The following is a 56,064-nucleotide window of genomic DNA, read 5'->3' as shown; positions in this document are numbered from 1 at the left end:
CGGCCGCCGAAACCCAGGATGGTCCGAAGCACGCCGCTCCGGCCGAAGACACCGTCGAACCGGAGCCCGCGGCACACGCGGGCCCCGGCCTCGGGGAGTCCATTGTGGACGACTCCGTGTCGGTGGCCACCGGTCTGGAGAAGGAGCTGGCGGAACGCACCGCCGACCTCCAGCGCCTCCAGGCGGAGTACGCCAACTACCGCAAGCGCGTGGACCGCGACCGCGAGCAGGTCGTCGTCGGCGCGAAGGCGTCGGTCGTCGGCGACCTGCTTCCGCTGCTCGACGACCTCGAGCGCGCGGAGCAGCACGGCGATCTGACCGGTGCCTTCAAGGCGGTCGGCGAGAAGCTGGTCGGGAGCCTGCAGCGGTCGGGCCTCGAAGCGTTCGGCGCCGAGGGCGAGCCCTTCGACCCGAGCGTGCACGAGGCGGTGCAGCACAGCACGTCTCCGGACGTCACCGGGCCGACGGTCACCATGGTCATGCGCCGCGGTTACCGCTTCGGCGAGCGCGTGCTGCGTCCGGCGATGGTCGGGGTCACCGACCACGAGCCGGGTGGCGCCCCGGTGGACCCGCCGGTGGGCGGCGAACTGCCGCTCGAGGGCGAACTTTTCGATGAGAACAACCGCTGATCGGCGATACGGCGTGAAAGGAGGAGACGTTCGGTGAGTGCACGGGAATGGATCGGTAAGGACTTCTACCGTGAACTGGGCGTCTCCTCCGACGCCACCGCGGACGAGATCAAGAAGGCCTACCGCAAGCTGGCCAAGGAGAACCACCCCGACGCCAACGCGGGCAACGCGGAGGCCGAGAAGAAGTTCAAGGCGGTCTCCGAGGCGTACGGCGTGCTGTCCGACACGTCCAAGCGCAAGGAGTACGACGAGGCTCGCCGCCTCTTCGGCTCCGGCGGTCCCGGTGGCTTCGGCTTCCCGGGCGGGGGTGCCGGCGGCGGGTTCGACGTCGGCGACATCTTCGGCCAGGCGGGTCAGCAGCAGGGCGGCTTCGGCGGTCTCGGCGACATCCTCGGCGGCCTCTTCGGCCGCCGCGGCGCCGCGGCCGGTGCCACGGCGAACCGGCCGCAACGCGGTGCCGACGTGGAGACCGACGTCCGGATCGACTTCGCCGAGGCGGTCAAGGGCGCGACCCTGCCGCTGCGGCTGTCGAGCCCGGCGACCTGTTCCACCTGCGGTGGCAACGGCGCGAAGCCGGGAACCTCTCCGAGGACGTGTGCGACCTGCCAGGGCAGCGGGCTGGTCAGCCGCAGCCAGGGCGCGTTCGCGTTCTCCGAGCCGTGCCGCGACTGCCGCGGCCGCGGCAAGATCATCGACGACCCGTGCCCGGAATGCGCGGGCGAGGGCATCAGCACCCGCACCCGCACCCTGACCGTGCGGATCCCGCCGGGCGTCGCCGACGACCAGCGGATCCGGCTGGCGGGCCAGGGCGAACCGGGCCGTGGCGGCGCGCAGCCGGGCGATCTGTACGTCCGGGTGCACGTCGCTCCGCACGCGTTGTTCGGGCGCAAGGACCTCGACCTGACGATCACCGTGCCGGTGTCCTTCGCGGAACTGGCCCTCGGCGGCACGATCACCGTGCCGACGCTCGAGGGCAAGGTCTCGCTGAAGGTGCCGCAGGGTACGGCGAGCGGTCGCGTACTTCGTGTGCGCGGCAAGGGAATCGCGAAACGTGACGGCTCGCAGGGCGATCTGCTGGTCACCCTGCAGGCGGCCATCCCGGCCAAATTGGACGACAAGGCCCGTGAGGCGCTGGAGGCTTACGCGGAGGCCATGGCCGACCACGATCCGCGACCGGAGATCACCGAACTTCTCGAAGGCAGGTGAGCACGATGTTCGGCGGGCTGCCGCACGGTGCGGACGAGGACACCCCGGTGTTCGTCATTTCGGTGGCGGCGCAGCTTTCCGGCCTGCACGCGCAGACCCTGCGGTCCTACGACCGGCAGGGTCTCGTGTCGCCGGGCCGGACCTCCGGCGGTGGACGCCGTTACTCGATGCGGGACATCGCGTTGCTGCGCGAAGTGCAGCGACTGTCCCAAGAGGACGGTGTCAACCTCGCGGGCATCAAGCGGATCATCGAGCTGGAGAACCAGGTCGACGCGCTCCGCTCGCGTATCGCCGAACTGACCGAGGAGCTCACCGCGGCGTACCTCTCCGCCGAGCAGACGGCCGCGGCCGTGCACGCCTCGTACCGCAAGGATCTCGTTCCCCTGCGGCAGCAGACGGCACTCGTGGTCTGGAAGCCCAAAAAACGCACTTAGTCCTCTAAATGCTCCGGGCGTCAGCCCGGCATTTAGAGGACTAAATGCGTCACTGGCCGGGCACCACGGACCGGATCTGCTGGACCTCGCCGGTGCGCGAGTCCTGGATCCGCTGGGCCAGCGCCTTCGCTTCGGGGTTCTTCCCGTCCTTCAGCTCGGTCCTCGCCAGCGCCACTCCGTTGTGCTGGTGCGCCACGAAGATGTCCGCGAAGTCGAGGCTGAACTCCGAACCATCCTTTTTGGACAGTGCTTCGAGAAGTCCCTTGTCGGTGAGCCCGTCGCCACCGTGGTGGTGATGCGCGTGCGGATCCGCCGAGCCCGTCTCGGGTTTGCCCCAGGCCTTCAGCCAATTCCGCATGTCCGTGGTCTCGGTCTGCTGCGTCGCCTCGATGGCGGCGGCGAGATTCGTCAGCTCCTGCTTCTGCCCCTGCTTGGCCTTGACCAGCTTGACGATCTCCACGCCCTGGTTGTTGTGGGCGATCATCATCTGCAGGAACATCACGTCGGCGTCGTTGTACTCCGCGGACGCCCCGGCCGACTGGGGGACGGGGGAGATCGGGGCACCGGCGTTGGTGGGTGAGCCGTCGCCGGCCCCGCAGCCCGCGAGGGCCACGAGACCGGCGACGAGAACGAGGGCCAGCTTCACTGCCGCGTCCAAAGGGCGGGCGTGTTCGGCGGTTCCCAGCCCTGGATCGCGGTATGCGCCATCTGGCACCGGTAGGTCGCGCCGCCGTAGGTCACCGTGCTGCCGACCGCGTAGGACGTTCCGGCCGCCCAGGTGCCGCCGGTGGGCGGGTTGCTGGTGCTGGTCGGCGGGTTCGACGTCGTGGGCGGGTTGCTCGTGGTCGGCGGATTGCTGGTCGTGGGCGGGTTGCCGCCGCCGATCTGCAGGTCGATGCAGCTGTAGAAGGCCATCGGCGTGTCCGCGATGTTCCAGATGGCGAGCACCTTCTGGCGGCCGCTGAAGCCGTTCAGGCTCACCGTGTGCGACGTCGGGTCCTTCGGCGCGGAGTTGTTCCCGCTGATGTCGGCGATCTTGGTGCCGCCGATGTAGTACTCGTAGTTCGTGGTCCGGTGGTAGGCGGTGAACTTCCAGTTGAAGGTCACGCTGTTGCCGACCGACGCGGCGGGCCACGGCTTCGACTCGTCGTTGAGCTCGGCGAATCCGGGAAGGCCGCCGTTGCAGCTGCGGAGCCCCTTGGGGCCTTCGACGCTCTGCGGTTCGTAGACGATGGCACCGCAGCCGGAAACCTTGCCTTGGGCGCAGTTCGCCTGGCGGCTGGGCGGGGACAGCACATAGCCGTGGGCGCTGGCCACTTGCGGGATGGCGACGATGGCGATCGGGGCGAGGATCGCACCGGCGGCGGCTGCCACGAGCTTGCGTTTGACGGTCATGCCGGCTCCTGGGGATGGAACGACGGTGTTCCCGCGACGGGGAGCAATGTGGTCTAGACCATAAATCCGCCGGTGACCGTGGTCAATGATTCACTGACCTACTGCTGCGTCGAGCCCAGGTGGAACAGCCGATCGGCCTAATACGAACGAAGCATCGGCTCAGTCCAGGGTGAAGGGGTCGTACTTGATCCGCCCCAGGTCCGTGCCCGCGGCGAGCAGTTTCGCGATGGTCGCGCGGATCATCGACGGCGACCCGGCGACGTACACGTCGCGTTCCTTCCAGGCGCCGCGCTGGGTGACCGCCGTGGCCAGCGTGCCGCGGTCGCCGCCGGGGATGGCGCCTTCCTCGGTCACCGGTGTCACCGTCAGCCAAGGGGAGGTGACGGCGAGCCCGCGGAGCTGGTCGAGGGCGTAGAGGTCTTCCGGACGGCGGCCGCCGAAGAACAGGTGCACCGGCGGGTTGTTCTTCCAGCGCGACATGTCGTCGAGCAGGGCGAGCAGCGGCGCGACGCCGGTGCCGCCGCCGATCATCAGCAGTGGACGGCTTTCCGTGTGATTCACCGAAAGCGCGCCGAGCGACGGGCCGAGGCGCCAGACGTCGCCGAAACGGGTGTGGTGGACGATCGCGCGCGAGACCCAGCCGCCGCGCACGGCGTGCACGTGGAACTCCATCGTCCCGTCGTCGTGCGGAGCGGTGGCGGGCGAGAAGTACCGCCACATCCGCGGCCGCTGCGGTACCTCGACGCTGACGTAGCCGCCGGCCCGGTACGGGAGCGGCTGATCGGTGCGCACCTTGACGATGGCGACGTCGGGGGACACGACGCGGTGTTCGATGACGGTCGCCTTCCACCACGCCGGCCCGACCTCCTTGCCCGCCGCCTCGCGCATGCTCTTCGAAATGACGCCGTACGCGGTGACCCAGGCGTCCTCCACCTCGGGAGTCCAGTCGTCCTTCAAGAATCTCTTCAACGCGGCGATCAGCGCGACGCCGACGGCGTCGTAATGGCGGCCGAGGACGTCGAACTTCCGGTGGTCCCGGCCGAGCTGGCCGAGGAACGTGGCCAGTTCGTCGGGCCGGTCCACCATCTGCACGACGTAGACGAGGGCGCGCAGCAAACGATTTCGCTGCGTGGCCATGTTGATCGGGAACAGCGCCCTGGCGTCGGGCGAAACGGCGAAGAGCGCCCCGTAGAAGTATTGGGACAACTCCTCGGACTTCGTTTCGACGGCGGCGAAACTCGTCCTGATGAGCTTGGCCAGCTGCACGGACTTGTCCGCCGTCGGCGTCTCGATCAAAGGCGGGACGGCGATCGGTGAAGATCTGGACGAACCGGGTGGATGCTCGTATTTCACTGTTTCGGCAGTCATGGGTGAACGATTTTCTCCAGTTGGATCGGGCATATTCTCCAGACCCGATGTCATCGTGCTCGTGTTCCCCCGAGGGTTCCCGACTGTATGCCCGAAAGTCGCGAAAGGACCCGATAATGTTTGTTTCCCGCTCGATCGGAGCAAACGATATACGCGCCGTCAACCTCATCTGGCGCTCAGTGAAGGTGATCAAGCATGGGCTGTTTTCCCTTGCTTACCAGTGGTTTTCGCCACGCCGGCGGGAAAGCGTGATCCGCCGATCGGGTGGGTTTTTCTGCGTGATTACCGGGTCACGTAACGGTATGCGCTCCGCGACTGATCACCATTGTGGAATCGAATTCGCTAGTCGATGGTGAAGGGGTCGTACGCGATCTGGTCGAGCGCGCTGCCCGCGACCAGCATCCGGGACACCGTCGCCCGGATCATCGCGGGCGAACCGGCGACGAGGATCCGGTGCCCCGGCCAGGATCCTTGCTGCGTAACGGCTTCCGCGAGCGTGCCCTGGACGCATCCGGGGGCTTCTTCACCGCGCTCGACCACCGGGGTCACGGTGAGCCACGGGTTCGTGGCCGCGAGGGCACGCAACTCGTCGAGGTCGTAAAGGTCCTCACGCGACGGTCCGCCGTAGAACAACTGGACCTTGGGGTTCTCGCCCCACTGCGCGAGGTCGTCCAGAATGGCGCGCAGCGGCGCGATACCGGTGCCGCCCGCGATCATCAGGACACCGCGGCCGTCGGTGCGGTCGACCGAAAGCCTGCCGAGCGGCGGCCCGAGCCGCCAGACGTCGCCGGGCTGCGTGTGGCTCACGATGGCGCGCGACACCCAGCCGCCGTCGACCGCGCGCACGTGGAACTCGATGCCGCCGTCCTCGCGCGGCGCGTTCGCCGGCGAAAGGTAGCGCCAGAGCCTCGGCCGCTGCGGTACTTCGACGCTCATGTACTGACCGGGCTGGTACGGCACCGGGAATTCGGGCTGGACGCGGACCAGGGCGAGATCCCAGGTGAGCCGCCGGTGTTCGAGGACGGTCGCCGACCACGACGCCGGGTTGACGTCGGCCGCGGCGGCCTCCTGCATCGCGCGGGCGACGATGGTGAAGGCCTCCGCCCAGGCCCGTTCGACCTCGGGTGTCCAGTCCGGACCCAGGTGGTTCTTGAGCGAGGCGAGCAGCGCGGTGCCGACGGCCTCGTAGTGCCGCGGGATGACGCCGAACTTGCGGTGGTCGCGGCCGAGCTGGGTCAGGAACGGGACGAGGTCGTCCGGCCGGTCGACCATCTGCACGATGTGGACCAGCGCGCGGACCAGCCTGCCGCGCTGGACCTCCATGTTGATCGGGAAGAAGTCGCGGGTGGCGGGCGCGAGGGTGAACAGCATCCCGTAGAAGAACTGGGAGATCTCCGGGATGAAGGGTTCCGACTTCGCCCAGGTGTCCCGGATGAGCCGCACCATCGCGGTGACCGCGGGCGGGGCTTCACGCGGCGCCGAAGACCGCGGGACCGGGCTGACCGCGTCGGCCGTCACGGGCTGGGAGTCGCTGATCGGGAAGCGCATACCGGAAGACAGTTCCCCAGGTTCACGAACGAGGGTCCACTGGAGAAGAATTCACGGATCATTCACCTCTCCGGTCAGTGGCTGTCGGGCCGGTCGGCTGAATTCCGGCTCGTTCGCGAGACTAGCCGCCGAGAGACCTTTTGCCCGCATCGTTGCTCCGGACGGGTGTACTCGAAACCGGTCGGCAGTGGGCGATCTCACGAGGTAAATAGTTGTCTTACGCAAGTGTCGCCGAATAAAGTTGTACTGTACAAGTAGCCAGGAGGGACCGATGAGCTCCGCGGACGACGCCAGGGTCGAGCTGATGCGTGAGCTGAAGGCCGCCTCCCAGTTGCAGCACGCCTGGATAATGCAGGCGTGGCAGGACGACCCCGGGCTGCATCCGGCGGCCGCGATGCTGCTGTCGGATCTGGCGAAGCACGGTGAGGCGCGACCGTCCGAATTGGCCAAACGACGCTTTGTGGACCTTTCGGTCGTAAGTCGTCAAATCTCCCAGCTGTCCGCGGCGGGCATGGTCGACCGCCGTCCCGCCCCCGAAGACGGCCGCGCGTCGATCATCAGCATCTCCGAACGCGGGCGCGCGGAGCTGGGCCGTCGGCGGGCCGGCTATCTGGAGTTCATGGAGCGCGCGCTCGGTGACTGGGACGACGAAAAGGTGCTCGAACTGACCACGCGCCTGGCGGAGATGAACGCCGATGTCCGCGCCGCCCTGTCCGTGCGGACCTGCGACGTCTGACCGGGGCCGTTGCTACCCGCCGGTCTTGACTGAACGGACCTTTCGTAGCGCCGTGACGCCGGTAGCGTCGTATCAGTGCGTAACCGGGTCGCATTGCTGGTCGCCTTGGGAATCGACAACTTCGGCTCGGGCCTTTTCCTCCCGCTCGGGCTGGTCTTCGTCATCCGTGTGGTGGGTCTTCCCCTCGCTCAGGCGGGGAGCGCGGTCACTCTCGGTGCACTGGCGGGCCTGCTCGTCCCGGCGTTCGCCGGACGGCTCGTCGACCTGATCGGCCCGAGGACGGTGATGATCTGTTCCCACGTCCTGCAGGCCGCCGGCGTGAGCGCTTTCCTGCTGGCCGAAGGATTCGCCGGGGTCGTCGGGGCGTCCGTCATGCTCGCGGCCGGGCAGCAGCTGTTCTACAGCTCGCAGTTCTCGCTCATCGCCGACGTCGCCGGAGAAGGACCGAAGGACCGGCCGTTCGCCGAAGCCGCGATGGTCCGCTCCGCGGGCTTCGGGCTGGGCGGGCTCGCGGCGGCGGGGCTGCTCGTGTGGGTCGGGCGCGAAGGCCTCTACGTCGTCGTGATGCTGGACGTCGCGACCTTCGTCATCGCCGCGGCCATCCTCTCGACGCTCGTCACGCCGGTCCCGCGGCACCTGCCGCGGTGCTCGGCGTCCGCGCGGGTCTGGCGGAACCGCCCGTACCTGGCGCTCATCGTGTTCAGCGGCCTCTTCGCGCTCACGATGGACTTCTTTCTCATCGGGATGCCGGTGTACATCTTCAACGCGTTGCAGGGGCCTCGATGGCTTCCCGGTGCGATCATTGCGCTGCTCACCGTCGTCACCAGTCTGGGTGGAGTCGTCGGGCTGCGGCTGACCAGGAAGCTGACCCGGATCGCCGCGATGCGCGTGGGTTCGGCGTTGTTCGCGGTGTGGTGCCTGGCTTGCCTGATGGTGGTGTTCGTGCCGAAGGTGTTCCAGCCGGTTTACCTGCTCGGCGCGACCCTCGTGCTGGCCGCGGGCGATCTCGCTTTCGGTCCGCGCTCCGGTGCGCTCGCCGAAGCGGCGGCGCCACCGGAGGCTCGGGGCCGGTATCTGGCGGCCTTCCAATACGCGTTCACACTCGCCGCGGTGATCGCTCCGGCCGTCGTCGCGCTGTTCTCCGTGGCAGTCTGGATCCCGTGGGTGCTCGTGGCCGCGTGCGCCTGCACGGCCGTCGTCGGCCTCGGCCGGGTGGGTCCGCGCCTGCCCGCGGAGGCCGTCTCGCCGACCGGGCGCTGAACTTTCTCAAGTTGAGCGGAACAGACTCAACTTTTCTGACGTTGTACCTGTCGACAGTATTTAGCAGGACCTAGTACGAGGTGAGGGATGGACGCTTTCAACCCGACCACGAAGACCCAGCAGGCGATCTCGTCGGCGGCGCAGGCGGCCACGATGGCGGGGAACCCGCACGTGGCGGCCGCGCACCTGCTCGGCGCCCTGCTGGCGCAGGGTGAGGGGCTCACCGCACCGCTGCTGACCGCGGTCGGGGCCGATCCGGCGCAGGTGCACAAGGAGCTGGAGCCGCTGATCGCGGCGTTGCCGTCGGCGACCGGCGCCACCGTGTCGAGCCCGCAGTTCGACACGAACGCCGTCAAGGCGCTGACGCACGCGCAGAAGCTCGCGACCGAGCTCGGCGACGAGTACGTCTCGACGGAGCACCTCCTCGTCGGCCTCGCCACCGAAGGCGGGCCGGTGGCCGAGCTGCTCAAGCGGCACGGCGCCACCCCGGACGCGCTGCGCGACGCGTTCGCCAAGGTGCGCGGCTCCGCGCGGATCACCAGCGCGGATCCCGAAAGCACGTTCAAAGCGCTGGAGAAGTACGGCGTCGACCTGACCGAGCGCGCCCGCGCCGGCGAGCTGGACCCGGTGATCGGCCGCGACACCGAGATCCGCCGCGTGGTGCAGGTGCTCTCGCGCCGCACCAAGAACAACCCGGTGCTGATCGGCGAGCCGGGCGTCGGCAAGACGGCCATCGTCGAAGGGCTCGCCCAGCGCATCGTCGCCGGTGACGTGCCGGAGTCGCTGCGCGGCAAGCGCGTGGTGGCGCTGGACCTCGGCTCGATGGTCGCGGGCGCCAAGTTCCGCGGCGAGTTCGAAGAGCGGCTGAAGGCCGTGCTCAAGGAGATCACCGACTCCGCGGGCGAGGTCGTCACCTTCATCGACGAGCTGCACACCATCGTCGGCGCCGGCGCGACCGGTGAGGGCGCGATGGACGCGGGCAACATGATCAAGCCGATGCTCGCCCGCGGCGAGCTGCGGATGGTCGGCGCGACCACGCTCGACGAGTACCGCGAGCACATCGAGAAGGACGCCGCGCTGGAGCGGCGCTTCCAGCAGGTGCTGGTCGGCGAACCGTCCCCCGAGGACACCATCGCCATCCTGCGCGGGCTCAAGGAACGGTACGAGGTGCACCACGGTGTGCGCATCACCGACGCCGCGCTGGTCGCCGCCGCGACGCTGTCCGACCGCTACATCACCGCCCGGTTCCTGCCGGACAAGGCGATCGACCTGGTCGACGAGGCCGCCTCGAAGCTCCGCATGGAGATCGACTCGCGGCCCGTCGAGATCGACGAGGTCGAGCGCGCCGTGCGGCGGATGGAGATCGAAGAGATGGCATTGTCCAAAGAGGACGATGCCGCGTCCAAGGAGCGCCTCGCCGCGCTGCGCTCGGAACTGGCCGAAAAGCGGGAAACGCTGACGGCGCTGACCGCGCGCTGGCAGAACGAGAAGGGCTCGATCGAGCGCGTCCGCGAACTCAAGGAGCAGCTGGAGCAGCTGCGCGGCGAGTCCGAACGCGCCGAACGCGACGGCGACCTCGGCAAGGCCGCCGAACTCCGCTACGGCCGGATTCCCGCGCTGGAGAAGGAGTTCCAGGCCGCGACCGAGGCGAACGAGGTCAGCCAGCAGAACGTCATGCTCAAGGAGGAGGTCAGCGCGGACGACGTCGCCGACGTGGTCAGCGCGTGGACCGGTATCCCGGCCGGGCGGCTGCTGGAAGGTGAGACGGGCAAGCTGCTCCGGATGGAGGAGGAGCTCGGCAAGCGGGTCGTCGGGCAGAAGGAGGCCGTGCAGGTCGTCTCGGACGCGGTGCGCCGCACCCGGGCGGGCGTCGCCGACCCCGACCGGCCGACCGGTTCGTTCCTGTTCCTCGGCCCGACCGGTGTCGGCAAGACCGAGCTGGCGAAGGCGCTGGCCGAGTTCCTGTTCGACGACGAGCGCGCGATGCTGCGGATCGACATGAGCGAGTACGCCGAGAAGCACTCGGTGGCGCGCCTGGTCGGGGCGCCTCCGGGCTACGTCGGCTACGACCAGGGCGGGCAGCTGACCGAGTCGGTGCGCAGGCGGCCGTATTCGGTGGTGCTGCTCGACGAGGTCGAGAAGGCGCACCCGGACGTGTTCGACGTGCTTCTCCAGGTGCTCGACGACGGACGGCTCACCGACGGCCAGGGCCGCACGGTCGACTTCCGCAACACGATCCTGGTGCTGACGTCGAACCTCGGCTCGCAGGCCATCGCCGACCCGGCGCTCGACGAGCGTCAGCGCAACGACGCGGTGATGTCGGTGGTGCAGCGGCAGTTCAAACCGGAGTTCCTGAACCGGTTGGACGACATCGTGGTCTTCCACGCGCTGGGCACCGACGAGCTGACGTCCATTGTGGACATCCAGATCGAGCGGCTCGCCACGCGGCTTTCGCGGCGCCGCCTGACGCTGGAGGTCACCGACGGGGCACGCGAGTGGCTCGCGCTGAACGGCTTCGACCCGATCTACGGCGCGCGGCCGCTGCGGCGGCTCGTGCAGTCGGCGATCGGCGACAAGCTGGCGAAGCAGCTGCTGGCCGGTGAGATCCGGGACGGCGACACGGTCCGGGTGGACATCCCGGCCCAGGAGGCGTCGGAAGCCCTGACGGTCACGCGGGTGGACTGAGGCCTCGTGAGTGGCGAGGACGGTTAGAGCCGTCCTCGCCACTCACGCGTGTCGTCCGTTGGATCACGCGAGTCGTCCATCCAGTCACGCGGAACCGCCATGAAAGGTCCTTTCCTTGCAAATTTCGCAAGGAAAGGACCTTTCATGGCATTGGCGACACAGCGATTTGTCGACCTTTCCCGGCGTCTTTCGTGGTCTTTCCCGGGCCCAGCACCGAAAGGTGTGCGCGACACGGCGCCCGGCGATCACATCCGGTGAGGGCAGGGGGATACCCTGACCGTCGTGGGTATTCCGGCGTGGATCTGGTTCGTCATCGCCGCCGTCGCCTTGGTGGCGGGGCTGGCGCTGCTCGCGGCCGACCGGGCGAAGGAGGGCTCGCGCAATCGCGAGCGCATGCGCTGGGCCGAGCTGCGCGGCTGGCAGTTCGTCGAAGAGGACGAGCGGTTGCCGCGGCAGTGGTCCAACGGCGCGATCGGCTACTTCGGCGCGCAGCTGGCGGTCAACGTCGTGGCCGGGTCCACCTTCACCTCCGACGGGCGGCGCCCCGTCTTCATCTTCGACATCGAGACCGAGGGCCAGATCCCGGCGGTCGTGGTCGCCGTGCGCTGCAACCGCGTGCACGAGACGCCGCTGGAGATGTGGCTGTCCAGCGTGCCGTTCCAGCGCCAGGACATGCCCGAGATGCTCGGCCCCATCGGTCAGCGCTACGCCTTCGCGGACGACTCCGAGGGTGCCCGCAAGGTGATCACGCAGGAACTCGTCGACGCGGCGGACTCGCTCGGCGGCGACGTCGGCGTGGCGTGGCTGGAGAACGAGTGGGTGCTCGCGAGCGTCGCCCCGAACGCCGGGCCGTCGCGGCTCGAGCGGCTGCTGCGCGACCTCGGCGAGATCGCCGACATCGTGGACCCGTTCGACGAGGAGTACGACAACGCGTCGACCCCGGGCCGCCACTGGCAGGCCGAGGCCCCGGACGACATCGAGCCCCAGGCTTAGGACTGTCAGGCGCGGCTTGACCGTCGAGGGTGGCGTTCGCGTGCGGTGCCGGTGGTGGGCTGAAGGCTCCCTTCACCGCGTCTGATGCGACGAAAGGAGCCTTCGGCAACTCTGGAAGTCGGGAAAGTAGCCGTTGCCCACCCCTCAACAGCGACGGTGCGCGTCTGCCCGGGCTTAGGACTGCTTGAGCTCCAGCGGGAGCGCCCCGGCGGTGTAGCCGGTGTGCGCCGGCTGACCGAGCAGGGTCAGGTCGAGTGTCCCGGACTGCGTCACCTGCCCCGCCTGCGCCGGATCGGTGCTGGGCAGGACCCCGCGCACGGATGACGTCGTGGCGCCGCGCACGGACGCGACCTCGCCGATGCCGAGGTCGCCGCTGATCGTGTGCGAACCGGAGCCCGCGAGCCCGCCGCGGTGCTGCGCCAGATCCACGCCCTGTCCGGTGGTCACCAGTCCGGTCCCCGGACCGATGTTGCCACCGAGGGCGTGCTCTTGGCCGAAGGCGGTGCCCGAGCCGACGTCCAGCGGAAGAACGCCCTTGAACCGGCCGTTGCCGTGCTGCGCCGACGTCGTCCCGACGGCCGCGAGGTCGCCGACGTCGACCGCGTGCCCGGACGACCGCCCGGCCTCCAGCACGCCACCGAGGTCGCCGGAGAACCCGCCGTCGAGCCGGACGGCGCGATCGAGGGTGCCGCCTGCTCGCTGGTCCGTCTCGTTGATCACGCCGACCCCGGGAAGCGGGCGGACGGCGTGGTAGGTCCCCTCGGCCGCGCGGACACCGCGACCGTCCTGGGAGACGAAGGTGGGGACGCCGGTATGCGGGTCGAGCGAGACCTCGGTCAGCCGGGAGCCGGTCCGCTCGAGTTCGGTCTCGTTCCCGGCGACGACACTGCCGTAGCGGTCGACCTTCACGGCTTCGCGCTGGCCTTGTTTGAGGGTCTCGGTGGTTTTCGCCGCACCGAGCGCGCCGACCTTGTCCGGGCGGGCGGTGACACTCTCGCGGGTCTCGACGGTCTCGCTCACCGAGCGGCGAACGTCCGCGACGACCTTCGCGTCGCCGAGGTCCTTGCCGAAGACGTTCCGTTCGGTGTTGGTCAAGAAGCCGCGAAAGACGGACGTGTCGCCTTCGGTGGTGAAGCCGGCTCCGCGGTCGAGGCTGCCTTCGCGCTGGTGGTCGAGGGGCAGCGGGATCGACGGGTCGGTCTGGGTGGCGATCGCGGTGGCCGGGCCGGCGAGGAACAACGCCAGCGGCGCCGCGCCGACCGCGACTTTGGGCAGGTAGCTCGGCTTTCGCCTGCTGTGCTTCCCCATGGGGCCGGACGATACTTCCCGACCAGCGCGGTTGCACGTCAAATCCCCACGGTGGGTGACCCCCACACCCGGCTCAGCCGAGCGTCTTCCCGGAATCCGACCGAGGAGTAGGTTCGGCGGCATGACACAGACCGCCCTGATCACCGGTGCCACCGCCGGCATCGGCGCGCAGTTCGCGCGCCGGCTCGCCGCCGAGGGATACGACCTCGTGCTCGTCGCCCGCGACGTCGACCGGCTGGAGGGTTTCGCGGCGGAACTGGTCGAGGCACACGGCGTCGACGTGGTCGTCCTGCCCGCCGATCTGTCCGAAGTGGACGGACGGGCACTGGTCGAGGCCCGGCTGGAAGCCGAGCCGGTCGACCTGCTGGTGAACAACGCGGGCTTCGGCCTCAACGGCGATTTCTGGACCATCCCGCCGGACGCGCTGCAACGTCAGCTCGACGTCAACGTCACGGCCGTCCTGCGCCTGACCCGCGCCGCGCTGCCGGGCATGATCGAGCGCGGCGAGGGCGCGATCATCAACGTCAGCTCGGTCGCCGGCTTCTTCAGCGGCCGCGGCTCGACGTACACCGCCAGCAAGAACTGGGTCACCTCGTTCACCGAGGGCATCGCCGCCTCGCTGCCGAAGAACATCCGCATGATGGCGTTGTGCCCCGGGTTCACCACCACGGAGTTCCACGAACGGGCGGGGCTGGAGAAGCCCGGGCCGAAGGCGTTCTGGCTCGGCGTCGACCAGGTCGTGGACGAGGCGCTCGCGGATCTGCGCCGCGGCAAGGTGATCTCGGTGCCGAGCCTGCAGTACAAGGCACTCGTCGCGGTCGGCGGATTGTTGCCGAGGGCGGTGCTGCGCAAACTCGGCGGCGGCTTCGGCGGCAAAGGCCGAACCTAGTCGTCGTCGGCGGTTTCGATGGACCGCACGCCTTCGGTCGCGGCGAGCACGGTCGGCGCGGCGGCGTGATCGGGGCCGGTGAGGTCGAGTGAGACCGTCACTTCGCCGTCGCGGTCGTCGGTGATCCGCAAGGACGTGATCGACCATCGATGGCTCGTGCAGAGCGCCAGCAGATCGCGCAGGACACCCTTCCCGTCCGCGTAGCTCACGCGCAGCCTGGTCGTGCCCGTGCCGCCCGGTAGATGCTTGGTCAGCCACGTGAAACCGAGTACCACCACGAAATGCATGGCCGTCACGACGACCGCCAGCAGCAGCAACCCGGCACCCGCCGCCATGCCGATGGCCGCGGTCTCCCAGACCGCGGCGGCCGTGGTGAGTCCCCGGATCGCGCCCTGCCTGGTGATGATCAGCCCGGCGCCGAGGAATCCGACACCGGAGACGATCTGCGCCGCGATTCGCGAGGGGTCGAGGACGACCTGCCCGGTCGCGAGAATGTCGCCGAAACCGTACTTACTGACCAAAAGGATCAGCGCGGACGCCGTGCCCACGATGGTCTGGGTCCGCAGCCCGGCGCTCTTGCCCCTGATCTGCCGCTCCAGCCCGATCGCCGCCGAAAGCGCGAATGCCGTCGTCAGCTCGCCGATCTGGAGCCAGCCCTGTCCGTTCGAGACCATCACCCCACAGTGCCATCGGCCCGGTGAGGGTTCGAGCTCGCGCCGGGCGGGTACGCGTGGATCATGAAGTCATCACTTCTCGTCATCGCGGCCGCGCTGACGCTGGCCGCCTGCTCCACCGAGCCACCGCCGGGGCCCGCGGCTCCGGGGCCGGAAGCGCAGCCGGTGAAAGCGATCCAGGCCGCGGCGGCCGCCGTGCCCGGCGGGCGGGTGTTCGACGTGGAGCCCGCGAACGACGGCTGGGAGATCAAGGTCGCTTCCGCCGGGCAGGAACACAAGATCCGCGTGAGCCGTGACGGCGGTCAGGTTCTCGGCGACCAGCAGACCGCGAAGCCGAGCGACGACCTGGCGAAGATCGCGCAGGCGGACGTCGACGCGGTGAAGGCGTTGCAGACCGCGCAGCAACGGCAGCCGGGTGAGCTCGACGAGATGGAGATCGACCGCGCCACCGACGGAGCCCTCGTCTGGCAGGTCGGGTTGCGCGACGGCAAGGGGACTCAGCACGACCTCGACGTGGACGCCAAGACCGGCGCGGTCAGGTAGGGCCCGCCCTACCAAGGAGACGCACGCTCGCCCCAGGGTGCTTCCGACCTGGGATTCCTAGGGTTTTCACCATGAACCCTGGGTGGAACGGAGACGCGGTCCGGCTCGACGGCGTCCGCAAGGAATACGGCAAGGGCGTCGTCGCGCTGGACGGGGTGACGCTCGCGTTCCCGCGCGGCGGCTTCACCGCCGTGATGGGCCCTTCGGGCTCGGGCAAGAGCACCTTCCTGCACTGCGCGGCCGGGCTGGACCGGCCGACGTCGGGATCCGTCGTACTCGACGGGCAGGAGCTGGCCGGGATGAGCGAGACGAAGCTGACGAAGCTGCGCCGCGACCGGGTGGGCTTCATCTTCCAGGCCTTCAACCTGCTTCCGGCGCTGACCGTCGAGCAGAACGTCACGCTCCCGCAGCAACTCGCCGGTGCCAGGCCGGATCGTCGCGTCGTCGAGGAGATGCTGGCCCGCGTCGGGCTTTCCGGCCGCCGCAAGCATCTTCCCGGTGAACTGTCCGGCGGGCAGGCCCAGCGCGTGGCGATCGCGCGGGCGCTGGTCACCCGGCCCGCGGTGGTCTTCGCCGACGAGCCGACCGGCGCGCTCGACACCCGCACCGCGGCCGAGGTCCTCGACCTGCTGCGCGCCTCGGTCCGCACGACCGGCCAGACGGTGATCATGGTGACCCACGACCCGATGGCCGCCTCCTACGCGGACCGTGTCATCTTCCTCGCCGACGGCCGGATCGCGGACGAACTGCACGCGCCGACCGCGGACGTCGTCGCCGAACGCATGACCCACCTGGGTGCCTGGGGCAGCCCGGCCAGGGCGGGTGCGTGATGCTGCGACTCGCCTTCCGGACCTTGCGCCTGCGCAAGGGCGGTTTCATCGGCACCTTCATCGCCGTCTTCTTCGGCGCGCTGATCGTCGCCTCCTGCGGTGGCCTGATGGAGACGGGGATCCGCAGCAACGCGGAACCGCAGCGGCTCGCGGCCGCCCCGATCCTCGTCACCGGCGGCCAGACCTTCGACCTGCCCAAGAAAGATCCGGAAACCCTGGAGCCGGACGACAAGCGCAAGTTCGAGGACGCGCGGCTTCCCGAGCGTGTCCGGCTCGACAGCGGACTGGTGTCCCGGCTGCGGTCCGTCCCCGGCGTCTCGGACGTCGTCGGCGAAGTGAGCTTCCCGCTCGCGGCGGGCGGGAAGCCCGCGCTCGGGCACGCTTGGGACTCCGCCGTCCTGACCCCGTACGCGCTGGTCGCGGGTGCCGCGCCGGTCGCGGGCGAGGTCGTCGTCGAGTCCTCATCGGGTGCGAAGCCCGGTGACATCGTGCAGGTCGCCGCGCGCGGCAAGACCGAATCGTTCCGCGTGGCCGGAGTGGCCGGTGCGCCGCGTTCGATCACGCAGGCCGCCGTGTTCTTCTCCGCCGCTGACGCCGCCCGGCTCTCCGGGCACCCCGGCAAGGCCGACGTCATCGGTGTCTTCACCGATCCCGGCGCCGACATCGACGCGGTGCAGGCGAAGGTCGCCGAGGCCGCGACCGGGGCGAACGTGCTGACCGGTATCGACCGTGGTGTCGCGGAGTTCCCCGAGGCCGATACGAGCGGGACCAACCTGATCGTCATCGCAGCGGTGTCCGGTGGGCTTTCGGTGATGGTCGCGATGTTCGTCGTCGCCGGCACGCTGAGCCTGTCCACCCAGCAGCGTTCGCGTGAACTCGCGCTGATGCGGGCGATCGGCACGACCCCGCGTCAGCTGCGGCGCATGGTGCTCGGCGAAGCGCTGGCCGTCGGCCTGCTCGCCACCGCGCTCGCCGCGGTTCTGGGACCGATCCTCGGTGAATGGCTGTTCGGGCAGCTGGTCGAGAACGGTGTGGTGCCCTCGGTGCTGCGGTTCTACCAGGGCTGGCTGCCCGCCGTCGTCGGCGCGGGGGCCGCGATGCTCGCGGTGTTCATCGCCGCCTTCGTCGCGGGCCGCCGCGCCGGGAAGATCCGGCCGACCGAGGCGCTCGCCGAAGCCGCGGTCACCCGCCGCTGGCTGACCCCGACGCGTTTCATCGTCGCCGCACTCTCCTTCGGTGGCGGCACCGCGCTGGCCATCGTGACCGTCGCGGTGATGACCGGACCGATCGCGGCCAGCACCGCCGGCCCCGCGGTGATCCTGTGGGCGATCGGCGTCGCGATGATCACGCCCGGCGTCGCCAAGGTGATGACGGCGATCCTGCAGTGGCCGATGCGGCTGCTCGGCGGCATCGACGCCCGGCTCGCCGTGCTCAACACCCGCGCCGGGATCGTCCGGGCGGCGGGCGCGGTCACCCCGATCATGCTCGCCGTCGGCATCGCGACCGCGAACATCTACCTGCAGACCACCCAGCAGGAGCTGGCGAACCAGGCCTTCACCGAAGACGTCCGGGCGGACGCCGTGATCGGCTCCGCTGCGGGCGGGCTCTCGCCGGACCTCGTCCAGCGCATCCAGGGCGTGCCCGGCGTCGCCGGTGCGTCCGAGTACGTCACCAGCAGCGTGTTCCTCGAGAAGCCGTACGACTCTTCCGACGAGGGGCGCCCGGCGATCGGCCTCACCGCTTCCGGCGCGGCCGCCACCACCGACACCAAGGTGACCCAGGGCGACCTGACGGCCCTGACCGGCCGGACCGTCGCGCTCCCCGAGGTCTTCGCGAAGGACTTCGGCCGCGGCATCGGCGACACGCTCAGCCTGCGGCTCGGCGACGGCGCCCCCGTCGACGTCAAGGTCGTCGCGGTGACCGGCCAGCGCCCCGGCTTCGAAAGCCTGCTGCTCCCGGCCGACCTCCTGGCCCCGCACACCACCGCGGGACTCGCCCCGCAGCTGCTGGTCCGCGCCGCCCCGGACGTCGATCCGGCGGTGCTCACCGAGCGGCTCCGCGAGGCGACGGCCGGGCTTCCGGTGACCGTCGGCGACCGGGCGGCGCTCGTCGCGGCGCACGACAAGGATCAGGCCGTCGGCGCGTGGGTGAACTACCTGCTGGTCGGGATGATCATCGCCTACACGGTGATTTCGGTCGCCAACACGCTCGTGATGGCGACCGTGCGGCGGCGCCGCGAGTTCGGCCTCCAGCGGCTCACCGGCTCGACGAGGGCACAGGTGCTGCGGATGGCCGGCTTCGAAGGCGGGCTCGTCGCGCTGGTCGGGATCGTGCTCGGCACCGTCGTGTCGGCGGGCGCGATCGTCCCGTTCTGCCTGGTGGCGGCCGATTCGCTGCTGCCGATGGGCTCGCCGCTGATCTACCTGACCATCATCGGGCTCGCCGCGGCGCTCGCGCTGGCGGCGACCCTGGTCCCGGCCTGGGCGGCGACTCGCGGCCAGGCGGTCGACGCGGCGACGTCCGGCAATGACTAGAGCTACCGTCGAAGGCCCCGGCGGGCCGTGTGTAAGACTCTCGGCCGTGGCGTACCCCGGTGTTGATCAAGCGGCGAAACTCGAACTGGCGAGACTGGTCGGCGAACTCGCCGTCGTACACGGCAAGGTGACCTTGTCCTCCGGCAAGGAAGCCGACTACTACATCGACCTCCGGCGGGCGACGCTGCATCACGCGGCCGCGCCGCTCATCGGGAAGCTGCTTCGGCAGCTCACGCACGACTGGGACTACGTCGCCGCCGGCGGCCTGACCCTCGGCGCGGACCCGGTGGCGCTGGCGATGCTGCACTCCGCGGCGACCGACGGTGTCGTGCTCGACGCGTTCGTCGTCCGCAAGGCCGTCAAGGAACACGGCATGCAGCGCCGGATCGAAGGCGTCGAGGTGCTGGGGCAGCGGGTGCTGGCCGTCGAGGACACTTCGACCACCGGCGGCAGCGTCCTCACCGCCGTCGAGGCGCTGCGCGAGGCCGGAGCGAACGTCGTCGGCGTCGCGACGGTCGTCGACCGGGACACCGGAGCGCGCGAGGCCATCGAGAAGGAAGGCCTCGAATACCGTTACATTCTGAACAAGGACGATCTCGGTCTGTCCTGATTACCTGGTGGTGAACCCGCGTCCGCGATCGACGTCGGCAGGGCGCTGTCCGGTCTTTCACCTCGACGGCGGGGCGGGCGCCCTGCCACCGCGATAGCGGGGCCTTCGGCCGGGCGGGTTCACGTGTTCGGTCGCTTTTCGGGCACGTCTTTCAGCTCCGCCCACTGTCGTGAGTAAAGCCTCCCGAACGGGGCATCCTCTGTGCGAACGGAGGATGCCCCGTTTTTCGTGAGCGTTTCTCAATACGAGAGGGGTAACGTCGCTGGTAGGGGTGTGAAAGGGGGCTTGAGGTGGCGGGTTTCCTGGCGAACGTGACAGTCGCGGTGCACATTTTCGCGCTGTTGTTCATCGGATTCGGCGGTTTCCTGGCGTGGCGGTGGCCGAAGGTGATCTTCGTGCATGTGTTCTTCGCCGCATGGGGTGTCCTCGTCAACGTCTTCCCGTGGCCCTGCCCGCTGACCGCGGCCGAGAACTACTTCCGGCACCAGCAGGGCCTCGGCGACCTGCCCGGCGGCTTCAACGCCTACTACCTCTACGACACCGTGTTCCCGCGTTCGTCACTGCCGGTGGTCGTCGTGATCGCGATGGCGACGGTGATCATCTCCTACATCGGCGCGTACCAGCGCTGGCGTCACCGCCACCACGACGGGGACGCACCGGCGCACCGCGTCAGCATGGGTTAGTGGTCACCATCGGAAGTCCTCCGAGGGTCTCGACGGCCCAGCTTCCCGCTGGGCGCACGGCCGCGAGGCCCGAGTACGACCCGGTACGAGGACCTCGCGGCCGCGCACCCAGCGGAAACCTGGATCCGCCGAATACCCCCGAAGGACTTCCGATGGCGACCACTGGGTGACAATCACCGGGTGAACTCGGAAGAAGCCGGGCCCACCGAATGGGTGGCGCGGGAAGAGGTCGGTGTCGGCCCGTGGGAGGGCGAATGGCCCGCGGACGAGCGCTACGACCCCGAACTCCTGGCAGGAGGTGATCGCCGCAACGTCGTCGACCCGTACCGCTACTGGCGGCGAGAGGCCATCGTGTCCGATGTGGACAGCCGTCGGCATCCGTTCCACGTGGCGATCGAGAACTTCCAGCACGACCACAACATCGGCACCGTGGTCCGGACGGCGAACGCGTTCGCCGCGGCGGCGGTGCACATCGTCGGCCGTCGGCGCTGGAACCGGCGCGGCGCCATGGTGACCGATCGCTACCAGCATCTTCTCCACCACGAGGACGTCAACGGCCTGCTGACCTTCGCCGCGACGGAAGGGCTCGCCGTGGTAGCCGTCGACAACACGCCCGGTTCGCAGCCCGTCGAGACCGCCGAACTGCCGCGCGAGTGTGTCCTGCTGTTCGGTCAGGAGGGGCCCGGGTTGTCGGCCGAGGCGCAGAAGACGGCGTCGCTGGTCGTTTCGATCGCACAGTTCGGCACGACCCGCTCGATCAACGCCGGCGTCGCCGCCGGGATCGTCATGCACGCCTGGGTCCGGCAGCACGCCGACCTCGCCCAAGCCTGGTGACCCCCCGCATTTCGTCCTCTGAATGCGGTAGTTGCACGCGCAAGGACCGCATTCAGAGGACGAAACGCGGCTAGACGGGGGCCACCTCCACCGGGATCCCGTTCAGGACGGCGTTCCCGGACGGCACGTCGAGCAGGGTCTCGTCCGCGACCAGGTTCGAGTTGACCCCGGCGTGCGCGGTGGCGACCTTCGTCCGCGTTCCGTCGAGGTCGTGCCCCCAGCCGTGCGGCATGCTCACCACGCCGGGCCGGACGTCGGCCGTGACCTCCACCGGCGCTTCGAGCTTGCCCGCCCGCGACGTCACCGACGCGAGCCCGCCGTCGGTCAGCCCCAGCCGGGAGGCGTCGTCCGGGTGCACCTGGACGGTGCACCGGTTCCCGCCGCGCACCAGCGGCGCCAGGTTGTGCATCCACGAGTTGTTCGAGCTCAGATGCCGTCGCCCGATCAGCAGCAGCCCACCGTCCGGTGCCTTGCCCAGCTCCGCGCGCAACCGCGGCACATCCTTCGTGATCGCCTCCGGGGCCAGCTCGACCTTCCCGCTCGCGGTGGCGAGCGCCTCGGGCAGCCGGGGCTTCAGCGCGCCGAGGTCGATGCCGTGCGGGGCGGCTTCGAGGTCCGCCAGGCTCAGCCCGTACGGTCCGCCGCGCAGCATCAGGTCGATCATCCGCGCCGGTCCCGTGCGGCCTTCGGCGAGCGAGAGGTCGACGCCGGTGCGCCGCGCCGTTTCGCCCGCGACCATCGTGTCGAAGGCGGCGACGTCGACGTCCGGGCCCTGGCCGGCGGCGATCCCGGCGAGCCGCAGCAAGGTCACCCACTCCTGCGGCATATCCGTTTCGAGCGTCTGCGGCGTCCAGTTCGCGACGTTGCGCACGGCGAGCGCGTACAGCGCGACGTCGTAATGCGGCCGCTCCATCGGCGACGGCCCGGGCAGGATGACGTCGGCGTGCCGCGTGGTCTCGTTGAGGTACACGTCGAGGGAGACCATGAAATCCAGCTGCCGCAACGCTTCCGTGAGCCGCGCGGAGTTCGGCGTGCTCAGCGCCGGGTTGCCGCTGATGGTCACCAGCGCCCGCACCTGGCCTTCGCCGGGCGTCTCGATCTCGTCCGCGAGCGTGGCCACCGGCAGTTCGCCGAGCACCTCGGGATACCCGCGCACCCGGCTCGTCCAGCGGCCGCTGGTGAACGGCGAGGACCGGCGCGGCCGCCACAGGGCGGGCAGCGGGAACATCACGCCGCCTTCGCGATCGAGGTTGCCGGTGAGCGTGTTGAGGACGTCGACCAGCCAGCTCGCGATGGTGCCGTACGCCTGGGTCGTGGTGCCCATCCGGCCGTACACCGCGGCGCGTTCGGCGTCCGCGAGTTCGAGCGCGATACGGCGGATCTCGGCGGCGTCGATCCCGGTCGCTGGCGCGACCGCCTCCGGCGTGAAGGGCTCCGCGAGCGCGCGCACCTCGTCGACACCGGTGACGTGTTCGCCCGGCGTGACCCGGTTCTCCGCGAACAGGACGTTGACCAGCGCGAAAAGGAACAACGCGTCGGTGCCGGGCCGGATCGCGTGGTGCTCGTCGGCGAGCTGCGCGGTCCGGGTGCGGCGCGGGTCGAGGACGACGATCTTGCCGCCGCGCCGCTGGATCCCGCGCAGCTTCCCGCGGGTGTCCGGGGCGGTCATCAGGCTTCCGTTGGACACCAGCGGGTTCGCGCCCAGGATCAGCAGGTGTTCGGTGCGGTCGAGGTCGGCGACGGGGATGGCCTGCGGGTCGCCGAAGAGGTAGCCGGAGGAGAAGTGCTTCGGCATCTGATCGACCGTGGTGGCGGTGTAGAAGTTCCTGGTGCCCAAGGCTTTGAAGAACACGCGGCCGTAGAGCACCAGCGCCGCGTTGTGCACCGTCGGGTTGCCGGAGTAGACGGCGACGGCGTTCCTGCCGTGCTCGTCGATGATCGGCCGCAGCCGCCGGTCGATTTCGGCGAACGCCTCGTCCCAGGTGACCTCGACGAACTCGCCGTCCCGTTTGACCAAGGGCGCGTTCAGCCTGTCCGGGTCATGATGCAGCGCGCCGAGTGAAGCACCCTTCGGGCAGATGTAGCCCTTTGAAAAGACGTCCTCGCGGTCACCCTGTACGCGGGTGACCATGCTCTTCTCGTCGATTGTCACCTCCAGACCGCAGGTGGCTTCGCAGAGCGGGCAGGTCACGTGCGCCGTGGTCATGAAGCACCTCGCGGGTCCGGGAATCATCCCAACATACTGAGCGGTATGTCAGCGGGCAAGGGATGATGGCCCGATGACTGCTCTCGCCGACCGGGCCGCGACCGCCGAACGCGCGATCCGCGACCGGCATCTGCGCCGCGTGTGGGGGCTGCCGGGGACCGTGCTGGGCCGCAGCGGCTGGCCGCCCTCGACGGGGCAGCGCGTCCACTGGCACTGGAACTACTGGTGGCAGGCGCATCTGCTGGAGACCCTCGTCGACGCCCAGTTGCGGGAGCCGTCGCCGGATCGGCTGAAGCTGATCGACCGGTTCGTGGTGTCCGTGCGGCTGCGCAACTTCGGCAAGTGGATCAACGACTACTACGACGACATCGCCTGGCTCGGCCTCGCGCTGCAACGCGTGGGGCATCTCGGGCTGGACGTCCGCGGCGGGCTGGAGGCGATCAGTTCCCGGCTGCGTGAAGGCTGGACCGACGACGCCGGTGGCGGGATCTGGTGGCGCGTCGGCGACGACTTCAAGAACGCGCCCGCGAACGGCCCGGCCGCGATCTTCCACGCCCGCGAAGGCTCCACACAGCACGCCCGCGGGTTGACCGACTGGATGACCGAACGGCTCGTCGACCCGGAAACCGGTCTCGTGTGGGACGGCCTGCGCGTCGGCAGCGGTGAACTGGTGAAGCATATTTTCACCTACTGCCAAGGGGTTTATCTCGGCGCTTGCCTCGAACTGTCCGAAATAGACAGAGTGGAGCGCGTGATCCACGCGGTCGCGGAACACGTCGCGCCGAACGGGGTGATCCGCGGTCAGGAAGGCGGCGACGGCGGCCTCTTCGCCGGGATCCTCGCCCGGTACCTGGCGCTCGCGGCGCCGCTGCTGCCGAGCGGGGTGGCGCGTGACCTGGTCATCCGGTCGGCCGACGCGTGCTGGGCGGGTGCCACCGAGACGCCGCACGGGCCGCTCTTCAGTGCCGACTGGGCGACTCCGGCGCCTTCGCTGCCCCTCGCCGCCGACGCGCCCGAACGCGACCTGTCCGTCCAGGTGAGCGCGTGGATGCTGCTCGAAGCCGCGGCCACCCTGGAACACCGCGTTTAGTCCTCTAAATGCGGGTCACCAGACGTCGCCGGAACGCCAATCGCAGGTGATCTCCCCGTCCAGGTCCAGCGTGACCCCCACCGGCAGCACATGGATCGACCCGTCGTCCTCCTTCGTCGCCTCGATGCCCGAAGGCGTCATGGCCGACGAAGTCCCGCGCCACAGCAGCCAGCCCCGCGACGCGTAGAACTCCAGCGCCTCGTCGGACGCCGAAAGCGCCCCGAGGTCGTACGCCTTCCTCAGGACCCGCTCCAGCGCGTCCATCATCGCGTCGCCGTGCCCGCGCCGCCGGTGATCCGACCGGACGGCGACCGCCTCGATATAACCCGTGCGGAGGACCCGTCCGTCGTGCACGAGCCGCCGCTGGACCAGGGACGCGTGCCCGATCAGCTCGCCGCTCTCCCATACCAGCGTGTGCATGCCGCCGAGGGCGTTTTCCCAGTCGTGATCACTGAAATCGCCGTCGAAAGCGTCGTCCAGCAGAGCGCGTGCCGACGTCAGCACGCCTGCTTCGAGGTCGGCGGTGTGCACGGTCCACAGGTCGGTCATTCCGCCATCATCACCCGGCGGCGGGCTTCTCACCAGCGAGTTGTGACTCAGCAGCCGCACGACTGACGGTGGATGAAGCGCGGTGCGAGCCGTACGGATTCAGGCCGTCGCTCAGGGTCGGTGATCCGGGCCAGCAGGAGTTCGACGGCCTTGCGCCCGATCTCCTCGATCGGCTGCGCCATCGTGGTGACCGCCGGGGTCACCTGCCCGGCCCACTCCATGTCGCCGTAGCCGACGATCGCGAGGTCCCGCCCGATGCGGATGCCGAGCCGGTGCGCCTCGTATTGGACACCGATCATCATCGCCTCGCTCGCCACCACGAGCGCGGTCGGCGACGGCCAGCTGTCGAGCAGTTTCGCGGTCGCGGCGGCCGCCCCGCCGGGGGTCGACCGCCCGCACGCGACCAGCTGCGACGTCCACCGGATGCCGGAGCGGCCGAGGCCGAGCCGGTAGCCCAGCGCCCGCTCCTCGTAGGTGGTCACGTCCTCTTCGCCGGAGATGAAGCCGATCTTGCGGTGCCGCAGCCCCGCGAGGTGCCGCACGAGCGCGCACACGGCCTGGATGTTCTCGGAGCCGACCTGGTCGACGTCGTTGCGTCCGGCCATCCGGTCGACGAGCACGGTCGGCACGCCCATCCGGACCAGTCCGTTGATCACCGCTTCGTCGCCGGCCGCCGGGACGAGCAGGACCCCGTCGACGCGGTCCGCCCGCAGCGCGCGGATGACCGCGGCTTCTTCGGCGACGCTGTCGCCGGTGTCGGCGAGGGTGATCTCGCAGCCGTGACGGCGTGCGGCGCGTCGGATGGCGCGGACGAGTTCACCCGAATACGGGTTCGCGTGCATCGCCATGGCCACCCCGAACCGGTGGGTGACAGGGGTGTCCTCCCACAGGGGTAACGCCGGGGACAATGCGGTCATCGCTCCACGCCTTCATCCGAGCTTGAATGACGGTAACGGCTGACGGAGCGTCACCCGGCGGCGAGACCGGAAAGTCGCCCAACAATCATCAATGTGAGTGAACGAGAGCGCATCCGCAGGACGCACGATGGCGGAGCGTAGGCGGAATCCGCATCGTCTGGGCCTTGCGTGCCGGATCGTTGATGCGGGCCAGCAACAGGCGCACCGCCTGTGTGCCTATCTCCTCGATCGGCTGGGCCATCGTGGTCAGCGGCGGATCCACCAGATCGGCCCACTCGACGTCGTCGTAGACCACCACCGGCAGGTCGACGCCCGCGCGCAGGCCGCGGCGCCGCAACTCGTGCAGCACGCCGACCATCATGGTGTCGTTGGCGACCACGAGCGCCGTCGGCGGCTCCGGCAGCGCGAGCAGCGTGCTCAGCGCGAGGGCGCCACCGGCCTGCGAAGACTGCCCGCACGCGACCAGGTCCTCCGACCAGGTCAAACCCGAGCGCCCGAGCCCCAGCCGGTAGCCGAGGATCCGCTCCTCGCTGGTGCTCAGCCCGGCCGTGCCGCTGATCATGCCGATCCGCTGATGCCCGAGCGACGCCAGATGCGCTGTCAGCGCCGACGTCGATTGGATGTTCTCCGCGCCGACCTGATCGACGTCGGTCCGCGTGGAGAGCCGGTCGATGAGCACGGTCGGGACGTCGAGCGAGACGAGCTCGCCGATCACCGAACCGTCGCCCGGCGACGGCGTGATCAGCAGCCCGTCGACCCGGCGCGAACGCAGCGTACGCACGGTCTCACGCTCGGTGTCGACGGTGTCGTGCGTGTCCGCGAGCAAGACCGTGTAGCCGGCCGAGGCGGCTTCGCGCTCGATCGCCTGGATCAGCACGGCGAAGTACGGGTTCGCGATCAGGGAGATCGCGACGCCGATCGACCTCGTCCCGCCGGTCACCAGCGAGCGGGCGATGGCGTCACCGGTGTAGCCGGTCTGCTCGATCGCGCGCAGCACCGCCAGCTTGGTTTCCTCGGCCACCGCCCTCGTCCCGTTGACCACGTGGGAAACGGTGGTGATCGAGACTCCCGCCAGCTCGGCGATGTCGCGTTGGGTGGGACGGGACGAGCGAGACGGCGGCATTACCAATCCTCGGTGAAGTCAGCTGGCAAGCGTTTGCGCAAACGCTTGCGACTGAGCATAACCCTGTCTACCTTCCGGTCCATCACGGACAGCCTTGAATCGGAGGGCATCCCCCATGAGACAGCGCAGTCTCGCCGCGCTCGCGATGGCCGCCGCACTTGCGGTGACGTCGGCCGGGTGCACCGTCGAACGCCACTGGGGTGGCGGCTCGAACGCAGGCGGCGGTGGCAAGGCCAAGGTCGGCCTGGTCACCAAGACCGACACCAATCCCTACTTCGTGGAGCTGAGAGCGGCCGCCAAGGCCGCCGCCGAGGCCAACGGCGCGGAGTTCAGCGCGCTCGCCGGCCAGTTCGACGGCGACAACGACGGTCAGGTCCGGGCCATCGAGAACCTCATGCAGCAGGGTGCGAACACCATCCTGATCACGCCGAGTTCCTCGACCGGCGTCCTCGACGCCATCGACCGCGCCCGCAAGGCGGGAGTGCTGGTCATCGCGCTCGACACGGCGACCGAACCGGCCACCGCCGTCGACGCCACCTTCGCCACGGACAACTTCGAAGCCGGACGTCAGCAGGGCGCGTACGTCAAAGCCGCGCTGGCGGGCAAGCCGCCGAAGCTGTTCATGGTGGACGGCACCGCCGGGTCCACTGTGGACACCCAGCGGCACACCGGATTCCTCAAGGGCATCGGGCTGACCGACGCGTCGCCGGAGATCAAGGGCAAGACCCCCGCGAACGGCGACCAAAGTCTTGCGCAGCAAGGCGTCGAGAACCTGCTGCAGCGCACCACCGACATCAACGCCGTCTACACGATGAACGAGCCGATGGGCCGCGGCACGTACGCCGCGCTCCAGGCCCGAGGTCTGGTGGACCGGATCGTGATGGGCTCGATCGACGGCGGCTGCGAAGGCGTCAAGAACGTGCGCGACGGCCAGTACGCCGCGACGGTCATGCAGTTCCCCAAGAAGATGGCCGAGCAGGGTGTCCTCGCCGCCGTCGAATACGCCAAGACCGGGAAGAAGCCGAGCGGGTTCGTGAACACCGGTTCCGCGGTGATCACCGACAAGCCGATCCCCGGGGTGGAAAGCCAGGACAGCAAGTGGGGCCTCGAGAACTGCTGGGGGACGAAATGACCACCGCGACCCTCAAAGGCAACGAACGACCGTCGATCGGTGAGTTCTTCTTGCGCGCACCCGCCGTCGGGCCCGCGCTGGCCCTGCTCGTCGCGATCGTGGTGTTCTCCCTGTCGACCGACACCTTCCTCGACCTCGACAACCTTTCCCTTGTGGTGCAACAGTCCCTGGTGATCGGCACGCTCGCGCTCGGGCAGACGCTGATCATCCTGACCGCGGGTATCGACCTGGCCAACGCGGCCGCGATGGTGCTCGCGACACTGATCATGGCGAAGCTCGTGGTCGGCGGCGTCTCCGGGATCTGGGCACTGCTGCTGGGAATCGTGGCGACGGTGGTGATCGGGATGGTCACCGGTTCGCTGGTCACCCGGATCAAGCTGCCGCCGTTCATCGTCACGCTCGGCCTGCTGACCGTGCTCACCGCGGCCGCGAAGCTGTTCGCGAGCGGGCAGGCCGTCCCGGTCGCCGACGAACTGCTCAAATGGCTCGGCACCCGCCGGTACCTCTTCGGCGGCATCCCGATCACCTACGGCATGACGCTCGCTTTGCTGATGTACCTGGGACTTTGGTACGCGCTCACGCGGACGCCGTGGGGCAAGCACGTCTACGCGGTCGGCAACGCGCCGGAATCCGCGCGGCTGTCCGGGATCAAGGTCAACCGCACGATCCTTTCGGTGTACATCGTCGCCGGCGTGATCGTCGGGATCGCGGCCTGGCAGGCGCTCGGCCGCGTGCCGAACGCCGACCCGAACGCCTTCCAGCTCGGCAACCTCGACTCCATCACCGCGGTGGTGCTCGGCGGCGCGAGCCTGTTCGGTGGCCGGGGTTCGGTACTCGGCACGATGATGGGCGCGCTGGTCGTCGCGGTCCTGCGGTCCGGGCTGACCCAGCTCGGGGTGGACGCACTCTACCAGGACGTCGCCACCGGCGCCCTGCTCATCGGCGCGGTCTGCGTCGACCGGTTCGCGAGGAGGCAGCAGTCATGACGACGCCCACGTTGTCCGCTCAGGGACTGGTCAAACGCTACGGCCGGGTCACCGCCATCGACGGCGCCGACTTCGAGCTGTTCCCCGGTGAAGTGCTCGCCGTCGTCGGCGACAACGGCGCCGGGAAGTCGAGCCTCATCAAAGCCCTTTCGGGCGCGGTGATCCCGGACGCCGGTGAGATCAAAGTGGACGGTCAGACCGTCCACTTCAAGTCCCCTTTGGACGCTCGGCACTACGGGATCGAGACGGTGTATCAGGATCTCGCCGTCGCCCCCGCGCTCGACATCGCGTCGAACATGTTCCTCGGCCGGGAAAAGCGGCGCACGGACCTGTTCGGTCAGCTGTTCCGGAAGCTGGACACCGCGGCCATGCGGGCCGACGCGCAGCGGATCCTCGACGAACTCGGCATCAACATCAAGTCCATCACGCAACCGGTGGAGACGTTGTCCGGTGGGCAGCGCCAAGGTGTCGCGGTCGCGCGGGCGGCGGCGTTCGGCACCAAGGCGGTGATCATGGACGAGCCCACCGCCGCGCTCGGCGTCGCCGAATCGGGCAAGGTGCTCGACCTGATCAACCGCATCCGTGAACGCGGCCTGCCGGTGGTGCTGATCAGCCACAACATGCCGCATGTGTTCGACATCGCCGACCGCATCCACGTGCACCGCCTCGGCAAGCGGGTCGCGGTCGTCTCGCCGAAGACGCACACTATGAACCAGGTCGTCGGCCTGCTCACGGGTGCGCTGAAGATCGGTGAGAACGGCGAGGTCGAAGAGGTCGCTTCAGCCGTCCACACGGGCCTGTAGTGAGAGTGCTGCTGGCGGGCCTGTGCACCGTCGACCAGATTCAGCGCGTCGCCGAGATCCCGGCGCCGGGCGAAAAGGTGCGTTCGCTGTCGATGGACGTCGCCGCCGGGGGGCCGGCGACGAACGCGGCGGTGACCGTGGCCGCGCTCGGCGCCGGGGCGACGTTGCTGACGGTCGCCGGTGCGCATCCGCTGGCGGCACTCGCCCGCGCCGACCTCGAGGCGCACGGCGTCGACCTGGTCGACCTCGATCCCGAACGCCCGGATCCGCCCGCGATCAGCGCCATCGTCGTCCGTGACTCCGACGGGGAACGCACCGTCGTCTCGCGCAACGTCCACGCTTCCTCGCGTTTCGTCCTCTCGATGCGGTCCTTGCCCGCGCGACTACCGCATTCAGAGGACGAAATGCCCGGGTGTGTGCTCCTGGACGGGCACCATCCGGAGGTCGCGCTGGCGGTGGCGCGCTGGGCGCGGGAGCGGAAGGTGCCCGTGGTGCTCGACGCCGGGAGCTGGAAGCCGGTCTTCCCCGAACTCCTCCCGCTGGTCGACGTCGCCGCGTGCTCGTCGCTGTACCGAGGGGACCATCCGCGCGAGCACGGCGTGCCGGTGGTCATCACGACCGCCGGGCCCGAGCCGGTCCGCTGGTCGACGACGGAAAGATCCGGTGCGGTTCCCGTTCCCGTCACCCGGGCGCGTGACACGCTGGGCGCGGGCGACGTCTGGCACGGAGCTTTCGCGTACGCGGTCGCCAGGGGCACAGGGGATGTCCCGGGCTGGATCGGGTTCGCCAACGAGGTGGCCGCCGAACGGGTGCGGCATGAAGGACCGAGGTCGTGGACGGCCGCGGTCGCGAAGATGGGAGAAGGACAGCCATGAGTGCCATGCCTCCGGTGTTCGAGGACCTGTTGAGCAGGGCTCAGACGCTGGCGAAGCCGGGACAGCGCAGTGTGCTCGGCATCGTCGGCGCGCCCGCGTCCGGCAAGACGACACTGGCCTGGGGCCTGGCGAAGGCGCTGGGCACGCGGGCGGCCGTGGTCGGGATGGACGGGTTCCACCTGGCGCAGGTCGAACTGCAGCGGCTCGGGCGGGTGGAGCGCAAGGGCGCGCCCGACACCTTCGACGCCGCCGGGTACGTGCACTTGCTGCGCAGGCTCGCCGAAGGCCGCGAGACGGTCTACGCGCCCGAGTTCCGCCGGGAGATCGAGGAGCCGATCGCCGGCGCCGTCGCGGTCACGCCGGACGTCCCGCTGGTCATCACCGAGGGCAACTACCTGCTCATGCAGGACGACCCGTGGAGTGGCGTGAAGCCGATCCTCGCCGAGTCGTGGTTCCTCGCGCCGGACGAACCCGAGCGCATCGAGCGGCTCGTCTCGCGGCACCGCCGCTACGGCCGTTCGCTGGTCGAGGCGCGTCGCCGCGCGCTCGGTTCCGACCAGCGCAACGCCGATCTGATCGCGTCCACCAGCGGCCGGGCCGACCTGGTCCTCGAGAATCTGCCGCTGGTCAACTTCGCCATATGATCCGGTCATGACTGGGGTTCTCGTCGTCACCGGCGGAAGCAAAGGCATCGGCGCGGCGGTCTGCGAACTGGCCGCCGCGCGCGGATACGACGTCGTCGTCAACTACGCGGGTGACGCCGAAGCGGCCGAAGACGTCGCTTCGCGCGTCCGGAAGCACGGCGTTCAGGCGATCACCCAGCGCGGTGATGTCGCGTCCGAAGACGACGTGGTGGCCCTGTTCGACGCCGCCGTCGCACTCGGCCCGCTCGCCGGTGTGGTCGCGAACGCGGCCATCACCGGCAACACCCCCGGCCGCTTCGACGAATACGACGTCGACGTCGTCCGTCGTGTAGTCGATGTCAACATCACGGGTGTCTTCCTGTGCGTCCGCGAGGGCATCCGCCGGATGTCCACCCGGTACGGCGGTGACGGCGGCGCGATCGTGACGCTGTCCTCCACCGCCGCGCGGACCGGTTCGCCCGGGGAATGGGTCCACTACGCGGGCACCAAGGCGGCGGTGGAGACGATGACCTACGGCGTCGCGCAAGAAGTAGCGAAAGAATCCGTCCGGGTGAACGCCGTCGCACCAGGGATGATCCACACCGGATTGCACGCCGCGGCGGGAATGCCCGACCGCATGGACCGGATCGCCCCCACCATCCCGATGGGACGGGCGGGCGAACCCGGCGAAGTCGCGGAAGCCGTGCTGTGGCTGCTTTCCCCGGCGGCGTCGTACACCACGGGGACCGTGTTGACCGTCGGCGGAGGACGTTGACACCCGGGGCCACGGACCGGTCACGGGGCGATATCGGGTCCGCGTGCGGTTCGGTCAATTATTAACACTGTTTCCCGGCGGATATCACGATTCATGTGGGAAGTCGGCGGATCACCTCGTGGCCCGAGGCGCCTGTGTCACCCTGGTGGCGCCCCCAAGCTTCTTGATCAGGACGGTCATCCCCGATGTCCAAGCTCATGTCTGTGCACCACCTGGCACTCACCGTGACCGATGTGGACCGGAGCGTGCCCTGGTACGCCCGTGTGCTCGAACTCGAGGAGTTCACGCGTCGCGAAGACCCGGAGACGGGACTGCGGAAGGTCGTGCTCAGGTCCCCGAGCGAAGGTTTCGCCGTGGTGCTCGTCGAGCACCAGGACACCGAGCGGCCGCGGTTCGACGAACGGCGTACAGGTCTGGACCATGTGGCGTTCAAGGTCTCGTCGCGGTCGGAGCTGGCCGAATGGGAAGCGCGGCTCTCGGAATACGGCGTCGTCCATTCGCCGTCGAAGGGATCGCGGACCCTGGAAGGCTCGTCGGTCATCGTGTTCCGTGATCCCGACGGGATCCAGCTGGAGATCTGGGCGGACCCCGAGGTCTAGGGCGTGCTCTGTTCCGGCTCTTCGGCGGGCCGCCGCATTTCCTGGCGGTAGCGGATCACGCCATAGGCCGTGCCCACCACGAAGAACGCGACACTGATCCACAAGGCCGCCGTCTTGACCCACGGCAGCTGGTCCAGCAGGCCGGCGCCGTAGTAGCCGAGCAGCACCAGCGTCGGCACCCAGAGCAGCCCGCCGAGCGCCGTCGCGAGGGCGAACCGGCGCGGATCCATCCGTGCGGTCCCCGCGATGAGCGGCGCCAGCGTGCGGATCCACGGGATCCAGCGCGCGGCGACGATGGCGAAGAAACCCTTGCGATCCAGGAAGGCCCTGGCGCGGTCGAGGTTGTGCCGGTTCAGCACCTTGCCGCCGCGGCGGGCGATCAGTTTCGTGCCCGTGGTCCGGCCGATGTAATAGCCGACTTGGTTGCCGAGGATCGCGACGAGCAGCGCGGCGGCCGAGAGCAGCCACGCGTTCAGGTCGGAGCCGTGCTGCGCGAGGACGACTCCGGCCGCGAACAGCAGGGAGTCGCCGGGCAGGAACAGCCCGATGATCAGCGCGCACTCCACGAAGATGAAGCTCAGCACGATCACCCAGACGAGCACCGGTCCGGCGGTGTCGAGCCAGCTCACCCCGATGCCCGCGGCCTCGGTGTACACCTCACTCACGACGCGAGCCTACGTGTACTTCGCGAACCGCACTTCACCGAACGGTGGAATCGGGGTGTCCTGACTGTCCCTGTCACACCTTCTCCAAGTGCAATGAAAGGTCCTTTCCTTGCAAAATTTGCGAGGAAAGGACCTTTCATTGCGTTGGCGACTAGTGCTCGACGAGCTCGTCCAGCGCCTGGTCGTAGCTCAGCCGGACATCGTGTTCGGCCTGGTCACCGCCCAGCAGCTCCACCCGGCTGGTCGCGGGCGGGTAGCCGCTGGCGATCACCGTGTAGGTCCCGGCGGGCAGGTCGCTGACCGTGTAGTTGCCCTCCGCGTCGGTCCTCGCCACGGCGGCGACGCCGCCCGAGGCGTCGAGCACGGTGATCCGCGCGTCCGGCACCACCCGGTCCCCGTCGGTGCGCGCGACGCCGCTCAGCAGGATCGTGCTGACCAGTTCGAAGTCGTGGCGCAGCACCCCGGCTCCGGAAGCGGTCAGCGTCGCCGCGACCGGCCGGAACCAGCGACCGCTGGCGACGATCGTGTACCGCCCGCCCACGATGCCGGCGAACGAGTAGACGCCGTTCTCGTTCGTGTGCGTCCTGGCCACCTGATTGCCGTTGTGGTCGATCAGGGTCAGCGCCGCCCCCGCGACGTTCGTGGCGTCGTCCCGGCGGACATGCCCGCTGATCTGCGCGGATCCCGCCCGGTAGGCCCCGTTCCCGTTGGTCAGCGCGTGCTTGCCCGGCTCGACGGGCGCGGTCACCACGGTCTTCTCGGAAGCCGTCTCGGTAGGCACGTCTTCCTCTTCGAGGAGTGCTTCGCCGCCTTCGAGAGCCGAAGCCGCCGAAGGAGCCGAGCCGCCGAGCAGCGGGATCTCCTTCATGAACATCAGCACCAGCGTCGCCAGCAGCGCGACCGCGCCCGCCACGTAGAACACCGTGGTGATCGACTCGGTGAAGCCGATCAGCACCGGGGTCTTGATGGCCTCGGGCAGGCTCGCGATACCGCTCGTGTTCGACTGGATGTCGCCCAGCGCCGCCGCACCGGGGCCGCTCGGCGGGTTGCCGCCGAACGCCTTGGTGATGTTGCCCGGCAGGACGTTGAACAGGATCGTCAGGAACACCGCGACACCCGCGGTACCACCGATCTGCCGGAAGAACGTCGCCGACGCGGTCGAGACGCCCATGTCGCTGCGCGGGCCCGCGTTCTGCACCGCGATGATCAGCGTCTGCATGCAGGCACCGAGGCCGAGACCGATGATCGCGGCCGCGACCAGCGGGTGCCACAGCGCGCTGTTGTACTCGACCTGCGCGAAGAAGAACGCACCGCCCGCGATCAGCAGCGTGCCGACCACCGGGAACACCTTGTAGCGCCCGGTCTTGCTGGTGATCTGGCCCGAGATGATCGAACCGCTCATGATGCCCGCCATCAGCGGGATCATCAGCAGACCCGATTCGGTCGGCGAGAACTCCTGCACCACCTGCATGTACTGCGGGATCATCATGATCGCGCCGAACATCGCGACACCGACGATGACGCCGCCGACGATCGCGACCGTGAAGGTCGAGTTCTTGAACAGCCGCAACGGGATCAGCGCCGCGTCCTTCATCAGCTTCTCGATGAAGATGAAGGCGATCACGCCGATGCCGCCGATGATGTAGCAGATGATCGCGTTCTGCGAGCCCCAGCCCCACTTGTTGCCCTGCTCGGCGACGATCAGGAACGGCACCACGGCGACGACGAGCGCCAGCCCGCCCCACCAGTCGATCTTGTGGTCGTGGCGCTGGTGCGGCACGTTGAGCACGCGGGCCACCACGAACAGCGCGACGATCGCGATCGGCACGTTGATCAGGAACACCCAGCGCCAGCCGGCGATGTCGTAACCGAAGACGCTGCCCAGCTTGTCGAAGTCGGCGAAGAAGCCGCCGAGCACCGGGCCGAGCACCGTGGAGATACCGAACACGGCGAGGAAGTAGCCCTGGTAGCGGGCGCGTTCCCGCGGCGGCACGATGTCGCCCATGATCGTCATCGCCAGCGACATCAGACCGCCGGCGCCGAGGCCCTGGATCGCGCGGAACGCGGCCAGCTCGTACATCGACGTCGCGAACGCCGAAGCGATCGAACCGACCAGGAAGATCGAGATCGCCGCGATGTAGAACGGCTTGCGCCCGTAGATGTCGGACAGCTTGCCGTAGATCGGCGTGACGATCGTCGAGGTGATCAGGTAGGCCGTGGTGATCCAGGCCTGCAGGTCGAACCCGTTGAGGTCGTTGGCGATCCGGACGATCGAGGTGCCCACGATCGTCTGGTCGAGCGCGGCCAGGAACATGCCCGACATCAGGCCGATCAGGATCGTGACGATCTGACGGTGACTGAGCCGGGGACCGTCTTCGTGGACGGCGGGTGGACTTTCTACGGTGGAACTCATTGCTTCAGGCCCCCTTGGCCTTCGACGCCGACGCGGGGTCGGCGAACTGTGGAGATGTTTTTTCGAGGTCGTCGTTCAGCCGGTGGAACAGCGAGTTGAGGGTCTTCCGGTCGTCGTCGGACCAGTCGCTGAGCACCTCGGCGAGCCACTGGTTCCGCTGCTTGCGGTTCTCCTCGAACACCCGATGCCCTTCGGCTGTCGGTGCGAGCAGGCAGGCGCGGCCGTCTTCGGGGTCGGCCAGGCGTTCGACCAGCCCGTGCTGGACGAGGGAGCTCGACTGCCTGCTGATGGTCGAGATCTCGGAGTGCAGGAACTCGGCGAGTTTGCTGGTCCGCTGGGGGCCGACGTGGATGAGGCAGAAGAGGATCGCGTACGCGGCCCTCTCGATGCCGTCCGGCCCCTGCTTGGACACCTGGGACTTGGCCCGGTTGACCAGGCGCACGAGCCGCACGAGCTCATGCCCGAGGGTGTCGGCCAGATCGAGGTCGGCCTTCGACCTGGTGCCGGGTGTCGTGGGTGTCATGGTGGTCTCTCTCGCCGGTTGCTTGGTCACTGCAACTAGTTGCCTAGAGCAAGGATGTTCCTCTCAAGGGAGGTTCGCAAGGAGAAAACGATGTTGTGTGTCGGATGACACTTTAGTTGCCGCATGCAAGCACATTTATTCGTGCATGTTTGTCCGGTTCGCCCTGAGCTGCACTTTTGCTTTGATGGAGTCATGACCGACTCCGCGCTCTACGCGATCCTCGCCAGTCGAAACTTCGGCACCCTCGCCACCATCAAGCGTGACGGACGGCCCCAGCTGTCGACCGTCAACTACCTCTACGACGCGGACGCGGGCGCGATCCTGATCTCGGTCACCGCGCCGCGGGCCAAGACCAAGAACCTGCGGCGCGATCCGCGGGCGACGTTTCACGTTGCGACCGAGAGCGGCGACGGATACGTCGTCGTCGAGGGGCCGGCGGTGCTCACGCCGACCGCCGCTTCGCGTGACGACGCGACCGTCGACGCGCTGGTGGACCACTATCGGCGGGCCCGGGGTGAGCACCCGGACTGGGACGAGTTCCGCGATGCCATGGTCGCCGACCAGCGGGTGTTGCTGACCATCCCGATCGAGCGCGTCTACGGGATCCAGATGTGAGTCCGGGGATGTCATGAAAGGGTCGTTCAGGACATCTTTTGTCCTGAACGACCCTTTCATGACATTTGCGGGAGGGGTCAGCGGGCGATGCGGGCCTTGATCTCGTCGATCCGGTCGAGCAAGGGGCTCGCATCGTCTCGGCCGAGCGCCGCCCGGAGGTAGAGGCCGTCGCCGACCAGGATGACCAGCTCGGCGGTCAGCGGGTCGTCGACGTGCTCGCTGATCAGGTCGTGGACCTTCTGGTTGTAGACCTGCACGACTTCGGAGACCCGTGGCTCGTTGAGCATGATCCGGATCGTCGCCATGGTCGTGCGGTGCAGTGCCTTCTGCTGGGTGACGTCGGTGATCGCCGTCCGCAGATACCAGGAGACGACGCCTTCGGGCGCCTTCTGCGCCTCTTCGAGATCCGCCTCCGACAACGTGGCGAGACGTTCCATCAGGCCGTCGACCAGGGCTTCCTTGGAGCCGAAGTGGTAGAGCAGGCCGCCCTTCGACACTCCGGCGTGCGCGGCGACGGCGTCGAGGGTGACCCCGCCGGGACCTTGCTCGATGAGGATCTCCTCGTACGAATCGAGGATGCGTTCCTTCGCGGTGGGCTTCGCCATATCAGTTGACTATACCGTCTGGACGGTTTACCTTCGAAACGAGGCGGTAACTGTACCGTCCGGACGGTTTAGCTTAAGGAGAGTGCGCCATGGTGGGGCGCAAGCAGTGGTGGGCGTTGGCGGTACTGGTGCTTCCGGTGCTTCTGATCAGCGTGGACATGACGGTGCTCGGGTTCGCGCTGCCGTTCCTGTCGGAGGATCTGGCGCCCACCGGTGCGGAGCAGTTGTGGATCGTCGACATCTACTCGTTCATGCTGGCGGGCCTGCTGGTCCTGATGGGCACGCTCGGCGACCGCATCGGCCGTCGCAAGCTGCTGCTCATGGGTGCCGCGGCGTTCGGTGCCGCGTCGGTGCTCGCGGCCTTCTCGACCAGCGCGTTCATGCTGATCATCGCCAGGGCGCTGCTCGGCGTCGGTGGCGCGACGCTGATGCCGTCGACGCTGTCGCTGATCCGCAGCATCTTCACCGACCCCAAGCAGCGCCGGATCGCGATCGCGGTGTGGAGCGCCGGGTTCTCCAGCGGGATGGCGCTCGGGCCGGTGCTCGGCGGCTGGCTGCTGGAGCACTTCTGGTGGGGCTCGGTGTTCCTCATCAACGTCCCGGTGATGCTGGTGCTGCTGCTCGTCGGACCGTTCGTGCTGCCGGAGGCGCGTGACCCGAAGCCGGGCCGCTTCGACCCGCTGTCGGCGCTGCTGTCGCTGGCCGCGATGCTGCCGGTGGTCTACGGCATCAAGCTGGTCGCCGAGCACGGCTTCACGGTGAAGGCCGCGATCAGCGTCCTGATCGGGCTCGGCCTCGGTGTCGTGTTCGTCCGCAGGCAGCACCGTCTCGACGAGCCGATGCTCGACCTGAAGCTGTTCTCGAACCGGGCCTTCAGTGGCTCCGTCGTGACGAACATGCTCGGCGTGTTCGCCATGGTCGGCCTGCTGTTCCTGGTGCCGCAGTACCTGCAGCTGGTGCTCGGGCTGAGCCCGGTCGTCGCCGCGCTGTGGATGCTGCCGGCGACGGTCGCCGGGATCGTGGGCGCGCTTCTCGCGGCTTGGCTCGCGAAGCGGATCCGTGTCTCCCTGCTAGTCAGTGGTGGTCTCCTGGTCGCGGCGGTCGGCTTCCTCGCCTTGACCCAGGTGTCGTCCGGCGGTGGACTCGCGTACGTCGTGGTGGCGTTCACGCTGCTCGGGGGCGGTGTCGCCCTCTCGGAGACGCTGACGAACGACCTGGTCATCTCGGCCGCTCCGGCCGAACGGGCCGGTGCCGCTTCGGCGATCTCCGAGACCGGGTTCGAGCTGGGCGGCGCGCTCGGCACGGCCATCCTCGGCAGTGTCGCGACCGCGGTCTACCGGTCCGGCCTGCCGGAGGGGACGGCCGAGTCCGCCCGGGACACGCTGGGTGGCGCGGTCGCGACCGCGCAGCAGCTCGATCCCGCCGCGGGGCAGGCGCTCCTGGAATCGGCTCGCGAGGCCTTCACCCAGGGGATGCACGTCACCGCATGGGCAGGCGTGGCCGTGCTCGTCTATACAGGTGTTCAAGCCTTCGTTCTGCTAGATCGGAAAAAAAATTCCGCAGTGCGGAGCTAATCCGGCCTACGATGAGGGTATGAACAACCATGGCCTGGTCACCCGCCTCCGCGAGCAGCTCGGCGACGCCGCGGTGCTCACCGACACCGACGTCACGGACGCCTACTCGCGCGACATGATGCCGCTGGCCGCCAGCGGAAAGCCGCTCGCGGTGGTCCTGCCGTCCGACGTGGAAGGTGTGCAGGCCGTGGTCAAGGCCTGTGCGGAGTTCGAGGTGCCGATCGTGCCCCGCGGCGCCGGCAGTGGTCTGTCCGGCGCCGCGAACGCGATCGACGGCTGTGTCGTGCTGGTGCTGACGAAGCTCGACCAGATCGTCGAGATCGACGAAGGCAACCGGCTCGCCGTCGTGCAGCCCGGCGTGGTGAACCTCGATTTCCGCAACGCGGTGGAGAAGCACGGCCTGTTCTATCCGCCGGACCCGTCCAGCTACGACTGGTGCACCATCGGCGGGAACCTGTCCACCAACGCCGGTGGACTCTGCTGCGTGAAGTACGGCGTCACCACGGATTCCGTGCTGGGGCTGGAAGTCGTGCTCGCCGACGGCTCCCTGCTGAAGACCGGGCGCCGCACGGTGAAGGGCGTCGCGGGCTACGATCTTGCGCGGCTCTTCGTCGGCAGTGAGGGCACGCTCGGCGTGATCACCCAGGCGACCGTCGCACTGAAACCGTTGCCACAGCTGCCTTCCACGCTCGTCGCCGCCTTCAACAGCACGGAGGCGGCGGGCGAGGCCGTCGCACGCGTCGTGCGTGAAGGCCTGGTGCCGTCGCTGATGGAGATCATGGACGCGACGTCGATCAAGGCCGCCGAGGCCTACCTCAAGACCGACCTCGGCACGAGCTCGGACTGCAAAGCCTTGCTGCTCGCGCAATCCGACTCCGGCGGCGAGGTCGCGCGGAAGGAACTCGCGGTGCTGGAACAGATCTGCGTCGACTGCGGCGCGGATCTGGCCTACGCCACCGAAGATCTCGAAGAGGGCAAGATGCTGCTGCAGGCGCGGCGGGTCGTGCTCACCGCGCTGGAGATGTACGGCGTCTGGCTGACCGACGACGTCTGCGTGCCGCGCACGCGCATCGCCGAACTGATCGCCGGCTGCGAGCGGATCAGCGAAGAGGTGGGGCTGCGGATCGCCGTCGTCGGCCACGCCGGTGACGGGAACATGCACCCGACGATCGTCTACGCGCCCGACTCCGAGGACGAGTTCGCCCGCGCGCGGGTCGCCTTCGACGCGATCCTCGACGTGGCCCTGTCGCTGGGCGGGACGGTCACCGGCGAACACGGCATCGGCCGGATCAAACGCGAGTGGCTGGCCAAGGAGATCGGCGAGGTCGGCATCGCCGTGCACCGGCAGATCAAGCAGGCGCTGGACCCGAAGAACCTTTTCAACCCGGGTTCGATGTTCTCCCTCTGAGCGCCATGAAAGGTCCTTTCCTTGCAAAATTCGCAAGGAAAGGACCTTTCATGGCACGAGAGCAGGGAGGAGCGGGTCAGTCGCGGATGCGCGGGATCTGCTGCGTGACGTCCTCGGCGGTATCGGCGACGAGACCGGTCGCGGTGTTCCCGTGCTTCTTCTCGCGGCGCGCCTTGAGGTACTCGATCACGATCGGCACCACCGAGACCAGCACGATCAGGATGAAGATCGCGTCGACGTTGTCGCGGATGAACGCGACGCCGCCGAGCAGGTGGCCGAGCGCGGTGATCCCGGCGGCCCACAGGATGCCGCCGACGACGGTGTAGGTGAAGTACTTCTTCGGGTCCATCTTGCCGATACCGGCGATCCAGGTGATGAACGTCCGCACGAACGGCACGAACCGCGCCAGCACGACCGCCTTCGGCCCGTGCTTCTCCAGGAACGCGTGGGTCTGGTCCACGTACTTCTGGTTGAAGAACTTCGAATCCGGCTTGCGGAACAGCCACGGGCCGACCTTCCAGCCGAGCCCGTAACCGACCGCGTTGCCGAGCAGCGCGGCGACGGTGACCAGGACGCACACCAGCCACAGCGGCGCCTCGATCGAGCCGTTCGCGATGAACAGGCCCGCGGTGAACAGGAGTGAGTCACCGGGCAGCACCGGGAAGATGCTGCTCTCGATGAAGATGATCAGGCAGAGCACGGTGATGACCGGAACGGTCAGCCCGCTCAGCAGGTGCTGCGGGTCCAGCCACTCCGGCAGGAGGCCCATCGTCGTCACGTTGTTCTGCGCCAGGATCACACCGAAAACGGTACAGGGTGACGCAGAGTGCCTTGACCCGGCGGGAGACCGTGCTCAGATCAGCGTCAGCAGCCCGATCACCGAACCGGCGGCGAGCCCCAGCAGGACAGCCAGCAGCAACACCCAGTACGCGGGCAGCGGCGGGCTGGCAGGCGGAGGCGGCGTCGGGCGCTCCGCCAGCCTGGCGGTTTCCGCGTCCTCCAGCGCGACGCGCTCTCGTTCGAGCGAGTCCGCGCCGGCGCCGGACAGCAGGCCGTACTGCGGCGGCAGTTCGCTCTTCCCGGAAACGTCGCTACGCTCAGTGTCCGTTTCGACCGGTTTGTCGGTGGTCGTTTCGGAGAGCCGCTCCGCCGAAGGAGCGAAGACGGCCTGAGCGCGCAGGGCATCGGCTAGGAGTTTCTCCGGGTCCTTGGGCTCGCTCATCCGGACTCCTTTCGCCGCTACCCGTCGCTGACCGACACACCGCCTTCGATGGCGCTGCTCAATGTAGCCGCAGCGTCGTCTTCGACCCACTCGCCCTGACGAAGCACCTTGACCGGCCGCAGGTCGCGGTCGAGCACGACGAGGTCGGCCGCGAGCCCGGCCCGCAGCGAGCCGGTCCGGTCGGCGATGCCGAGCAGTTCGGCGGGGCGCCCGGAGGTCGCACGGACGGCGTCGAGCAGGTCGATGCCCGCGCCGCGCACGAGGTTGCGGAAGGCCGCGTCCATGGTCAGCGTGCTGCCCGCCAGCGAACCGTTCCCGGCCAGGGTGGCGACGCCGTCGCGGACGTCGACCTCGAGCCGGCCGAGGATGTAGCTGCCGTCGGCGGCGTCGGTGGCCGACATGGCGTCGGTGATGAGCACCGTCCGGCCCTTGCCCGCGTGGTGCGCGGCCAGCCGCAGGACGGTCGGGTGCACGTGGACGAGGTCGCAGATCAGCTCGACGGTGATGCGTTCGTCGTCGAGGAGGGCGCCGATCGGGCCCGGCTCGCGGTGGTGGAGTGGCCGCATGGCGTTGAAGAGGTGCGTCGCGACGGAGGCACCCGCGTCGATCGCGGGGATGATCTGGTCCTCGACGCCGTCGGTGTGCCCGATGGCGGCGATGACGCCCGATTCGGCCAGTTGCCGGACGGCCTTGATCCCGCCGTGCAGTTCGGGGGCGAGGGTGACCATCCGGATGTCGCCGCGGCCCGCGGCGAGCAAGGCGTTGACCGTCGCCGTGTCCGGCTCGATCAGCGTCGCCGGGTCGTGCGCCCCGCACCGCGCCTTCGAGATGAAGGGTCCTTCAAGGTGAATTCCGGCAAGTTCACCCTCTTGGACCAGCTCACGCAGGGCCGCGATCTGGTCCCTGAGCACCGGGATGGGGTCCGAGACCAGACTGCCGAGCATGGTCGTGGTCCCGTGCCGCCGGTGCGCGCGGACCGCGCGGAGCAGCTCCTCGGGGTTCGCGCTGGAGAACGATCCGCCCCCACCGCCGTGGCAGTGGGTGTCGACGAAGCCGGGCACGACCAGGCACCCGTCGACGTCGACGCGATCGATGTCCGGGGGTGTCCCGGAACCGACTTGGACGATCTTGCCGCCGGCGATAGCCAGCCAGCCGTCGTCGAGTACACGGTCCGGGGCGACGACCCGGCCGCCCACGATCACGAAATCTCCGGCGCCTCTCACGCCCCCCAGCATATATTGGTCTGGACCAAGCATGGCGGCACAACCCAGCGGTCGAGATGAAGGCCGGGCATCAGTTCGGTGACTGCATCGCTTTCTGCAGTGCTTCGAGCGCCCGGCTGGCGGTTGACTTAACGGTACCTTTCGAAATCCCGGCGGCCTCCGAGATTTCGGCCTCACTCAGCCCACCGTAGTAACGGAGGACCAGAACCTCGCGCTGGCGAGGGGGCAGTTTGGACAAAGCGCTCACAACGGCCTGATGTTCACTCGACAGCATGGCGAGGCTTTCGGCCGAACGCGCGTTGACGGCGTGTGGCGCCACGTACTCACGCGCGGTCTTGCGGCGGCGCAGCACGCTGCGTGATCCGTTGACCACGGCGGTGCGCAGGTATCCGACGGCCGCGGCGGCGTCGCGCAGGCGCCCCCAGTTGCGGTGAAGCCCGGTGAAGGCCTCCTGGACGACGTCTTCGGCGGTCGCCGGTTCGTCCACGAGCAGGATGGCCAGCCGGACGAGCCGCATCCGGTGCTGGCGGTAGAGATCCTCAAGGGTCAGCGGTGCCGCAGGCGGCGGTGGCGTGACCGGTCCGTCCATGGTGCGCAGATGGCCGAGGGTCGCCTCGACACTGCGTTCCGCATTGCCCTCGAGCATGTACCCCTACCTGTTCATTTACCCCTTTGAAGCACAACCTGTGCATGGCGCTCGATCAGCGTATCGGGTGGGGTGACGGTCCTGCCTGATCGGATCCTGAGAAGCTGGGCGCGTCTGTCGGAACGACCTTGGAGATGTCGATGGCCTGGTTCCTGGTGGAGATCACGTACGTGCAGGAGAAGCTGGCGGACGTGCGTCCCCGGCACCGGAAGTTCCTCACCGACCTCGCCGACCAGGGCGTCGTCGCGCTCGGCGGCCCGCTGGGCGACGGCTCCGGCGGCATCTCGATGTACCAGGCGGCCGACGAGGCGGCGCTGCTGGAGATCATCGACCAGGACCCGTACCACCTCGAAGGTGTCGTGGCGAAGCGGACCGTACGCGAGTTCAAGCCGGTGATCGGCGCCTGGATCCCGAAGGAAGACTGACGGCTCAGAGATCGAGGGTGACCGGCTCGCGTTCGACGCAGACCCGGACGCGGTCGCCGGTCACCGTCGGCAGTTCGCACGTCCCGCAAAACCCCTGGCGGCACGAATAAGCGATGCCGGGCACGGTCTCGCGCAGGACGTCGAGCGTCGACCGGTCGGCGGGGACGTCCAGAGTCCTGCCGCTGCGGGCGAGTTCGACACGGAACGGCTTGCCGCCGACGATCGGCGGCGTCGAGAACCGCTCGAAGAACACCGGTCCCGAGCCGCGCAGCGCCGCGTCGGTCCGGACGCTCACGATCATCGGAACCGGGCCGCAGCAGTAGATCGGGGCACTCCTCGGTGCCCCTTCGAGCAATTCCGCGCCCGACGCGGGGATCCCGTAGTCCGTGTCCGGACGGATCCACACCCGATCGCCGAATTCGGACAATTCCTCCAAGAACGGCATCGAAGCCTCGTCGCGACCGGTGTAGACCAGTCGCCAGTCCGCGCCAGAGGCGGCCGCCTGCCGCACCATCGGCAGGATCGGCGTGATCCCGATACCGCCCGCGATGAACAGGTACGCCGGGCTCTCGACGAACGGGAAGGCGTTGCGCGGGCCGCGCCCGGTGATCCGCGCGCCCTTCTTCAGCGCGTGCATCGCCGTCGATCCCTCACCGAGCAACCGGACTCCGACGCGGTAGGCCGAGCGGTCGTCCCGGTCGCCGCACAGGGAGTACTGACGGACCAGGCCCGGCCGCGGCGAGAGATCGATGTGCGCGCCGGGCCGCCATCGAGGCAGCGGCTCGCCGCGTTCGTGCACCAGCCGAAGGACGGCGACGCCGTCCGCCTGGGCGCGGAGGTCGTCGACGACCAGCGGGAGGTCACGGTCGACGGCGACCACAGGCGGACGGCGACGGCCGCTCACCCCGCTGAGCCTGCGGTACAGCGCGACGACACCGGTCAGCGACGCCATCGCGCGGTCGGTGCGCCCGCTGCCGTCGAGCCGCAGCGGCCTCGGCGGTGTCATCACCGGGGTTCGTCGGCGGCCAGCGCGGCCGGCGAGCTCGCGAGGTACGCGACGGCCTGATCGGTGTCGCCGGTTTCGGTGGGGTGATAGGACTTCCGGAAGTACGGCCGGATCTCGCGCCGCAGCTGCTTGCCCGAAGGCAGAAGCCCGAGCTTCGCCACGCGCAGATAGGTCCGGAAACTCGCCTTGCCCGGCCGGGTCGGGTCGTTCTTCATGAGGAACCTCGTGCCCCGCAAGAAGACCCACGCGAGCACCGGCGTCACCACGAGCATGCTGCGCACGCGGCGCGCGTAGCGGCCGTCGAGGTGCATGAACAGGTCGAAGGCGACCGAGCGGTGCTCGACCTCTTCGGCGCCGTGCCAGCGCAGGAGATCCAGCATCGTCGGATCGGCGCCCGCCTTGTCGAGCGCTTCGGCGTCGAGGATCCACTGGCCGAGGAAAGCGGTGTAGTGCTCGATCGCGGCGATGACGGCGAGCCGTTCGATCAGCCACTCTTCGCGCCGCTTGGCGGAAAGCTCGCGGTCGCCGAGCAGACGGCGGAACATCCACTCCATCTGCGCGATGTACGGCCGCACGTGGACGCCCGCCGCTTCGAGGTGTTCCGCCGCGCCGTCGTGCGCCTCGGCGTGCATGGCCTCCTGGCCGATGAAGCCGAGGACGTCCTCCTTGAGCCGCTCGTCGCGGATCAGCGGGACGGCCTGCTTGAACACCTCGACGAACCAGCGTTCGCCCTCCGGCAGCGCGAGATGCAGCACGTTGATCGTGTGCGTCGCCTGCGGTTCGCCGGGGATCCAGTGCATCGGCAGCGACGCCCAGTCGAACTCGACGTCGCGGGCGTGCAGGACGATCTGCTCGTGATCGGTCACGAAGACCTCCCGCTGAGTTCGTAGTCGCTGGCGTCGACCTTGCGGGTGTCGAGCCAGTAACGCCAGGTGAAGCCCGGCCAGATCGTGCGGTTGACGCCCTTCGCGTCGAGGTACCAGCTCTTGCAGCCGCCCTGGGTCCACACGCCCTTGACGAGTTTGTCCTGGATCTCGCGCTGGAACTTCTCCTGCACGCCGGGGCGGACGTCGAGCGCGGCGGCGCCCCGCGAATCGGCGAGCTTGATCGCGTCGACGACGTACCGCGCCTGCGACTCGATCATGAAGACCACGGAATTGTGGCCCAGCGCGGTGTTCGGGCCGAGCAGGAAGAACAGGTTCGGGAAACCGGCGACGTTGATGCCCTTGTGCGTGCGCATCCCCTCGGTCGCCCATTCCTTGGCGAGGTCGCGGCCGTCGATCCCGGTGATGTCCAGGTATTCCAAGGCGTCCGTGACCTTGAAGCCGGTGCCGTAGATGATCGCGTCGACCTCGTGCTCGACACCGTTCCCGTCGACGACGCTGTGCGCCTTGACCTCGCGCACGCCTTCGGTGTTGACGTCCACATTGGACCGATTGATCGCCGGGTAGTAGTCGTTGGAGATCAGCACCCGCTTGCAGCCCATGGTGTAGTCCGGGGTGACCTTCTTGCGCAGCTTCGGATCCTTGATCGCCTTGCCGATGTGGCGCTTCGCGATCACCTCGCCGGCCTTCATGATCGCGGGGTGACCGTTGAAGCCGACGGCGCGCACTTCGAGGAACCAGTACAGCGCGTTGCGGTAAAGCCGTTGCACGCCGGGGATCCGGCGGAACGCGGTCTTGGCCCAGCCCGGCATGGCGTGGTCGGGCTTCGGCATGATCCACGGCGGCGTCCGCTGGAACAGCGTCAGCTCGTCGACCTCGGGCGCGATCTTCGGGACGAACTGGATCGCGCTCGCGCCGGTGCCGACCACGGCGACCTTCTTGCCGCGCAGGTCGTACTCGTGGTTCCACTGCGCCGAATGCCAGGTCTGGCCCTTGAACTTCTCGATCCCGGGCAGCTGGGGCACCTGCGGGATGTGCAGGCCGCCGACGCCCGAGACCAGGAACTGGGCCTCGAACTCGCCCGACTTGGTGTGCACGTGCCAGCGGCGCTTGGTGTCGTCCCAGGTGGCGCCGGTGAGCTCGACCCCGAAGCGGATCTTGCGCCGCAGCCGGTACTTGTCGGTGACGTCCTTCAGGTACTGGAAGATCTCCGGGGCGGGCGAGAACGACCGCGACCAGTCCGGGTTCTGCTCGTAGGAGAACGAGTACATGTGGGACTGCACGTCGCAGGCGCAGCCGGGGTACGAGTTGTCGCGCCACGTACCGCCGACTTCGTCCGCCTTCTCCAGGATCACGTAGTCGGAGATCCCGGCCTTTTCGAGCTGGATGGCCTGGCCGAGCCCGGAGAATCCGGTGCCCACGATCACGACCTTGAATCGCTCGGTCATCTGCGCCCTCCACGTCGAGGCTTTCTTGCGCAGATGACGTTACCTGAAGTAACAGTTACTTGCTAGTACTCCCTACCCGTCAGTACGTGCCGCCGAGCTTCGTGTGGTCCCAGCTCACGATCTTGGTCGGCCGGAAAATCAGCCCGATCCGCTTCGGGGCCTGCTTGCCGATGAAGCCGGAGAGCTCGTCGGGCACCGGGTCCCCGGGCTTCGCGCCCGCGTACCGCTGCATGAGGTTGATACCCATCTGGGTGACCGCGGCCGTATCGGTGATGACCTCGACGTCGGCTTCGAGGGAGACCCCGCGCAGCTTCTCGTAGCTCTCGCCGTCCTCGATGAGCACGGTGGCGCGGGGGTCTCGCTCCAGGTTCTTCGCCTTCTGGGATGTGCCGTAGGTCCAGGTCGCGACGCCGGATTCGTGCGGGTAGTACCAGAGCGGCGCCAGATGCGGGCGGCCGCCTGGGCCGATCGTCGCGACGTTGATGACCTTCTGCTCGTCGAGGTAGGCGGCGAGTTCGTCCGGTGACATGCGGATCTGGTCGCGACGGGACATACGTCAGCCCTTTCGTGTGGCGGCCCGGCCTGCCTGGCCGGTCACTGAAGATTCGTACGCCCCGCGCTCCTTGATGTCCATGAGCGCGGCGGCGTCGGCCTTCTTGATCCGGCTCTTCGCGCCGATCTCGATGATCGGCGGCAGGAACGCGCGGATCAGCTTCAGGCCGCCGACCCAGCGGGGCACGTGCACGGTGCGGGCGCGTTTGTTGACCCCGGCCTGGAGGTGGTCGAGCGCGACCGACAGCGGGTAGGTCTTGCCGAGCAGGCCGGGCATGCCGGCGCGGAGCTTGCCGAAGACCGGGTGCTGGTCGGCGCTCTCGACGAGGTCGGTGCGGATCCAGGTGGGGTGCGCGACGCCGACCTTCACGCCGAGGTGGGCGACTTCGGCGCGGAAGCTGTTGCAGAACGCCTCGACGCCCGCCTTCGCGGCGGCGTAGTTGGCCATACCGGGCGCGTGGGTGATCGCGGCCAGCGAGGAGATCGCCAGCAGGTAGCCCTTGCGGTCGATGACATGCGGAAGGGTGACGCGGAAGGTGCGCCAGACGCCGAGGAGGTCGACCTCGATGACCTTCTCGAAGGCGGCCGGATCCACCGACCGGACGAAACCGGAGGTCGCGATGCCGGCGTTCGCGATGACGATGTCGATCCCGCCGAAGTGCTCGACGACGCCCGAGGTGGCGCGTTCGAGGTCGTCCCAGCTGGTGACGTCGGCTTCCCAGGCGTGCGCGCTGGGGCCGATCTTGTCGGCGACCGCCTGCTGTTCCTTGGCTTCGATGCCGACCAGGGCGACCTTCGCGCCCTGCGCGGCCAGGCGCTCGGCGAGCCCCGCGCCGATGCCCCTCGCGGCGCCGGTGATCAGGACGACCTTGCCGTTCACGCTGTTCTTGGCCACGTTGCCTCCTCGTCCGAGCCCTACGGCTTTCGGACGGTACCCCAACCTACCCGGAGTAAGCTACCCGCAAGTAGGCGAGCTGAAAGGGCCCTTCACCGCATGTGACGCGGTGAAGGGCCCTTTCAGTGCATGAGATGCGGGGAAAGGCCCCTTCAGCTCCCGGAGGCGGCGGTAAGGGCGTCGACCTCCTCGGGGGTGAGCGCGAGGTCGGCGGCGGGCAGGAGGTCGTTCAGCTGCTCGACCGAGCGGGCGCTCGCGATGGGCGCGGTGACGGTCGGCTGGGCGAACAGCCAGGCGAGGGAGACCGCGGCGACCGGGACGCCGCGCGAGGCCGCGACCTCGTCGAGCGCCGCGAGCACCCGCTCGCCCCGTTCGTCCAAATAGGATGATGCGCGGGCGGCGCGCGGGCTGTCCCCGAGGTCGTCCTTCGACCGGTACTTTCCGGCGAGGAAACCCTTGGCCAGCGAGAAATACGACAGCGTGGTCAGCCCTTCACGCTCGACCGCCGGCGCCAGGTCCTGCTCGTAGTCCCGCTCGACGAGGTTGTAGTGCGGCTGCAACGCGACGTACTTCGCCAGCCCTTCACGGTCCGAAATGGACAGTGCTTCGGTCAGTCGTTCGGCGGAGTAGTTCGACGCCGCTACGTAGCGCACCTTGCCCGCGCGCACGAGCGCGTCGAAGGCCCGTACCGTCTCCTCGACGGGCGTGTCCGGATCGTCGATGTGCGCGTAGTAGAGGTCGATGTGATCGGTACGGAGCCGTCGCAGTGAGTCTTCGGCCGCCGCCGCGATGTTCGCGGCCGACAGCCCCTTGCGCTCCTCCCACATACCGGTCTTGGTCGCGATGACGACGTCGTCACGACGGCCGCGCTTGGCCAGCCAGTTGCCGATGATCGTCTCGGAACCGCCTGCCGAATAGAGGTCGGCGGTGTCGATGAAGTTGCCGCCCGCCGCCGTGTAGGCGTCGAGGACGGCGAAGGACTGCTCCTCGTCCGCGGTCCAGCCGAAGACGTTTCCGCCGAGGTTGATCCCGTGGACGTCGAGGTCGGTGTTCCCGAGTTTCGCCATGGTTCGAACATAAGGGAAGACATCGCCCGCCCGGTGTGTTGGCTCGAAGCATGGGAATCGAACTCGGCAGGATCGGCATCTGGCAGCACGAATCCGTCTTCACCCCGGAGATCGCCCGTGAGCTGGAGGAACTCGGCTACGGCGCGATCTGGCTGGGTGGCTCACCGGACGGCGACCTGGTGAAGGCGGAGGAGCTGCTCGACGCCACGAAGACGATCAAGGTGGCCACCGGCATCGTCAACATCTGGAAGGACGACGCGGCCACGGTCGCCGAGTCGTACAAGCGCATCGAAGCGAAGCACCCGGGCCGCTTCCTGCTCGGGATCGGCGCCGGGCACCGGGAGCACACCGCCGAGTTCAAGAAGCCGTACGCGGCCCTGGTCGAGTACCTCGACGCGCTCGACGCCGCCGGAGTACCTGTCGAAGGCCGCGCCCTCGCCGCTCTCGGCCCTAAGGTGATCAAACTCGCAGGAGACCGCACAGCGGGAGCCCACCCGTACCTGATGACGCCCGAGCACACCCGTCAGGCGCGCGAGATCCTCGGCGAAGGACCGCTGCTCGCGCCCGAGCAGAAGGTCGTCCTCGAGGCCGATCCGGCGAAGGCCAGGGAGATCGGGCGGGCCACCGTCAAGTTCTACCTCGGCCTCGTCAACTACACGAACTCCCTGCGGAAACTCGGTTTCACCGACGAGGACCTGGCTGGCGAGGGCAGCGACAAGCTGATCGACGCGCTGGCCGTCTACGGCGACGCCGAGACCGTCGCCCGCGGCGTCACCGCGCATATCGAAGCCGGGGCGGACCACGTGAACATCCAGGTACTGAACTCCGACCCCCTGCCGGTCTACCGCGCGCTCGCCGCGGTCCTCCTCTGACGCGACGGCTGTAGGCACCTCCCGGCCGACCTCGTACGATGCGGCCGAGAGGTGCACCAGCCTGCTTCGAGGAGGAGTAAACGATGCCCATCGCCACCCCCGAGGTCTACGCGGAGATGCTCGACCGGGCGAAGGCGAACGAATTCGCCTACCCGGCCATCAACGTGACCTCGTCGGAGACCCTGAACGCCGCCATTCGCGGGTTCGCCGAGGCGGAGAGCGACGGGATCATCCAGTTCTCCACCGGCGGCGCGGAGTTCGCGTCCGGCCAGAAGGTCAAGGACATGGTGACCGGTTCGGTCGCGCTCGCCGAGTTCGCCCAGGTCGTCGCCGCCAAGTACGACGTGAACGTCGCGCTGCACACCGACCACTGCCCGAAGGACAAGCTCGACGGCTTCGTCCGCCCGCTGATCGAGATCTCGGCGGAGCGGGTCAAGAACGGCCAGAACCCGCTGTTCCAGAGCCACATGTGGGACGGTTCCGCGATCGACCTCGACGAGAACCTCGAGATCGCGCAGGAGCTGCTCGCCAAGGCCGCTGCCGCGAACATCATCCTCGAGGTCGAGATCGGCGTCGTTGGCGGCGAGGAAGACGGCGTCGAGGCCGAGATCAACGAGAAGCTGTACACCGCCGAGGGCGACTTCCTGAAGACGATCGACGCGCTCGGCTCCGGCGAGAACGGCCGCTACCTGCTGGCCGCGACCTTCGGCAACGTGCACGGCGTCTACAAGCCCGGCAACGTGAAGCTGCGCCCGGACGTGCTCAAGGGCGGCCAGGAGGCGGCTGCGAAGAAGCTCGGCCTCCCGGCCGGCTCGAAGCCGTTCGAGCTGGTCTTCCACGGCGGTTCCGGCTCGCTGCCGGAGGAGATCCGCGAGGCGGTGTCGTACGGCGTCGTGAAGATGAACGTCGACACCGACACCCAGTACGCCTTCACCCGGCCCATCGCGGACCACTTCTTCAAGAACTACGACGGTGTCCTGAAGATCGACGGCGAGGTCGGCAACAAGAAGGTCTACGACCCGCGTAGCTACCTGAAGGCCGCGGAGGCTGCCATGGCCACGCGCGTCGTCGAGGCCGCTCAGTCGCTGGGCTCGGCCGGCAAGAAGCTCTCCTGACCCGTTCCGCATTTAGTCCTCTGAATGCGGGAAGTACGTGAAGGCTCCCTTCCTTGCGCTGGACGCAAGGAAGGGAGCCTTCACGTACTCGGAGCGTGGCTGAGACCAGCGGTTTCAAGATCAGCAAAATGTCGGTCACTTGCGCTGTGGAATGTCGGTTAGCCTGGTCGTGAAATGTCGGTCGAGGGTACTGTGAGATGTACACGACCTCCGGCATTTCGAGAAGCTATGGCCGAATCGGACCTGGTACGGGCCAGTTGCGCCGTCGCCGAGGAGTACTTGGCGAGCTTTCGCATCGTGATCCTCAACGGCCCGCGTCAGGCCGGTAAGACGACCATGCTCAGGCATCTCCACCGGCGTCACGGTGGTACCTCCTCAACCTCGACGACGAGCAACTTCTGCAAGCGGCCATCGAGGACCCCGTCGGATTCGCCGGTACCGGCCCGGAGCCCAGGCTCATCGACGAGGTGCAACGGGCAGGGGACCCGCTGATCAGAGCGATCAAGGCGGAGGTCGACGCGGAGAGCGGGCCAGGACGCTACGTCCTGGCCGGGTCCACCAGGTTCCTGGCGACTCCCAGCCTTTCGGAGTCCTTGGCGGGCCGGGGCGTCGTCGTCGACGTATGGCCGTTTTCGCAGGGGGAGTTCGAGGGGCGGTTCGAGCGGTTCATCGATGTCGTTTTCGACGAACCCGGCCGTTTGCTGGGCCTCGGTCCCGCGAACGTCGATCGCGCGGACTACTTCGCGCGGATCTGTCGCGGAGGTTTTCCCGAACCCGCGCTTCTCGGCGGCGCGCGTGCGCGCAAAGCCTGGTTCCGCGCCTACGTGCAGGCCATCGCGGAGCGCGACATCCGGGAGATGTCCAGGGTCAATGAACCCAGCGCGATGACGGCCTTACTGGCTTACCTGGCCTCCATCACAGCGCAAGAGCACAACAGCGTGAACACGTCGACCAGGACAGGTCTTCACCGCACCACGGTGAACAAGTACGTCGAATTGCTCGAAGCGGTGTTCCTGGTCCACCGGCTCCCGGCATGGTCGCGAAATCTGACGTCCCGGGCGGTGAAACACGCCAAGCTGCACCTCACCGACACGGGACTCGCCGCTTCCTTGCTGGGCGTGTCACCGGAATCCCTGGCGAAGCCCGTGGCACCGACCCGTGGACCCCTTGTCGAGACCTTCATCGTCAATGAACTGGCCAAGCAAGCGACGTGGAGCGAAGCCGAGGTTCGGTTGCACCACTGGCGAGTGAGCGGTGGCGCGGAGGTCGACGTGGTCATGGAACGGGACGACGGACAGGTCGTGGGCGTCGAAGCGAACGCGCGAGACACCGTGACCGCGGCGGACTTCCGCGGCCTCGCCCAGTTAAGAGACCTTCTCGGCGATCAGTTCACGCAAGGAATCGTCTTGCACACAGGGAGCCAGGGCGCCATCAGCTTCGGTGATCGGCTGATGGCGCTCCCGCTCGATTCCTTGTGGCGGGCCGGGCATGATCCGGCCGCGTGAGCCTCAGGCGGCGCGTGCGCGGCGCTTCTCCAGCGCCGAGTTCATCGCCCGCGTCCCCGGACCGGCGGCGGCCCACAGCACGCCGACCCCGGCCAGGCAGACCGCGGCCGTCCAGTAGGCCACCGGCGGCGCCGATTCCGTGAGTGCGTCGCCGAGGATCCACGGCCGGAACTGCGACTGCACCCACAGCATCCCGTAGCCGAACGCCGTCACCAGCAGCGCGCCCGCGCCCGCCGTCAGCAGCGGATGACCCCGGCCGATGCGGAACGCCAGGTCGACGGCGAGTCCGACGGCCAGCAGGTAGAACGGCACCACCGAGACCGGGAAACCCATCCCGAACAGCAGCGGCCACATCACCAGCCGGTACGCGAGATACGCGGCGGCGACCGTCGTGCCCGCCCAGCGGAAACCGGTCGTGTGCCGCGCCAGCGCGAAGATCAGCGCCATCACGCCGATGCCCCACAGCGGGTACACCCAGTCGTCGATCGGCATCGTGAAGTACTCGACGGCCACCCGGTCGACCGGATGCCCGATCTGGTTGGCGGCGAAGTTCAGCAGCTCGGGCTCGGCCTCGGGCGTGCCGCGCTCCCAGGCGCGCAGGCCGAGGATGCCGTACTCCTGCTGACCGTTCGGGAAGAAGGTGTTCTCCAGGAAGAACGCCCACAGTCCGATCAGGACACCGGTGCGCAGGCGGCCGGGCTTGGCGTACTTCAGCCAGCCCATGATCACGCCGGCCTGCATGATGCCCGTTCCGATGTAGAGCATCATGTGCGACGGGCTCCACGCGGTCAGGTCGAGACCGTTGACGCGGTGGTTGATGACGTCCAGCGGCGCCGCGATGAGGAACACCACGAGCCCGATCTGCATCAGCCGCAGCGAACGCCGGTCGGCACCCATGCCGGTGTAGCTGTGGATCGCCACCAGAACCATGATGATCACCGTGCCGACGGTGTTGATCAGATGCGGCGGGGCGAGGTCGTCGCGCAGCCACATGAAATGCCACGACATGTCCCAGGACGAGCCCACCAGCTTGAAGGCGAACGCGGCCAGCCACATCGAGTAGCAGAACTTCAGCACCCAGTCCGGCGTCGCCTGTCCAGGCGCGCCGCGGTGCCAATGGAGCTTGAAGAACAGCCTCGTCTTCGCGATCGGGCTGCGGGGGATGACACCCGGCGAAAGGTCCCCGGTCACTTCTGTCGCCTTTGTCATGCGGGTCATCTTCCCTGCTCCAGATCACGGGATGGGCATTTGGGGTCGAAAATCGGGGTTCACCCGTAGGGGTGGTGGATTTGCGGTCGGCGTGCGAAGCAGGGCAAGGTGTGCCGCCATGATGCCGAAACGACTCGTCGCGGCGGTCCTCGTCGCCGCTCTGGTGCTGGCCGGTGGGGGCATTCTCGGGAGCCTGTTCTTCTAGTCACAGCGCTGCTGATCGCGCGCTGACGAAAGCTCGCCGAAGGGGCGCCGTTCCATACGGTGGTCGTGTGCTCCGAGATGCGCCCCTTCATCGAACTTTCGTGGCCTCCGGCCGACAGAGGGCGCGCGATGTGAAGTCTCCGTCGGGCGCTGCGCGCCCTTGGGGAGACGGGTCTGCACAATGGCCGGTATGACGAACCTCCTCGGCCCCCAGCCGACGCATCTCCCCGAGCACACCGCCGCACAGGCGGCGCTGGACGCCGGGACCGATCCCGCCGCCGTCGCCGCCGAGCACCCCGACTACAGCGAGGCGTGGGCCGCCCTCGCCGAGAAGGCGCTCGACGCGGGCGAGACCGTCGCCGCGTACGCGTACGCCCGCACCGGTTACCACCGCGGTCTCGACCAGCTTCGCCGCGCGGGCTGGAAGGGACACGGGCCGGTGCCGTGGTCGCACCGCCCGAACCAGGGTTTCCTGCGTTCCCTCTCCGTCCTCGGCAAGGCCGCCGGCAAGATCGGCGAGACCGAGGAGTACGACCGCTGCAAGACCTTCCTGAGCGACTCGGACCCCGCCGCGGCGGAAGCCACCGGCCTCAAGTGACGTCGTGAGTGGCGATTCGGGTTCTAACCCGAATCGTCACTCACGACCACCTGGACCGATCGGCCTCGCTAGAACAGGCCGCAGTTCCCGAAGGCCGGCAGCCCCGCGAAGCGACCCTCAAGCCAAGCGAAAGCCTCCGGGAACGCCCGGATCGCCCCGCCCACGTGCGTCGGAACCAGCGAAGTCGAGAACTGCACCTTCGCGCCCTTCTCGCACCAAGAGCGCGCCATGGTCCGCCCCTGCGCGTACGGGACGATGTCGTCGAGAGCACTGTGGACGACCAGCGTCGGCGCGCCCGGCTTACGCGCACCGATGAGCTGCTCGCCGACTCGCGTCTTGTACGGCTCTTCGCCGAGGTACGCGGTCAGCGGCCGGCCGTCCTTCGTCAGGTCCTTCGACTGCGTGAACGCGTGCGCGAAGATCGCGTCCCCCGTGCACTCCTGCTTGACCTTCTCGAACGCTTCGGCACCCTTCGCGTTCAGCAGGGCCGGGATGTTCAGTTCCGGGTACGCCGCGTCCATGCTGACCAGCGTGAATCCGAGGAACCCGAACG

The 56,064-nt window shown here is 68.6% G+C and carries 56 protein-coding genes (2 of these 56 running past the window's edge); 30 read left to right on the top strand and 26 right to left on the bottom strand.

The genetic code is table 11. The features are described from left to right. The 3 genes in view from grpE to AORI_RS80530 are tightly spaced (at most 33 nt apart) and all read left to right on the top strand, a layout consistent with a single transcriptional unit that may run on beyond the window. Positions 1–629 carry the 3' portion of a nucleotide exchange factor GrpE gene (gene grpE / locus AORI_RS80540; protein ID WP_016338147.1) on the top strand. 109 nt of this gene lie to the left of the window's left edge, so only the last 629 of its 738 coding nucleotides appear in the window; its start codon lies beyond the left edge, outside the window; the stop codon is at positions 627–629. A gap of 33 nt (positions 630–662) precedes the next feature. After that, the gene (gene dnaJ / locus AORI_RS80535) at positions 663–1,835 is read left to right on the top strand and encodes a molecular chaperone DnaJ (RefSeq protein WP_016338146.1); all 1,173 of its coding nucleotides are present in this window, start codon (positions 663–665) and stop codon (positions 1,833–1,835) included. 5 nt (positions 1,836–1,840) lie between these two features. Then, entirely contained in the window at positions 1,841–2,269 is a 429-nt protein-coding gene (locus AORI_RS80530) for a heat shock protein transcriptional repressor HspR (RefSeq protein ID WP_043849257.1), read from the top strand. 49 nt (positions 2,270–2,318) lie between these two features. Here AORI_RS80530 and AORI_RS80525 read toward each other — a convergent pair whose 3' ends face one another. The 4 genes from AORI_RS80525 to AORI_RS80510 form a co-directional block, all read right to left on the bottom strand. Then, positions 2,319–2,915 (bottom strand): DUF305 domain-containing protein, encoded by a 597-nt coding sequence (locus AORI_RS80525; protein WP_016338144.1) that lies wholly within the window; start codon positions 2,913–2,915, stop codon positions 2,319–2,321. Beyond that, positions 2,912–3,664 carry a lytic polysaccharide monooxygenase gene (locus AORI_RS80520; RefSeq protein WP_016338143.1) on the bottom strand — a complete coding sequence of 251 codons (753 nt, stop codon included), beginning with the start codon at positions 3,662–3,664 and terminating at the stop codon, positions 2,912–2,914. Before AORI_RS80520 ends, AORI_RS80525 begins: the two co-directional genes overlap by 4 nt. Positions 3,665–3,823: 159 nt before the next feature. Then, positions 3,824–5,032 (bottom strand): globin domain-containing protein, encoded by a 1,209-nt coding sequence (locus AORI_RS80515; protein WP_016338142.1) that lies wholly within the window; start codon positions 5,030–5,032, stop codon positions 3,824–3,826. Between the two features lie 342 nt (positions 5,033–5,374). Continuing rightward, a complete protein-coding gene (locus AORI_RS80510; protein ID WP_016338141.1) occupies positions 5,375–6,580 on the bottom strand; it encodes a globin domain-containing protein in 1,206 nt (401 codons plus the stop codon). Positions 6,581–6,851: 271 nt separating this feature from the next. Between AORI_RS80510 and AORI_RS80505 the strand changes: the two genes are divergently transcribed. The 4 genes from AORI_RS80505 to AORI_RS80490 all read left to right on the top strand — a co-directional run bounded on the left by AORI_RS80505 (position 6,852) and on the right by AORI_RS80490 (position 12,254). Then, a complete protein-coding gene (locus AORI_RS80505) occupies positions 6,852–7,316 on the top strand; it encodes a MarR family winged helix-turn-helix transcriptional regulator (RefSeq protein WP_016338140.1) in 465 nt (154 codons plus the stop codon). 75 nt (positions 7,317–7,391) lie between these two features. Then, on the top strand, positions 7,392–8,576 hold the full coding sequence (locus tag AORI_RS80500; protein WP_016338139.1) for an MFS transporter: 1,185 nt from the start codon (positions 7,392–7,394) through the stop codon (positions 8,574–8,576). An 87-nt stretch (positions 8,577–8,663) separates the two neighbouring features. Then, positions 8,664–11,261, top strand: coding sequence for an ATP-dependent chaperone ClpB (gene clpB / locus AORI_RS80495; protein WP_016338138.1), 2,598 nt, complete (start codon positions 8,664–8,666; stop codon positions 11,259–11,261). A gap of 282 nt (positions 11,262–11,543) precedes the next feature. Beyond that, positions 11,544–12,254 carry a type III secretion system chaperone family protein gene (locus tag AORI_RS80490; protein ID WP_016338137.1) on the top strand — a complete coding sequence of 237 codons (711 nt, stop codon included), beginning with the start codon at positions 11,544–11,546 and terminating at the stop codon, positions 12,252–12,254. Positions 12,255–12,428: 174 nt separating this feature from the next. Here AORI_RS80490 and AORI_RS80485 read toward each other — a convergent pair whose 3' ends face one another. Continuing rightward, entirely contained in the window at positions 12,429–13,562 is a 1,134-nt protein-coding gene (locus AORI_RS80485) for a hypothetical protein (protein ID WP_016338136.1), read from the bottom strand. Between the two features lie 121 nt (positions 13,563–13,683). Between AORI_RS80485 and AORI_RS80480 the strand changes: the two genes are divergently transcribed. Next, complete coding sequence (locus AORI_RS80480) at positions 13,684–14,451, top strand: SDR family NAD(P)-dependent oxidoreductase (protein ID WP_016338135.1); 768 nt, start codon at positions 13,684–13,686, stop codon at positions 14,449–14,451. Here AORI_RS80480 and AORI_RS80475 read toward each other — a convergent pair. Continuing rightward, the gene (locus tag AORI_RS80475) at positions 14,448–15,128 is read right to left on the bottom strand and encodes an MgtC/SapB family protein (protein WP_016338134.1); all 681 of its coding nucleotides are present in this window, start codon (positions 15,126–15,128) and stop codon (positions 14,448–14,450) included. The two genes, AORI_RS80480 and AORI_RS80475, sit on opposite strands and share 4 nt — an antisense overlap. Before the next feature lie 60 nt (positions 15,129–15,188). Between AORI_RS80475 and AORI_RS80470 the strand changes: the two genes are divergently transcribed. From AORI_RS80470 to AORI_RS80445, 6 genes are all read left to right on the top strand, one after another. Beyond that, positions 15,189–15,668, top strand: coding sequence for a PepSY domain-containing protein (locus AORI_RS80470; protein WP_016338133.1), 480 nt, complete (start codon positions 15,189–15,191; stop codon positions 15,666–15,668). Positions 15,669–15,739: 71 nt separating this feature from the next. Next, positions 15,740–16,498 (top strand): ABC transporter ATP-binding protein, encoded by a 759-nt coding sequence (locus AORI_RS80465; RefSeq protein WP_016338132.1) that lies wholly within the window; start codon positions 15,740–15,742, stop codon positions 16,496–16,498. Continuing rightward, positions 16,498–19,032 (top strand): ABC transporter permease, encoded by a 2,535-nt coding sequence (locus tag AORI_RS80460; protein ID WP_016338131.1) that lies wholly within the window; start codon positions 16,498–16,500, stop codon positions 19,030–19,032. The genes AORI_RS80465 and AORI_RS80460 overlap by 1 nt, the downstream gene beginning before the upstream one ends. A 46-nt stretch (positions 19,033–19,078) precedes the next feature. Next, positions 19,079–19,642 (top strand): orotate phosphoribosyltransferase, encoded by a 564-nt coding sequence (pyrE, locus tag AORI_RS80455; protein WP_016338130.1) that lies wholly within the window; start codon positions 19,079–19,081, stop codon positions 19,640–19,642. A gap of 290 nt (positions 19,643–19,932) precedes the next feature. After that, positions 19,933–20,325 carry a DUF2784 domain-containing protein gene (locus AORI_RS80450; protein WP_016338129.1) on the top strand — a complete coding sequence of 131 codons (393 nt, stop codon included), beginning with the start codon at positions 19,933–19,935 and terminating at the stop codon, positions 20,323–20,325. A gap of 180 nt (positions 20,326–20,505) precedes the next feature. Continuing rightward, positions 20,506–21,159 carry a TrmH family RNA methyltransferase gene (locus AORI_RS80445; protein WP_016338128.1) on the top strand — a complete coding sequence of 218 codons (654 nt, stop codon included), beginning with the start codon at positions 20,506–20,508 and terminating at the stop codon, positions 21,157–21,159. A gap of 70 nt (positions 21,160–21,229) precedes the next feature. On the opposite strand, the gene AORI_RS80440 is transcribed toward AORI_RS80445, so the two are convergent. Continuing rightward, the gene (locus AORI_RS80440; RefSeq protein ID WP_016338127.1) at positions 21,230–23,365 is read right to left on the bottom strand and encodes a molybdopterin-dependent oxidoreductase; all 2,136 of its coding nucleotides are present in this window, start codon (positions 23,363–23,365) and stop codon (positions 21,230–21,232) included. A gap of 73 nt (positions 23,366–23,438) precedes the next feature. Between AORI_RS80440 and AORI_RS80435 the strand changes: the two genes are divergently transcribed. Next, the gene (locus AORI_RS80435; protein WP_016338126.1) at positions 23,439–24,455 is read left to right on the top strand and encodes a glycoside hydrolase family 76 protein; all 1,017 of its coding nucleotides are present in this window, start codon (positions 23,439–23,441) and stop codon (positions 24,453–24,455) included. A 15-nt stretch (positions 24,456–24,470) separates the two neighbouring features. Here AORI_RS80435 and AORI_RS80430 read toward each other — a convergent pair whose 3' ends face one another. From AORI_RS80430 to AORI_RS80420, 3 genes are all read right to left on the bottom strand, one after another. Then, positions 24,471–25,004, bottom strand: coding sequence for a GNAT family N-acetyltransferase (locus AORI_RS80430; RefSeq protein WP_016338125.1), 534 nt, complete (start codon positions 25,002–25,004; stop codon positions 24,471–24,473). A 47-nt stretch (positions 25,005–25,051) separates the two neighbouring features. Further along, positions 25,052–25,921 carry a LacI family DNA-binding transcriptional regulator gene (locus AORI_RS80425; RefSeq protein ID WP_043848465.1) on the bottom strand — a complete coding sequence of 290 codons (870 nt, stop codon included), beginning with the start codon at positions 25,919–25,921 and terminating at the stop codon, positions 25,052–25,054. An 88-nt stretch (positions 25,922–26,009) separates the two neighbouring features. Then, on the bottom strand, positions 26,010–27,044 hold the full coding sequence (locus tag AORI_RS80420) for a LacI family DNA-binding transcriptional regulator (RefSeq protein ID WP_016338123.1): 1,035 nt from the start codon (positions 27,042–27,044) through the stop codon (positions 26,010–26,012). 115 nt (positions 27,045–27,159) lie between these two features. Here AORI_RS80420 and AORI_RS80415 point away from each other — a divergent pair, with 115 nt between their 5' ends. The 7 genes from AORI_RS80415 (at position 27,160) to AORI_RS80385 (ending at position 32,837) form a co-directional block, all read left to right on the top strand. Next, positions 27,160–28,176, top strand: a complete 1,017-nt coding sequence (locus tag AORI_RS80415; RefSeq protein ID WP_016338122.1) for a substrate-binding domain-containing protein — start codon at positions 27,160–27,162, stop codon at positions 28,174–28,176. Beyond that, on the top strand, positions 28,173–29,162 hold the full coding sequence (locus AORI_RS80410; protein WP_016338121.1) for an ABC transporter permease: 990 nt from the start codon (positions 28,173–28,175) through the stop codon (positions 29,160–29,162). The genes AORI_RS80415 and AORI_RS80410 overlap by 4 nt, the downstream gene beginning before the upstream one ends. After that, positions 29,159–29,965, top strand: coding sequence for an ATP-binding cassette domain-containing protein (locus AORI_RS80405; protein ID WP_016338120.1), 807 nt, complete (start codon positions 29,159–29,161; stop codon positions 29,963–29,965). The genes AORI_RS80410 and AORI_RS80405 overlap by 4 nt, the downstream gene beginning before the upstream one ends. Positions 29,966–29,970: 5 nt before the next feature. Next, positions 29,971–30,840, top strand: a complete 870-nt coding sequence (locus AORI_RS80400) for a PfkB family carbohydrate kinase (protein WP_016338119.1) — start codon at positions 29,971–29,973, stop codon at positions 30,838–30,840. After that, entirely contained in the window at positions 30,837–31,484 is a 648-nt protein-coding gene (locus AORI_RS80395; RefSeq protein WP_016338118.1) for a nucleoside/nucleotide kinase family protein, read from the top strand. Before AORI_RS80400 ends, AORI_RS80395 begins: the two co-directional genes overlap by 4 nt. Before the next feature lie 7 nt (positions 31,485–31,491). After that, the gene (locus AORI_RS80390) at positions 31,492–32,238 is read left to right on the top strand and encodes an SDR family oxidoreductase (RefSeq protein WP_016338117.1); all 747 of its coding nucleotides are present in this window, start codon (positions 31,492–31,494) and stop codon (positions 32,236–32,238) included. A gap of 185 nt (positions 32,239–32,423) precedes the next feature. Next, a complete protein-coding gene (locus AORI_RS80385; protein ID WP_016338116.1) occupies positions 32,424–32,837 on the top strand; it encodes a VOC family protein in 414 nt (137 codons plus the stop codon). Here the strand turns inward: AORI_RS80385 and AORI_RS80380 are convergent. The 3 genes from AORI_RS80380 to AORI_RS80370 form a co-directional block, all read right to left on the bottom strand. Next, complete coding sequence (locus tag AORI_RS80380) at positions 32,834–33,502, bottom strand: DedA family protein (protein WP_016338115.1); 669 nt, start codon at positions 33,500–33,502, stop codon at positions 32,834–32,836. The two genes, AORI_RS80385 and AORI_RS80380, sit on opposite strands and share 4 nt — an antisense overlap. Positions 33,503–33,653: 151 nt before the next feature. Next, complete coding sequence (locus AORI_RS80375) at positions 33,654–35,915, bottom strand: MFS transporter (RefSeq protein ID WP_016338114.1); 2,262 nt, start codon at positions 35,913–35,915, stop codon at positions 33,654–33,656. Positions 35,916–35,919: 4 nt separating this feature from the next. Next, positions 35,920–36,438 (bottom strand): MarR family winged helix-turn-helix transcriptional regulator, encoded by a 519-nt coding sequence (locus tag AORI_RS80370; protein ID WP_016338113.1) that lies wholly within the window; start codon positions 36,436–36,438, stop codon positions 35,920–35,922. A 192-nt stretch (positions 36,439–36,630) separates the two neighbouring features. On the opposite strand from AORI_RS80370, the gene AORI_RS80365 reads away from it, so the two are divergent. Continuing rightward, the gene (locus AORI_RS80365; protein WP_016338112.1) at positions 36,631–37,053 is read left to right on the top strand and encodes a PPOX class F420-dependent oxidoreductase; all 423 of its coding nucleotides are present in this window, start codon (positions 36,631–36,633) and stop codon (positions 37,051–37,053) included. Between the two features lie 77 nt (positions 37,054–37,130). Here AORI_RS80365 and AORI_RS80360 read toward each other — a convergent pair whose 3' ends face one another. Next, positions 37,131–37,658, bottom strand: coding sequence for a TetR/AcrR family transcriptional regulator (locus tag AORI_RS80360; RefSeq protein WP_016338111.1), 528 nt, complete (start codon positions 37,656–37,658; stop codon positions 37,131–37,133). Between the two features lie 89 nt (positions 37,659–37,747). Between AORI_RS80360 and AORI_RS80355 the strand changes: the two genes are divergently transcribed. Then, a complete protein-coding gene (locus AORI_RS80355; protein ID WP_016338110.1) occupies positions 37,748–39,232 on the top strand; it encodes an MFS transporter in 1,485 nt (494 codons plus the stop codon). 19 nt (positions 39,233–39,251) lie between these two features. Continuing rightward, on the top strand, positions 39,252–40,640 hold the full coding sequence (locus AORI_RS80350) for an FAD-binding oxidoreductase (protein WP_016338109.1): 1,389 nt from the start codon (positions 39,252–39,254) through the stop codon (positions 40,638–40,640). A 76-nt stretch (positions 40,641–40,716) separates the two neighbouring features. Here AORI_RS80350 and AORI_RS80345 read toward each other — a convergent pair whose 3' ends face one another. The 4 genes from AORI_RS80345 to AORI_RS80330 form a co-directional block, all read right to left on the bottom strand. After that, positions 40,717–41,439, bottom strand: coding sequence for a DedA family protein (locus AORI_RS80345; protein WP_016338108.1), 723 nt, complete (start codon positions 41,437–41,439; stop codon positions 40,717–40,719). A gap of 54 nt (positions 41,440–41,493) precedes the next feature. Beyond that, the gene (locus tag AORI_RS80340; RefSeq protein WP_016338107.1) at positions 41,494–41,862 is read right to left on the bottom strand and encodes a hypothetical protein; all 369 of its coding nucleotides are present in this window, start codon (positions 41,860–41,862) and stop codon (positions 41,494–41,496) included. Between the two features lie 17 nt (positions 41,863–41,879). Continuing rightward, entirely contained in the window at positions 41,880–43,064 is a 1,185-nt protein-coding gene (gene nagA / locus AORI_RS80335) for an N-acetylglucosamine-6-phosphate deacetylase (RefSeq protein WP_016338106.1), read from the bottom strand. Positions 43,065–43,155: 91 nt separating this feature from the next. Beyond that, positions 43,156–43,731 (bottom strand): SigE family RNA polymerase sigma factor, encoded by a 576-nt coding sequence (locus AORI_RS80330; protein ID WP_007032484.1) that lies wholly within the window; start codon positions 43,729–43,731, stop codon positions 43,156–43,158. 140 nt (positions 43,732–43,871) lie between these two features. Here AORI_RS80330 and AORI_RS80325 point away from each other — a divergent pair, with 140 nt between their 5' ends. After that, entirely contained in the window at positions 43,872–44,156 is a 285-nt protein-coding gene (locus tag AORI_RS80325) for a YciI family protein (protein ID WP_043849254.1), read from the top strand. Positions 44,157–44,160: 4 nt separating this feature from the next. Here AORI_RS80325 and AORI_RS80320 read toward each other — a convergent pair whose 3' ends face one another. The 6 genes from AORI_RS80320 to AORI_RS80295 all read right to left on the bottom strand — a co-directional run bounded on the left by AORI_RS80320 (position 44,161) and on the right by AORI_RS80295 (position 50,008). Continuing rightward, positions 44,161–45,162 (bottom strand): PDR/VanB family oxidoreductase, encoded by a 1,002-nt coding sequence (locus AORI_RS80320; protein WP_043848463.1) that lies wholly within the window; start codon positions 45,160–45,162, stop codon positions 44,161–44,163. Then, on the bottom strand, positions 45,162–46,028 hold the full coding sequence (locus AORI_RS80315; RefSeq protein ID WP_016338103.1) for a metal-dependent hydrolase: 867 nt from the start codon (positions 46,026–46,028) through the stop codon (positions 45,162–45,164). The genes AORI_RS80320 and AORI_RS80315 overlap by 1 nt, the downstream gene beginning before the upstream one ends. Then, positions 46,025–47,494: a flavin-containing monooxygenase gene (locus tag AORI_RS80310; protein ID WP_016338102.1), complete on the bottom strand. Its 1,470-nt coding sequence runs from the start codon at positions 47,492–47,494 to the stop codon at positions 46,025–46,027. Before AORI_RS80310 ends, AORI_RS80315 begins: the two co-directional genes overlap by 4 nt. 79 nt (positions 47,495–47,573) lie before the next feature. Then, positions 47,574–48,047 (bottom strand): pyridoxamine 5'-phosphate oxidase family protein, encoded by a 474-nt coding sequence (locus AORI_RS80305; protein ID WP_016338101.1) that lies wholly within the window; start codon positions 48,045–48,047, stop codon positions 47,574–47,576. 3 nt (positions 48,048–48,050) lie between these two features. Beyond that, a complete protein-coding gene (locus tag AORI_RS80300; protein ID WP_016338100.1) occupies positions 48,051–48,941 on the bottom strand; it encodes an SDR family oxidoreductase in 891 nt (296 codons plus the stop codon). Between the two features lie 152 nt (positions 48,942–49,093). Then, a complete protein-coding gene (locus AORI_RS80295) occupies positions 49,094–50,008 on the bottom strand; it encodes an aldo/keto reductase (RefSeq protein WP_016338099.1) in 915 nt (304 codons plus the stop codon). A 50-nt stretch (positions 50,009–50,058) separates the two neighbouring features. Here AORI_RS80295 and AORI_RS80290 point away from each other — a divergent pair, with 50 nt between their 5' ends. The 3 genes from AORI_RS80290 to AORI_RS82325 all read left to right on the top strand — a co-directional run bounded on the left by AORI_RS80290 (position 50,059) and on the right by AORI_RS82325 (position 53,500). Next, on the top strand, positions 50,059–50,880 hold the full coding sequence (locus tag AORI_RS80290) for an LLM class F420-dependent oxidoreductase (RefSeq protein ID WP_016338098.1): 822 nt from the start codon (positions 50,059–50,061) through the stop codon (positions 50,878–50,880). Between the two features lie 83 nt (positions 50,881–50,963). Beyond that, positions 50,964–51,995: a class II fructose-bisphosphate aldolase gene (gene fbaA, locus AORI_RS80285; RefSeq protein WP_016338097.1), complete on the top strand. Its 1,032-nt coding sequence runs from the start codon at positions 50,964–50,966 to the stop codon at positions 51,993–51,995. Between the two features lie 398 nt (positions 51,996–52,393). Further along, on the top strand, positions 52,394–53,500 hold the full coding sequence (locus tag AORI_RS82325) for an ATP-binding protein (protein WP_228688431.1): 1,107 nt from the start codon (positions 52,394–52,396) through the stop codon (positions 53,498–53,500). A gap of 3 nt (positions 53,501–53,503) precedes the next feature. On the opposite strand, the gene AORI_RS80275 is transcribed toward AORI_RS82325, so the two are convergent. Further along, positions 53,504–54,709 carry a hypothetical protein gene (locus AORI_RS80275; RefSeq protein ID WP_016338095.1) on the bottom strand — a complete coding sequence of 402 codons (1,206 nt, stop codon included), beginning with the start codon at positions 54,707–54,709 and terminating at the stop codon, positions 53,504–53,506. Between the two features lie 394 nt (positions 54,710–55,103). Here AORI_RS80275 and AORI_RS80270 point away from each other — a divergent pair, with 394 nt between their 5' ends. Next, positions 55,104–55,511, top strand: coding sequence for a DUF3151 domain-containing protein (locus AORI_RS80270; RefSeq protein WP_043849253.1), 408 nt, complete (start codon positions 55,104–55,106; stop codon positions 55,509–55,511). 68 nt (positions 55,512–55,579) lie between these two features. Here the strand turns inward: AORI_RS80270 and AORI_RS80265 are convergent, their stop codons facing one another. Continuing rightward, positions 55,580–56,064, bottom strand: partial view of a lipase family protein gene (locus AORI_RS80265; protein WP_043848462.1) — the 3' portion only. It continues 742 nt past the right edge of the window; only the last 485 of its 1,227 coding nucleotides appear in the window; its start codon lies beyond the right edge, outside the window; its stop codon occupies positions 55,580–55,582.

This window comes from Amycolatopsis keratiniphila (genome assembly GCF_000400635.2).
In the GTDB taxonomy this organism is placed as follows: domain Bacteria; phylum Actinomycetota; class Actinomycetes; order Mycobacteriales; family Pseudonocardiaceae; genus Amycolatopsis; species Amycolatopsis keratiniphila.
Note: the sequence above shows the minus strand (reverse complement) of the source record. Positions and strands in the feature narration are given on the sequence as shown.

Excerpts from the sequence above, each read along its gene's own strand:
- AORI_RS80530 (WP_043849257.1), top strand. The coding sequence starts at position 1,841 with ATGTTCGGCGGGCTGCCGCACGGTGCGGACGAGGACACCCCGGTGTTC.
- AORI_RS80520 (WP_016338143.1), bottom strand. The coding sequence starts at position 3,664 with ATGACCGTCAAACGCAAGCTCGTGGCAGCCGCCGCCGGTGCGATCCTC.
- AORI_RS80515 (WP_016338142.1), bottom strand. The coding sequence starts at position 5,032 with ATGACTGCCGAAACAGTGAAATACGAGCATCCACCCGGTTCGTCCAGA.
- AORI_RS80510 (WP_016338141.1), bottom strand. The coding sequence starts at position 6,580 with ATGCGCTTCCCGATCAGCGACTCCCAGCCCGTGACGGCCGACGCGGTC.
- AORI_RS80505 (WP_016338140.1), top strand. The coding sequence starts at position 6,852 with ATGAGCTCCGCGGACGACGCCAGGGTCGAGCTGATGCGTGAGCTGAAG.
- clpB (WP_016338138.1), top strand. The coding sequence starts at position 8,664 with ATGGACGCTTTCAACCCGACCACGAAGACCCAGCAGGCGATCTCGTCG.
- AORI_RS80485 (WP_016338136.1), bottom strand. The coding sequence starts at position 13,562 with ATGGGGAAGCACAGCAGGCGAAAGCCGAGCTACCTGCCCAAAGTCGCG.
- AORI_RS80480 (WP_016338135.1), top strand. The coding sequence starts at position 13,684 with ATGACACAGACCGCCCTGATCACCGGTGCCACCGCCGGCATCGGCGCG.
- AORI_RS80470 (WP_016338133.1), top strand. The coding sequence starts at position 15,189 with ATGAAGTCATCACTTCTCGTCATCGCGGCCGCGCTGACGCTGGCCGCC.
- AORI_RS80465 (WP_016338132.1), top strand. The coding sequence starts at position 15,740 with ATGAACCCTGGGTGGAACGGAGACGCGGTCCGGCTCGACGGCGTCCGC.
- AORI_RS80460 (WP_016338131.1), top strand. The coding sequence starts at position 16,498 with ATGCTGCGACTCGCCTTCCGGACCTTGCGCCTGCGCAAGGGCGGTTTC.
- AORI_RS80440 (WP_016338127.1), bottom strand. The coding sequence starts at position 23,365 with ATGACCACGGCGCACGTGACCTGCCCGCTCTGCGAAGCCACCTGCGGT.
- AORI_RS80435 (WP_016338126.1), top strand. The coding sequence starts at position 23,439 with ATGACTGCTCTCGCCGACCGGGCCGCGACCGCCGAACGCGCGATCCGC.
- AORI_RS80430 (WP_016338125.1), bottom strand. The coding sequence starts at position 25,004 with ATGACCGACCTGTGGACCGTGCACACCGCCGACCTCGAAGCAGGCGTG.
- AORI_RS80425 (WP_043848465.1), bottom strand. The coding sequence starts at position 25,921 with ATGACCGCATTGTCCCCGGCGTTACCCCTGTGGGAGGACACCCCTGTC.
- AORI_RS80420 (WP_016338123.1), bottom strand. The coding sequence starts at position 27,044 with ATGCCGCCGTCTCGCTCGTCCCGTCCCACCCAACGCGACATCGCCGAG.
- AORI_RS80415 (WP_016338122.1), top strand. The coding sequence starts at position 27,160 with ATGAGACAGCGCAGTCTCGCCGCGCTCGCGATGGCCGCCGCACTTGCG.
- AORI_RS80410 (WP_016338121.1), top strand. The coding sequence starts at position 28,173 with ATGACCACCGCGACCCTCAAAGGCAACGAACGACCGTCGATCGGTGAG.
- AORI_RS80405 (WP_016338120.1), top strand. The coding sequence starts at position 29,159 with ATGACGACGCCCACGTTGTCCGCTCAGGGACTGGTCAAACGCTACGGC.
- AORI_RS80395 (WP_016338118.1), top strand. The coding sequence starts at position 30,837 with ATGAGTGCCATGCCTCCGGTGTTCGAGGACCTGTTGAGCAGGGCTCAG.
- AORI_RS80390 (WP_016338117.1), top strand. The coding sequence starts at position 31,492 with ATGACTGGGGTTCTCGTCGTCACCGGCGGAAGCAAAGGCATCGGCGCG.
- AORI_RS80385 (WP_016338116.1), top strand. The coding sequence starts at position 32,424 with ATGTCCAAGCTCATGTCTGTGCACCACCTGGCACTCACCGTGACCGAT.
- AORI_RS80375 (WP_016338114.1), bottom strand. The coding sequence starts at position 35,915 with ATGAGTTCCACCGTAGAAAGTCCACCCGCCGTCCACGAAGACGGTCCC.
- AORI_RS80370 (WP_016338113.1), bottom strand. The coding sequence starts at position 36,438 with ATGACACCCACGACACCCGGCACCAGGTCGAAGGCCGACCTCGATCTG.
- AORI_RS80365 (WP_016338112.1), top strand. The coding sequence starts at position 36,631 with ATGACCGACTCCGCGCTCTACGCGATCCTCGCCAGTCGAAACTTCGGC.
- AORI_RS80360 (WP_016338111.1), bottom strand. The coding sequence starts at position 37,658 with ATGGCGAAGCCCACCGCGAAGGAACGCATCCTCGATTCGTACGAGGAG.
- AORI_RS80355 (WP_016338110.1), top strand. The coding sequence starts at position 37,748 with ATGGTGGGGCGCAAGCAGTGGTGGGCGTTGGCGGTACTGGTGCTTCCG.
- AORI_RS80350 (WP_016338109.1), top strand. The coding sequence starts at position 39,252 with ATGAACAACCATGGCCTGGTCACCCGCCTCCGCGAGCAGCTCGGCGAC.
- AORI_RS80340 (WP_016338107.1), bottom strand. The coding sequence starts at position 41,862 with ATGAGCGAGCCCAAGGACCCGGAGAAACTCCTAGCCGATGCCCTGCGC.
- AORI_RS80330 (WP_007032484.1), bottom strand. The coding sequence starts at position 43,731 with ATGCTCGAGGGCAATGCGGAACGCAGTGTCGAGGCGACCCTCGGCCAT.
- AORI_RS80325 (WP_043849254.1), top strand. The coding sequence starts at position 43,872 with ATGGCCTGGTTCCTGGTGGAGATCACGTACGTGCAGGAGAAGCTGGCG.
- AORI_RS80320 (WP_043848463.1), bottom strand. The coding sequence starts at position 45,162 with ATGACACCGCCGAGGCCGCTGCGGCTCGACGGCAGCGGGCGCACCGAC.
- AORI_RS80310 (WP_016338102.1), bottom strand. The coding sequence starts at position 47,494 with ATGACCGAGCGATTCAAGGTCGTGATCGTGGGCACCGGATTCTCCGGG.
- AORI_RS80305 (WP_016338101.1), bottom strand. The coding sequence starts at position 48,047 with ATGTCCCGTCGCGACCAGATCCGCATGTCACCGGACGAACTCGCCGCC.
- AORI_RS80295 (WP_016338099.1), bottom strand. The coding sequence starts at position 50,008 with ATGGCGAAACTCGGGAACACCGACCTCGACGTCCACGGGATCAACCTC.
- AORI_RS80290 (WP_016338098.1), top strand. The coding sequence starts at position 50,059 with ATGGGAATCGAACTCGGCAGGATCGGCATCTGGCAGCACGAATCCGTC.
- fbaA (WP_016338097.1), top strand. The coding sequence starts at position 50,964 with ATGCCCATCGCCACCCCCGAGGTCTACGCGGAGATGCTCGACCGGGCG.
- AORI_RS80275 (WP_016338095.1), bottom strand. The coding sequence starts at position 54,709 with ATGACAAAGGCGACAGAAGTGACCGGGGACCTTTCGCCGGGTGTCATC.
- AORI_RS80270 (WP_043849253.1), top strand. The coding sequence starts at position 55,104 with ATGACGAACCTCCTCGGCCCCCAGCCGACGCATCTCCCCGAGCACACC.